The sequence below is a fragment of the Actinoplanes sp. NPDC051411 genome (genome assembly GCF_040682075.1).
In the GTDB taxonomy this organism is placed as follows: Bacteria; Actinomycetota; Actinomycetes; order Mycobacteriales; family Micromonosporaceae; genus Actinoplanes.
The window spans coordinates 1-48099 of sequence record NZ_JBFBAD010000077.1; the positions used below are offsets into that span (position 1 = coordinate 1).

Below are 48099 nucleotides of genomic sequence, written 5' to 3' on the forward strand. Positions count from 1 at the left end.
CTCTTCGTGAGGTGTTAGGTTTGGGCGGGGTCCCAAGGCTGGGCGACCCGCCCCTCCCGCGCTCCAGCGGCCGGCCGGGTCGGCGCGGGTCAAGCCCGGCGGCGGCCGGCCCTCCCGCGCTCCAGCGGCCGGCAGGGTCGGCGCGGGTCAAGCCCGGCGGCGGCCGGCCCTCCCGCGCTCCAGCGGCCGGCCGGGTCGGCGCGGGTCAAGCCCGGCGGCGGCCGGCCCTCGGCCTTGCCGAGAGCCGGAACCGCTTATCGGACGAGGCCGGCGGCGACCAGCGCCCGGGTGAGATCCGTACGCGACCGCACCCCCAGCTTCCGGTAGACGCGCGTCAGATGGGCCTCGACCGTCTTGCGCGACACGAACAGCACGGTCGCCGCCTCGGCGTTGTTCAGGCCGCCCGCGATCGCCCGCGCCACCTGGACCTCCTGCGGCGACAGCAGGTCGAGCAGGCTCGGCCCGGCGCTGGGCAGCGGCCGCACCCCGGCCGCCGCCAGCTCGGCGGCCGCCCGGGCCGCCCACGGCGCCGCCCCCAGCGACTCGAACGTCGCGTGCGCCGCGGTCAGCGGCACCCGCGCCGCGGCCGGCCGCCGGAACCGGCGCAGCGCCTCGCCCCGGCACAGCAGGGTGCGGGCCCGCTCGTACGGGTAGTCGCGCATCCGGTGATGGCGCTCGGCCTCCGCGAACGCCTGCTCCGCCTCGTCGAGACCCGGGGCGAGCATCCCGCGGCAGCGCCCGACCGCCGCCCGGGCCCAGCTCAGCCCGCTGCGGCCGGCCATCTCGGTCAGCCAGTCGAGGGCCGGCCGGGCACGGTCCGGGTGGCCCGCCCGCACGTGGGCCTCGACCAGGTCGGCGGCGAACGGGACGATCCGCGGGTTGCCCAGCGCCCGCCGGTGGGCGAGCCGCAGCACCTCGCCGAGCGTGGCCGCCGCGTCGTCGTAGTCGGCCGCTCCGAGCGCCGCGACGCCCAGCGCGGTGTTCAGGTAGAACTCGAGGCTGCCGATCCCGTACGGCCCGATCTCGCGGCGGGCCCGGCTGACGTGCCCGACGCATCCCTGCCGGTCGCCGCGCTGGCCGTCGAGCCGGGCCAGGAGGCTCAGCGTGTAGCCGACCGACCCGGGCTGGCTCAGCTCCTCGGCCCAGCGCAGTCCCTCGGCCCAGTCCGCCTCGGCCTCGGCCCACCGGCCGGCCCAGTGCTCGGCGTCGCCGCGGATCGCCAGGGCGACCGGCAGCACGCCGGGCGCGGTGTGCCGGCGGGCGGTGATGATCGTCCCGGTGATCACCGACAGGCCGGGGGCGTCCTGCTCGGTGATCAGGAGACCCTGCGCGAGCATCGCGTTGAGCAGCTGGTCGGCGACCGCGTCGGAGCCGCCGGCCAGAAAGCGCGCGGCCGTGTCGAGACCGGGGCGGGCCTCGTCGGTGCGGCCGCTCAGGGCCAGCGCGGAGCTGTGCATCAGCACGGCCCGGGGAGCGTCGAAGCCGTTCGCCGCCGCCAGGTCGAGGGCCTCCGCGGCCCGGCCGAGCATCGCGCCGACCTCGGCGTTGAGGGAGGCCGGCATCGCCGACTCGGTGAGCAGCGCGGCCGCGCGGGCCGGGTCCACGTCGCGCACCCGGTCGACCGCGTCGACCAGCAGCCGGTAGGCACGTCCGGTGTGACCGGTCCACGTGCCGATGCGGCCGCGCAGCAGCTCGATGTCGGCCCGCAGCAACGGATCGGTGACCACCAGCAGGGCCTCGTCGCACCAGGCGGCCGCCCGGGGCGCGGCCCCGGCCAGGAACGCGTCGGTGGCCGCGTTGCGCAGCAGGCCGGCCCGGGCGTCCGGGTCGAGGGTCAGTTCGGCCGCGCGGTACCAGGCCCGGGCGGCCCCGTCGTAGCCGCTGCGCCGCCGGGCCAGCCGGGCCGCCTCGGCCAGTTCGGCCGCCACCGCCGCGTCGGGGCCGGTCGCGGCGGACGCGCGGTACCAGGCCCGGGCGGTGCCCGAGCTGACCCCGGCCAGGGCGTCGCAGGCGGCCCGCCGGTCGGCCAGCGAGACGTTGCGCAGCACGGCCGAGCGCAGCAGCGGGTGCCGGAACTCGTAGTCGGTCCCGTCGGTCACCACGATCCGGGCTTCCTCGGCCGGGGCGAGGTCGGCCAGGCTCAGGCCCCGTCGCTCCAGGGCCGCCTCCAGCACCGTGATCTCCGGCGCGCGGCTGACCCCGACCACGGCCAGCGCGGCCCGGGTGCGGGACGGCAGTTCCGTGATGCGCGGCAGCCAGGCCTCGCCGGGCGGGAGCGTGTCACCGATCGGCCGGTCGCCGGCCAGCTCGGCGTCGTCGAGCGAGGCCACCCACTCGATCAACGCGAGCGGGTTGCCGCCCGTCCGCTCGACCAGGTCGTCGACGACGGTGGCCGACGGCTCCCAGCCCCGCTCGCGCAGCAGCCGGGCGCAGTCGGACCGGGACAGGCCGGCCAGCTCGAGCACCGGTAGGTCGCTGCAGCGGCGGCGCAGGTCGGCGTCGTCGCGGCCGGTCATCACCAGCGCGATCCGCTCCGAGCCCAGCCGGCGGGCGGCGAACAGCAGCGCCCGCTGCGACGACTGGTCGACCCAGTGCAGGTCGTCGACGAGGATGACCAGCGGGGCGATCTCGGAGGCGGCGGCCAGCACGTTGAGGGCGGCGGCGCACACCGCGTACGGATTGGGGGTCTCGGTCTCGGTGAGCGCGAGCGAACCGCTGAGCGCATCCCGTTGCACCGCCGGAAGTTCCGCGAAGTGCCCGCGCAGCGGGATGAGCAGGTCGGCCAGGGCGGCATAGGGCAGGACCGCCTCGGACTCGACGCCGCGGGCGCGCAGCACCCGGGACGAGGCGATGCCGGCCGCGTAGTCGAGCAGGGTGGTCTTGCCGACTCCGGGGTCGCCCCACAGCAGCAGGGCGATGCCCCGGCTCGCGGCGGCCTTCACCGCGACGGCGAGAAGGCGGCACTCCCGCTCTCTGCCGATCGGTTGTCTCGCCTGCCCCGCGACCCCCGCGGCCGTGACGGCGATCGCGCGGCGTACGTCCTCCCCGGCCATGACGGCTCCCGGCGGCTCGTCGCTGATGCCCCGCTCAGTCTGCGCTCCCGCCGGGACCCGCCACGCCCCTCCTGTCGGCTACCGGACCGCCAACGTAGGGAGGTGCCCGATGCGGGCCGCCGTGATCAGCTGCCACAGCTCGGGGGCCGGTTCGACCCCGAGTTCGGCGGCGAGCAGCTCGCGATAGGACCGGAAGGTGCGCTGCGCCTCGACCAGGTTGCCCTCGGCCAGGTGGGCTCCGATCAGGGCGCGCTGGGCGCTGTCCCGCAGGGGGTCGGCGCAGACCGCGGCTATCGCCGCGTCAACCGCCTGGGCGTGCCGTCCGGCCGCGGACAGGCCGCGGCTCACCTGCTCCAGGGCGTGCAGGATCCGGGTACGCACCCGCTCGCGCTCGACGATCACCCAGTCGTCGTACCAGCCCGGCAGCAGGTCGAGTGCGGCGTCGACGCCGTCCGGGACGACCAGTTCGGACGGGCCGGTCCCGCCGCCGGTCACCCGCCCGGCCCAGCCGGACAGGATTTCCAGGTCGACCGCCACCTCGTCGCCGAGGGCCAGCGTGGCGCCGTCGGACTCGACGATCACCGCGCCGGCCCCGGCGCCGCGCAGCCGCCACATCGCCGAGCGCAGGTTGCCGCCCGCGCGCGACTCGGTGACGTCCGGCCAGAGCGTGGCCGCGACCACCCGCCGGCCGGCCGGGCGGCGGCGGAAGGCCAGGTAGATGAGCAGCCGGAGGCTGCTTTCGGGCAGTACGGCGGGCTGGCCGCGCACCCGCAGGTATGGCCCGTCCAAGACGTGCAGGACGGCCTCCGGGCGATAAGTGAGACATGCGTTCATGGCCCCTCCTCGTTTCAAGCCCGCCAAGCGTCGCGTGCGGAGGGGGCGGGCCGCTTCCGGGCAATCCCTAGAAATCGATTCAGCGGGCGGCCGCGGCCCGGCTGACGGCCGCGAGGAGCCGGTGCGCGGTGGCCCGCCGGGGTTCGGCGGCGGTGAGCAGGCGGGCGGCGGCCAGCGCGCGGTCGAGGTCGCCGGCCGTGAGCAGGGCGGACGCCCGGGCCTCCATCGCGTGCAGCACCCGCTGGCGCAGCCGCTCGCGGTAGGGGCCGACCCACTCGTCGGGCCAGCCGGGGAGCAGGCCCGGGCGCGAGCGGTGCCAGGCCGCCTCGTCGCGGTCCGAGGCGGGGCCGCCGCCGATCAGGCGTAGCGCCCAGGCGGCGACCTGGTCGGCGTCGACCGTGACGCCGGGGTGCAGCCAGACCTGGCGCTTGTCGGATTCGAGCACGGTGATGCCGGCCGCTCGCAGGCGCCACAGGGCGGAGCGCAGGTTGCCGGCCGCCCGCACGTCGTCGCACGCCGGCCACAGGGTGCCGGCGGCGTGGCGGCGGTCGAGGTGGCAGCGGTGGAGTGCGGCGTACGCGATCAGCCGCCTGCCGCCCGCGGGGATCTCGCAGCCGTCGCTCTCGCGGAAGACGAGGCGCGGCTCGCCGAACAGCAGGAGCGTCGTCGGACCCGGCATGCCGGACAGGCTACGACGGTGGAGTCACCGGGCCGTCACTCATCGCGATCAGGAATGCCCGCACGTCGTCGAGCGCGTCCCGGCTCGACACGACGCTCCGGCGCAGCGTCTCGGCCGGCCGGGTCAGATCCGGCACCACCAGGATCGTGATCAGGGTCGGCGCCGTGGGCTGCCGCTCGACCGTGACCACGCAGACTCCGCGGATCGGCCGAGCTTCGGTAGGCATGGGAGTCAGCCTTCACGGCGGGCGTCACCGGGGCGTTCCCGGCGTGGAATGCTCGAATCATGAACCGGCCCCCGCGGTGGATGGCACCGCTGTTCGCCGTGCTCGGGGCGGGCACCGTCCCGTGGACCGTCTACCTGTCACTGACGCTGCCCGACCACGCGCGGACCCACAACTACCGCCTGGCCTGGGTCGGCTTCGACGTCATGCTGATCGTCGCGATGCTGCTGACCGCCTATCTGGCCTGGCGCGGGCGGCCGCTGGCCGGGCAGGCGGCCGGGTGCACGGCCACGATGCTGGTCGTCGACGCGTGGTTCGACGTGACGACGTCGGGCCGGCCCGACGTGGGCGTGGCCCTTCTGCTCGCCGCGCTGGTCGAGTTGCCGCTGGCCGCACTCTGCGGGTGGATCGCCCTGCTCGTGCAGCGCGCGGCTCAGAACAGCGCGACCGGAGCGGGCTGAGGCAGCGGTTCCAGGTCGGGCACGCGGGCGCGCACCTGGTCGTGGAAGCGGCGGGCCAGGGCGGGCGCGTCGGCGTTGTCCGGGGTGTGGATGAAGACGGTGGGGGAGCGGCCCTCGTTCAGCCAGGTCGCCGCGATCTCGACCCAGCGCTGCCAGCCCTCGGCGGTGCGGGCCGGGTCGTCGCGGCCCAGGTAGCGGATGATCGGGTGGTCGGTGAGCGCCTTGGTGCGCAGGGGCATGCGGGGTTTCTTGGCCCAGGCGTCGCGTTCGGCCTCGCTCGTCGGCCGGGCGCTGAAGAAGCTGGTCGTGTCGAACGGGATCCATTCGGCGCCATGCGCTCGCAGCACCTCTTCGAGCCCCTCCGGATGCTCGAAGAACGCGGGGTGCCGGACCTCGACGGCGTAGCGGTAGGCGGTCGGGACGTGGTCGAGGAATTCCGCCAGAGCGTTCATTTCGGCCGGGCCGAAAGAACCGGGAAGCTGAATCCACAGGGCGTGGATGCGGGCCGTCAACGGCTCCACCGCGTACAGGAAATGCCGCAGTTCCTCGAAGCCGCCGGCGAGGCGGTGGCCGTGAGTCACGGTTTTCGGGAGCTTGAGGACGAACCGGAAGTCCTCCGGCGTCTGGGCGGCCCAGGAGGTGACCGTGTCGCGGGCCGGGGTGGCGTAGAAGGTCGTGTTGCCCTCGACCGCGGTGCACCACTCGGCGTAGCCGCGGAGGCGCTCGCTCGACTGGCCGACGAGGCGGGCCTCCCAGGCCTTGTGGGTCCACATCGCACACCCGACGGCGAGGCGCTTCACGCGCTCGCTCCCCGGAACTCGAACAGCCGGATGAACGTGTCGAGCAGCTCGCGCCGGCCGGTGAGGTCGACCAGGCCGCACCGGGCCGCCTGCATCAGCGCCCGGAAGGACGGCAGGTTGTCGGGCCGGAACGTGATGACGAGATCGGGATCGCCCGGGCCCGGGCCGACCCCGGCGTCGAGCTTGCCGTCGGTGACCACCGCGTAGACCTCGATGTCGCCCGAGTGGAGTTGCCACGACGCGTCGACGCCGGCCGCCAGGTCGTCGTTGAAGACCGCCCGCAGCGTCATCGTGAACGCCTCCGGCGTGACGATCTCGCCGTCGCGGGGGTCGTCGTCGAGCTGGGTGGCTCCCCAGCGGCCCAGCGCGAGGAGGGCCGGCTCGAGACTGTGGCCGGCCGGGGTCATCGCATAGACCACGCCGCGCTGCGGGGCGGGGGCGATCTGCCGCTCGACGATGCCGTTCTGCTCGAGCTCCTTGAGGCGGGTCGAGAGCACGTTGGTCGGGATGCCGGGCAGGCCGGTCAGCAGGTCGCTGTAGCGCCGGGGGTGGACGGCGAGGTCGCGCAGGATCAGCATCGCCCAGCGCTCACCGACCAGCTCCATGGCGCGAGCGAGACCGCAGTACTGCCCGAAGTGCTTCATGCGTCCGACTGTAGCAAATCCGCTGTGAGATTCACCTTCTAAAGTCAACTTGCAAAAACGAAGTGAAGTTGTCTACGGTCATGCCATGACTCAGTTGGCCGTGCGGCCTCCCCTGGCAACCCGACCGCGGGCGATCCTCACCGTCCTGTCGCTGGCCTCGTTCATGGCGAGCCTGGACCTGTTCATCGTCAACGTGGCGTTCGACCAGATCGGCGCCAGCTTCCGCGGCTCCTCGATCGGCGACGTGAGCTGGGTGCTCAACGCCTACGCGATCCTTTACGCGGCCCTGCTGGTGCCGCTGGGCCGGCTGGCCGACAAGGTCGGCCGCAAGCGGACGTTCCTGCTCGGCCTGGCCGTCTTCACCCTGGCCAGCGTGCTATGCGCGGTCGCGCCCGGCCTGTGGTGGCTGGTCGCCTTCCGGGTGCTGCAGGCGGCCGGCGCGGCCGCGCTGACACCGACCTCGCTCGGCCTGCTGCTCGCCGCGGTGCCGGCCGGCAAGCGCCTGGCCTACGTGCGGATCTGGTCGGCGGTGGCCGGCCTCGCGGCGGCGGCCGGCCCGGTCTTCGGCGGCCTGCTGGTCGCCGCCAGCTGGCGCTGGGTCTTCCTGGTCAACCTGCCGATCGGCATCCTCGCGCTGATCGCCGCCCAGCGGACCGTGCCCGACTCGCGCGACACCGCCGTCAGCAGGATCCCGGACGTCGTCGGCTCGGCCCTGCTGACGATCGGCATCGGCGCGCTGGCCCTCGGCATCGTCGAGGGCGGCGACTGGGGCTGGGGGAGCGGCCGCACCCTGACCTCGTTCCTGGTCGCGGCGCTGCTGGTCGGGTGGTTCGTCTGGCGGGCCGAACACCATCCGGTCCCGGTCGTCGATCCGGCGCTCTACCGCGTCCGCACGTTCGCGTCGGCCAACGTCGCCATGCTGATGTTCGGCGCCGGGCTCTCCGGCTACCTGCTGCTGGTCGTGCTCTGGCTGCAGAACGTGTGGCACTGGTCGACGATCACGACCGGTTTCGCGGTGGCGCCCGGCCCGGCGGCCGTCCCGGTGGTGACGCTGATCGCGCAGCGGCTGGCCCAGCGGACACCGGCCGGCCGGCTCGCGCTGATCGGCTGCGCCGCCTTCGCGGCCGGCGCGGTCCTCACGCTGGCACTGGTCGGCCCGCACGGTTCGTCGTACGCCCGCGAGCTTCTGCCCGGCCAGCTTCTCTCGGGCATCGGGATCGGGCTCGCGCTACCGACCCTGCTGTCCTCGGCCACCCACGACCTGCCCGCGCACCGCCGGTCGACCGGCAGCGGCGTCATCAACATGGCCCGCCAGATCGGGCTCGTGCTCGGCGTCAGCGTCGTCGTGGCGCTGGTCGGGACGCCCCACTCCTACGCGTCGGCGCACAGCGCCTTCGTGCACGGCTGGTGGGTGATGGCCGGCGTCCTCGTGGTCGCCGCGATCGCCTGCCTCGGTATGCCCATCCGTTCTGTCCGCAACGAAAGGAACTGATCACCATGTCCATCGCACCCTTCGGCGTCACGATCGACGCCCACGACGCCGCCGCGGTCGCCTCCTTCTGGGCCGGTGCGCTCGGCCGGAGCGTCGCCGACGGTGCCTCCGAGACCCAGGCCGCCGTCGAGGCCGACCCGGGCATCCCGGGGTCGCGCCTCGGGTTCCGGCAGGTCCCCGAGGACAAGAAGGTCAAGAACCGCATGCACTTCGACTTCGTGAACCCCGACTTCGACGCCGAGCTGGAGCGCCTGACCGGGCTCGGCGCGACCAAGCTGGCCGAGGCCAACCCGGGCTTCCGCTACGCCACGCTGGCCGACCCGGAGGGCAACGAGTTCGACGTCATCGCCGGCTGACCCCTTCGATGCCCCGGCCGCTCCCATCGCAGGGCGGCCGGGCTATTGGCAGTACGTCAACAGGCTGCTAACTTCTGGGTGCGGCCGGGCCGCCACCCGGCCGTTTTCCCGTTGCCCAGGGGGATCCGTGGCGCGCATCGTGATTGTCGGGGCCGGGTTCGGCGGCATCGCGGTCGCGGCGGCGCTGGTGCGGGCCGGCTTCGACGATCTGGTGCTGCTCGAAAAGGGCGACCGGATCGGCGGGGTGTGGCGCGACAACACCTATCCGGGGTGTGGCTGCGACATTCCGGCGCCGCTCTACTCATACTCGTTCGCGCCCAATCCGCTGTGGAGCCGCCGGTTTCCGCCCCGGCGCGAGATTCTGGGCTATCTGCAGGACTTCGCCGATCGGTGGGGGCTGCTCCCGCGCGTACGCCTCAATGCGCGAGTGACCGGTGCGGGCTGGGACGAGGCCACCGGAAGGTGGCGGGTTTCGACCGCCGACGGCGGCGAGATCGTGGCCGACGTGGTGATCCCGGCCGTCGGGCAGTTGAGCAGTCCCGTTGTCCCGGCGCTGAGGGGCGCGGAGCGGTTCGAGGGTCCGGCCGTTCATACCGCCCGCTGGCCCGAAGGTCTGACGGTCGACGGGCTGAACGTCGGGGTGATCGGCACCGGGGCCAGCGCGATCCAACTGGTGCCCGCGATCGCGGGCCGGGCCGGGCGGGTGACCGTCTTCCAGCGCACGCCGCCGTGGACGCTGCCCAAGCCGGACCGGCGGTACGGCCGCGCCCGGAAGGCGATCTACGGCCGCTTCCCGGGGCTGACCCGGCTGCCGCGGCTGGGGATGTGGGGGATGACCTGGGTGGCCGGCCGGGCGGTGACCGGGCACCGGGTGGCCGGGACCCTGCTCCGCGTGCTGTCGAACGCCCAGCGCAACGTGCAGGTCAGAGACCGGGCGCTGCGGGCCCGGGTGACCCCGGTCGAGCCGATGGGGTGCAAGCGGGTGCTGTTCACCAACGCCTGGTACCCGGCGCTGCGCCGGCCCGACGTCGACCTGGTGACCGCCCCGATCGACGAGGTGACGCCGGCGGGCGTGCGGACCTCCGACGGCGCCGAGCACCCGTGCGACGTGCTGGTCTACGCGACCGGATTCGACGCGGTCGACTTCCTCGTGCCGATCCGGATCACCGGGCGCGACGGGCGCGAACTCTCCGGGGAGTGGCGCGACGGAGCTTTCGCCTATCTCGGGATGGCCGTGCCGGGCTTTCCCAACCTGTTCCTCATGTACGGCCCGAACACCAACACCGGCAACAGCTCGGTGATCTACTTCCACGAGGCGCAGGCCCGCCACATCGTCCAGGCGGTCCGGCTGATCGCCGCCGGTGGGCGGCCTTTGGAGGTACGCCGCGACCGCTCGGACTCCTACGACGCCGAGATGCAGCGGCGACTGGCGGCGAGCGTGTGGACCGGCTGCCGCAGCTGGTACCGCACCGCGACCGGGCGGATCGTCACCAACTGGCCGGGCATGGCGGCCGAATACCGCCGTCGCACCCGCCGTCTGCGGCCCGCCGACTACGGCCGGTCCCCCGAATGAGGTACCGCCGCTGTTCCAGTTCGGCGGTACGGTGAGGCCAATCCCGGCCCGAAGGGAGGGCCGTGCGCGGCACTGGACTGCTGGACCGGCTCACCATCGGCGATCACATCTGCTGGCTGGTCGACGACGACCGGCTGCGCATGCGAGAGATCGCCGGTTTCGTGCGCGCCGGCCTCCGGGACCATCACCGGGTCGTCTACTGCGGTGACTGCCCCGACGTGGTGCTCGCGTGCATCGACGAGCAGGGCATCGACACCGCGACGGCGCTGGCCGGGGGGCAACTGGAGGCGACCACGGCCGAGGCGTGCTACCTGGCGGCCGGCGTCTTCGAACCGGAATCGGCGCTGCGGTTGTGGGAACCGATGGCCCGGGCCGCCCGGACGGCCGGCTACACCGGGGTACGCGTGCTCGGCGACATGAGCTGGGCCGGGCGGGGCGTGCCCGGGCGCGAGCACCTGTGCCGGTACGAGTCGCAGATCAACCGGGTCGTGCTCAACAACGAGCTGATCGGGGTGTGCGCGTACGACCGGCGCACGATCGACCCGCTGGAGCTGCGGCGCCTGGCCTGGCAGCACCCCGGGATCGCGGCGAGCGGGGCGCCGTACGACGAGCGGCTGGCCCTGCGTATCCGCCGGACGCGCCGCCCGGCCGGGCTGGTGCTCTCCGGCGAGGCCGATCTGGCCGGTCGCAACGCTCTGCGGGCGGTGGTCGAGAACGTGTTCGTCGACTGCGGCGCCGACGAGGTGACCGTCGACGTGGGCGGCCTGCGTTTCGCCGACCGGGCGGCCGCCCGCATTCTGGTGCGGGCGGGGCACGGGGCCGGGCGGGTGCGGCTGGTCGGCTGCTCGCCCGCGCTGTTGCGGCTGCTCGCCTTCACCGGCGCGGGCGACGCGCCCCGCCTGACCGTCGTGCCCGCCTGACGACCGTGGCCCCGCCCGCCGCCGCGGTCAGCCCGCTTGGGCCGCGCGGGCCTGGAAGGCCGGCAGGCGGTCGAAGACGGTGATCGCCCGGGTGATCCGGCCGTCCTCGACGGTCAGGTATTCCATGCCGTGGAAGACCTTGGCGAACGGGGTCTCGACGGCGTAGACCGCCGCGGCGTGACGGTCGTCGCCGACGACGTCGATCAGCTCGCTGCTGATGAGGGTGGTCGCGAACGGCTCCAGCAACCGGCGGAAGGCGTCCCGGCCGCGGATCTCGCCGCCCGGGGCCTGGCCGACGACGTCGTCGGAGACGAAGCTCAGGGCCTTCTCGACGTCGCCGCCGAGCCAGGCGCGGGCGTATTCGTGCGCAATCGTGGTAGCAGTCATGCGGGCCACCCTCTCTCACGTATATGACACCCTGCGTCATATAAAGGAACCATGAGATCGGACCGTTTGCTGTCGATCCTGTTGCTGCTGCAGACCCGCGGCCAGGTGCCCGCCTCCGAGCTGGCCGAGCGCCTGGAGGTCTCCGCGCGCACGATCATGCGTGACGTCGAGGCCCTGTCCACCGCTGGCGTGCCCGTCTACACCGTGCGCGGGCCCCGGGGCGGCATCGCGCTTCTCCCCGGCTATCGCACCGACGTCACCGGGCTGACCGCCGACGAGTCGCGGGCCCTGTTCGTGCTGCTGTCCGGCTCCGCGCACGCCGAACTCGGACTCGGGGCGGCCCTCGCGTCGGCGCTGCGCAAGGTCATGGCCGCGCTGCCCGCGCCGCACCGGCCCGACGCCGACCGGACCAGCCGCCGCATCATCATCGACCCGGTGCGCTGGCGGGGCACCTCCGGCCCCGCCCAGCCGGACATGTCGGCCTTCCAGCGGGCGGTGTTCGAGGACCGGCGGCTGCGGCTGCGCTACCGGCACGGCCGGGACAACCGCGTACGCACGTACACGCTGGACCCCTACGGCCTGGTCAACAAGGCCGGCGTCTGGTACCTCGTCGCCGACCGTGACGGCGAGCCGCGGCTGTTCCGCGCCGACCGCACCCGGTCGGCGACCGTCCTCGACGAGCCGGTGCGCCGCCGCGCCGGCCGGGAACTGGCCGACGTGTGGGAGGGCCTGCGCCGCGGCATCGAGGAACTCCCGGCCGAGGTCGCGGTCACCGCCCGCGTCCGCGACGAGACCCTGCCCATGTTCCTGCGCCTGCACGCGGCCGACCTGGCCTCGACCGGGCCCTCGGAGGAGCCGGGCTGGACCCGGGCCGAACTCCGCTTCCGGTCGGTCCTCGCCGCCCAGCCGCTGCTCGCCTTCGGCCCCGACGTCGAGGTTCTCACCCCGGACGACCTCCGGCGTTCCCTGGGCGCGACGGCCGAGGCGACCGCGGCGCTCTATCGTCCGGCCGGGCGGGAGGCCTCAGCGCTCAGCGGTCGCGGTGACGGTAGGCGTCGACGGTGAGGGCGGCGGCGGTCAGCGCGACCACCGTGCAGGTCAGGACCACGCCGGCGGCGCCCCAGGCGACCATGGCGACCGACAGCAGTCCCCACAGGACTCCACCGAGGACGGCCGCGGTGACGATGACGCGGCGCGGCCAGCGTCGTCGCCCGCTCAGCGAGGGGTAGTCGGCCCTGAGCTGGGCGACGATCTGCTCGAATTGGTGTTGTCGGTCGTTGGTTCCCATCGGGCACCTCGCGGCGTGAGATCCTGCGGACGAGCCTACCGCGACCGGAGGCGCGGGTCTTCCGGTGATTTGCGAGCACCCTACGCGCCACCGGCGAGCCGGTGCGTCCACGCTGGAGAAGGCCGGGTCCCCGCTAACGTGGTCGGGTGACGGACAACCTCTGGCTGCGCCAGATCGCCGAAAATCCGGACCACTCCCAGTGGTACATCCAGCGATTCCGGGACCTGGCGGCGCGCGGCGACGATCTGGCCGGCGAGGCCCGGCTCATCGACGCGATGGTGCCGCGGGGCGCCCGGATCCTGGACGCCGGCTGCGGCACCGGCCGGGTCGGCGGCCACCTCGCCGCGGCCGGGCACGACGTGCTCGGGGTCGACCTCGACCCGGAGCTGATCGCCGAGGCCCGGGCCGGGCATCCCGGTTCCACCTGGCTGGTCGGCGACCTCAGCGTCCTCGACGTTCCCGGACCCGGCTTCGACGTGGTCGTCTGTGCCGGCAACGTGATGATCTTCGTGGCCCCGTCGACCCGCCGCGAGGTCCTGCGGCGGTTCCGGGCCCACCTCGCCGACGGCGGCCGGGTCGCGGTCGGGTTCGGCGCCGGGCGGGGCTACGAGCACGAGGAGTTCCTGGCCGACGCGAAGTCGGTGGGCCTGGCGGCCGACCTCCTTCTCAGCACGTGGGACCTGCGGCCCTGGACACCCGGATCGGATTTCCTGGTGGCGCTGTTCGCGGCCGCCTGAACGGCCAAATTCCCGCCTGTTGGACATGCGACACGAAAAGTGGAGGTCGTGCCGTGTTTGGGGATCGCGCGGCGGCAGCGGACCACCTACGATCCCGAAGCTGGCTCTAGATCAAGGAGTTTGTCCTGCGTAGCTTCTCCGTCCCGGAGCGCCTCGGCGGCTTCGGTCTGCTCGTGGCCGGCGCGGCCGCGGTCTGGCCGTCGTTCACCGCAAGCACAGGCGCCGGGCTGCCCTGCCCGCTGCGGGCGCTGATCGGTGTGCCGTGCCCGTTCTGCGGGCTCACCACGGCGGCGATCGCGCTGGTGCGGGGCCGGGCGGAGACGGCGTTCCAGGCCAATCCACTGATCTTCGGGCTGGCGGTGCTCGCGGTTGCCGTCGGGCCGCTGGTGGCGCTGCGCGCCTTCGGCGTCATGAGCGGTCCCCGGCCGTGGTCCTCGCACCGGCAGCGCCGGTGGGGACAGGTCGCCGTGCTGGTCGCGGCCGCGAGCTGGCTGTTCCAACTGCATCGGCTCGGCGTGGGCCGGCCCTCATTAAGGATCATCTGAATGTCATATCCCCCGAACAACGACCCCTACGGTGGCCAGCAGGGTGGTCAGCCGCCGTACGGTGGCCAGGTCGGCGGCCAGCCGCCGCCCTACGGTGCCCAGCAGCCGTACGGCGCACCGCAGCAGCCGTACGGCGGCCAGCCCTACGGTTCCATGCCGCCGCCGCCCCCGGCCTACCCGATGCCGGCCCAGTCGGCGGCCTACGCCAGCTGGCTTCAGCGGGTCGGTGCCTACATCGTCGACGCGCTGTGCACCGCGCCGTTCTCGATCCTGGGCGCCCTGCTGGGCCGCAGCACCGACGACAACGGCGTGCAGACCATCAACGCGCTGTACTGGATCTTCCTGCTGCTCGGTCTCGCCGTCACGGTCTACAACCGGTACTTCCAGGCCGGCAAGACCGGGCAGAGCTGGGGCAAGAAGGCGCTCGGCATCCGCCTGATCGGCGAGCAGACCGGCCAGCCGATCGGGGCCGGCATGGCCTTCGTCCGCGACATCGCGCACTTCGTCGACGGCATCATCTGCTACGTCGGCTTCCTGTTCCCGCTCTGGGACGCCAAGAAGCAGACGCTGGCCGACAAGATCGTCAAGACGATCGTCGTCACCGCCAACTGACCGGTTCCCGGGCCGCCCGAACCGGGCGGCCCGGGGTCCGTCGCGATCTCGGCTGAACGCTACCGGCGCGCGGAACGTAAGGCTCTTTGAAACAGGCCACCGCACGACGGGCACGGTGGCGGGAAGGGCTCGAGATGTGGATCCTGCTGCTGATGTTCGCTCTCACCTGCGTCGTGGGGGCGGCCCTGATCCGGCCGCGGCCCGCGCCGGGACGGCACGCGGACGACTGGTCGGACGTCATCGAGCTGCCACCGGTCCCCAAGAGCCTGGAGGGAGCGCTGGTCGCCCGGCTCGACGACGGCGTCATCACGCGGTCGCAGTACCTGCGGGCGATGGAGCAGCTGGCCGCGCGGGACGACGAACGACACCCCCTGTCGGTGCCGCCCGAGGCCGGGTAGCGGCGGCGACGCGGTCGGCGCGGTCGTGATAGACCTTTCCCGTGAGCGACCCGATGAGCCGATTCGACGTGGGAGTCGCGCACCCCGCGCGGCGATACAACTACTGGCTGGGCGGCAAGGACAATTTCGCCGCCGACCGGGCGTCCGGTGACGCGATCGCCGCCACCTTCCCGACCATCCGCGACTCGGTGCGGGAAAACCGGAAGTTCCTGCGCCGCGCGGTGGAGTTCCTCGCCGGCCAGGCCGGGATCGACCAGTTCCTCGACGTCGGCACCGGCCTGCCGACGGCCGACAACACCCACGAGGTCGCGCAGCGGATCACGCCGCGGAGCCGCATCGTCTACGTCGACAACGACCCGATCGTGCTCGCCCACGCCCGCGCGCTGCTCACCAGCTCGGCGGAGGGCGCGACGGCCTACATCGACGCCGACCTCCGCGATCCGGCGAAGATCCTCGAAGCGCCGCCGCTGCAGGCCACCCTCGACTTCACCCGGCCGATCGCGCTGGTCATGCTGGCCGTCCTGCATTTCGTGCACGACCACCAGAATCCGTACGCTGTGGTCGGCCGCCTCGTCGAAGCGCTGCCGCCGGGCAGCTACCTGGTCATGTCGCACGCGACCTACGACCTGGTCGACACGGCGAAGGTCGAGGTCCTGGAGAAGCAGAGCGGCGGTCAGTGGCGCTCCCGCAGCCGCGACGAGTTCGCCCGGTTCTTCGACGGGCTGGAGCTGATCGACCCGGGCGTGGTGCCGATCGGCGACTGGCGGCCGGCCCCCGGCACCACCCGGCCCGACCCGGCCCAGATCGTGACCTACGGAGCCGTCGGCCGCGTCGGAACCCGGAGCTGAAAGTTCATGAGCGAGGAAAACGTCACAATGACTGAATTAGGGGCGGTCGGACACGTCATGAGGGCATGACCAAGCAAAAGGGATCGGACCTTCTGGTTCGCGCGCTCGAGAACGAGGGCGTCGAGCGCATCTTCGCGGTGCCCGGCGAGGAGAACCTCGACGTGCTCGAATCGCTGCGCACGTCGACGATCGAGCTCGTGCTGATGCGCCACGAGCAGCCCGCGGCGTTCATGGCCGCGACCTACGGGCGCCTCACCGGCAAGCCGGGCGTCGTTCTCACCACGCTCGGGCCGGGCGCCACCAATCTCACCACCGCCGCCGCGTACGCCCAGCTCGGCGGCATGCCGATGGTGATGATCACCGGTCAGAAGCCGATCCTGTCCGAGCCCCAGGCCCAGTTCCAGATCGTCGACATCGTCGGCATGATGGCGCCGCTGACCAAGCTGTCCCGGCAGATCGTCAGCACGGCGATGATCCCGACCACGGTGCGCAACGCGTTCCGCATCGCGACCGAGGAACGGCCGGGCGCGGTCCACCTCGAGCTGCCGGAGGACATCGCGGCCGAGCTCGGCGACGAACCACTGGTCAGGCCGCACGCCATGGTGCTGCCCGTCGCGGCCGACGCGGCACTCGACGCGGCGGCCGAGCGCCTCCTCGCCGCCGAGCGCCCGCTCGTGCTGATCGGCGCGGCGGCCAACCGGAGCCGCCTGGTGCCCTCGCTGTCGCGGTTCATCCGGCGCACCCGGCTGCCGTTCGTCAACACGCAGATGGGCAAGGGCGCGGTCGACGGCGCCGGCGACCTCTACCTGGGCACCGCCGCGCTCTCCGAGGGCGACTACGTGCACGACGCGATCGACCAGGCCGACCTGATCCTGGCGATCGGCCACGACACGGTCGAGAAGCCGCCGTTCCTCATGACCGGCCGGCCCCGCGAGGTCATCCACGTCGGGTTCGGGCCGGCCGCGGTCGAGGAGGTCTACTTCCCGCAATACGAGGTGATCGGCGACATCGCGGGCGGGCTCGACCAGCTCGGCGACCGGCTCGAGGGCAAGCTCCACCACGACCTCGGCTTCTTCCTCTCGCTGCGGTCGCAGATCCTGGCCCACGTCAACGAGGGCAGCCAGGACGGCCGGTTCCCGCCGGTCCCGCAGCGCATCGTCCACGATGTGCGGCAGGCGCTGCCGGACGACGGCGTCGTCACGCTCGACAACGGGACCTACAAGATCTGGTTCGCGCGCGGCTACCGGACCCACCTGGCCAACACGATCCTGCTCGACAACGCGCTGGCGACGATGGGGGCGGGCCTGCCCAGCGGCATGATGGCGGCGATGCTCGACCCGGCCCGCAAGGTGATCGCGGTCGCCGGCGACGGCGGCTTCATGATGAACTCGCAGGAGCTCGAGTCGGCGGTGCGCCTCGGGCTCAACCTGGTCGTGCTGATCGTCGAGGACGGCAGCTACGGCATGATCCGCTGGAAGCAGAGCCAGGCCGGCTTCACCGACTGGGGCCTGCAGTTCGGCAACCCCGACTTCGTGAAGTACGCCGAGGCGTACGGGGCGAAAGGCACCCGCGTGCAGCGCACCGAGGACCTCCTGCCGATCCTGCGGCAGGCCCTCGACGAGGGCGGTGTGCAGCTGGTCGTGGTGCCGGTCGACTACAGCGAGAACCAGCGGGTCCTGATCGACGAGCTCAAGAACCGCCGCTGACCTCGACGGCCACCGCCGCCCGGCGGTGGCCACCACCGGTGCGCGCGCCGGGTTGAGGAGCCCCAATATATTGAGGCGATCCGATTCGAGCGGTCTGCGAGGGCGGGGGCGAGGCCGGCGTGATGCCTCCCGATCCGGGTCTGGCCACCACGCTGGACGGCCTGGTGGGCCGGCTCCGCATGCTGAGGGCCTGGGCGGGCAACCCGTCGTACGACGCGATCAAGGCCGGGGTCAACGCCGGCTGGGCCGCTTCCGGCCGTCCCGCCGGAGAGCGGGTCGGTAAGTCCACGATCGTGGATTGTTTCCGGCCCGGGCGCCGCCGGCTCAACGCGGATCTGGTGCTCGCGGTGGTCCGGGTGCTGCATCCCGACGTCGGCTACGTCGCCCATTGGCAGCAGATGCTGCGGATCGTCTCGGGCGAGACCGACGCCGCCGCGCAGGTCCGGGTGCACGACGCGCTGCCCCGGGAGACCACCGGATTCACCGGGCGGGAGCTCGAACTCGACCGTCTCTACCGCGCTCTGCGAGCTCGGCCCGCCGGGCGTACGGTCGTGATCTCGGCGATCGCCGGGATGGCCGGCGTGGGTAAGACCCAGCTCGCCGTGCACGCGGGTCATCATCTGCTGCGCTCGCGGCGGTTCGATCACGTGCTCTTCGCCAACCTCCGCGGCTTCGACCCCGATCCGGCGCAGCCGCCCGCCGACCCGGCCGCCGTGCTGGACGGCTTCCTCCGCCTCCTCGGGCTGAACGGCCGGGACGTCCCGCACGATCTGGACGGCCGGGTGGCCCTCTACCGGGCTCGTCTGGCCACCCGGAGCGCCCTGATCATCCTGGACAACGCCGCCGGCACCAGCCAGATCCGGCCGCTGCTGCCCGGCTCGCCGACCTGTCCGGTGCTCGTGACCAGCCGCCGTGTGCTCGACGATCTCCCGGGCGCGACCCACCTGAGCGTCGGCGTCTTCACGGCCGGGGAGGCCGAGGCCTTCCTGTCCCGGGCGGCGCCCGGGTTGCCGACCGGGAACGACCCCACGGCCACCAGCCGGATCGCGCGGCGGTGCGGCTACCTGCCGCTCGCGCTCGGGCTGATGGCCGGGCACCTGCGGGCCAAGCCCGGGTGGAGCCTGGCCGACCATGCCGACTGGCTCGACGAGCGCCATGCCGACCGGCGCCTCGAGTCCGGGGTCGAGCTGGCGCTGGACGTCTCCTATCAGCACCTGCCGGAGAGCCGCCGGCGCCTGCTGCGGCGCCTGGTGCTCCATCCGGGCCCCGATTTCGACGTCCACGCGGCCGCGGCCCTGGCGGACGGGGAGGCGGAAGCCGACCTGCGGCGGTTGAGCGACGACCACCTCCTGCTGCGGGCGAGTCTCGGCCGCTACGCCTTTCACGACCTGGTCCGGATCTTCGTCTCGACCCGCGCTCACGACGAGGACCGCCCGGCGGACCGTGATGCCGCCCTGACCCGGCTGTTCGAGCACTACCTGAACAGCGCCGGGGCGGCCGCGCACACGCTGTATCCGGCCAACGTGGACCAGCCGGGCGGCCGGTTCCCGGCCGGGCTCACCGACCCGCACCAGGCCTGGGCGTGGCTCGACGGCGAGAGATCGTCCCTGGTCGGCGTGGTCGCCCACATGGCCGGTCACGGCTGGCCGCGGCACGCCGTCCGACTGTCCCACATGCTGTTCCGATATCTGGACGCCAGTCGGCTGAGCAAGGCGGTGACCATTCACGAGCACGGCCTGGCCGCCGCCCGGCGGACCGGTGACCGGTCGGCCGAGGCCCACGCCCTGGTCGACCTGGGCGTCGCCAAGTGGCGGTTGCGCCGCGACCAGGAAGTGATCGAGCACTACGAACAGGCCCGCGATCTGTTCCATCGCACCGGCGACAAGGCCGGAGAGGCTCGTGCGATCGGCAACCGCGGCCTCCTGGAGGAGACGCGGGGCAACTACCGGCTCGCCGCCGGGTACTACCGGCAGGCCCTGGTCCTGGGCCGGGAATCCTCGAGCCCGAAGCTCGAAGGCCTGGCGCTGAGCAACCTCGGCCGGGTGGAGGGACGCCTGGGCCTCCTCGAGATCGCGTCGGAGCACTGTGCGCAGGCCGTCGCCCGGAGCCGGGAGAGCGGCGACCACGAGGCCGCGGTCGGATCGTTGAACGACCTCGGTGCCATCGAGACCCGGGCCGGTCGCTACCGGCAAGCGGCCGGGCACCTGCACGAGGCGCTGATGGTGCGGCGCCGCAACGGTTACCGGGCCGGGGAGGCGCAGGTCCTGACCAACCTCGGCCGGCTGCACACCTGCCTGGGCGAGCCGGAAGAGGCAGCCGAGCATCATCGCCGGGCGCTGGTCGTCTATCGCGAGATCGGCAACCGGGAGGACGAGTGCCAGGCGCTCAACGGGCTCGGTGAGGCCTGCACGGACCCGCGGGAAGCCGCCCGGCACCACGAGGCCGCCCGCGCCGTCGCCGCCGAGGTGGGCAACCGCGAGGAACTGGCCCGCGCCCACGCCGGCCTCGGACATGCGTACCGGCGGATGGCCGACGAGATTCGGGCCAAGGATCAGTACGAACGGGCCCTCGGGCTCTACACCGAGCTCGATGTGCCCGAGGCCGAGGCGATTCGCGCCGCGCTGGACGGCTGAGGGCGGACGGAATCGGTCGGGATTCCCGTTTCGGGGCCGGGCGCGCCGCACCCTTGACGCGACGGGCGACGACAGGGAACGAGCCGGCACGGGGGACAGGGCGGGCGGGCCCTGGTGCCGGTCGTCGTCGCCCGCTCCAGCAGCGGCCGGCCTGAGGGTCAGCGCCCGGGTGGGGGAGCGGTGCTGGCCCGGGGGATCAGGGTGGTCGGGACGAGCACGGTGCCGGCGTCGACCGGCTCGTGCCGGATCTGCCGCAGCATGGCCTCCACGCAGCGGCGGCCCACCTCGGCGAAGTCCTGGTGCACGGTGGTCAGCGGCGGAAGGTAGGAGCTCGCGTCCGGGATGTCGTCGAAGCCGGCCACGCTGACCTCCTCCGGGACCTTGCGGCCGCGTTCGGCCATGGCCCGGAGTACGCCGAGGGCCATCTGGTCGTTGGCCGCGAACACCGCCGTGCATTCCGGCTCGTCGGCCAGCCGGAGCCCGGCCCGGTAGCCCGACTCGGCCGACCAGTCGCCGCGCTCGACCGGCGGGATCTCGCGGCCGGCGTCGGTCAGCACCTCGCGCCAGGCGCCGGCCCGGCGCTCGCTCGCGAACGACTCGGCCGGGCCGGTCACGTGCCACACCGTACGGTGGCCGAGGCCGAGCAGGTGCCGGACCGCCTGCCGGGCCCCGTCGGCCTGGTCGGTGTCGACGACCGGGTAGCGGTCGCCGGCGTCCGAGTCGACGACCACCACCTGCACGCCCGGCGGCAGGGTCAGGTTGGCCGCGTCGAGGAGGTGCACCTCCATGATCACGATGATGCCGTCGACCGCGAGCTCGCCGAGCCGGGTGAACGCGCCGAGCACGCCGTCCTGGGTCGGAACGGCGACCGGGATCAGCGTGATGGCGTAGCCCTCGTCGGCGGCGTGGGTCGCGATCGCCTCCACGGTGCGGCTGTTGCCGGTGGTGGCCAGCGTGAACAGGATGACGCCGAGGGTGCGGAACTCGCCCCGTTTCAGGGCCCGCGCGGCGCTGTTGGGGCGGTATCCGAGCTCGGCCATCGCGTCGAGCACCTGGCGGCGGGTCGTCTCGACGACGCCGGGGTGCCCGGTGGAGACCCGGGAGACGGTCTGCGAGGAGACGCCGGCCAGGCGCGCGACGTCGGCCATCGATACGCGTCGACCGGGGCGGCTAGCTGCTGCGGTCATCGCCGGTTGCTCCTTGACGATCTGTTCACGCGGTGAAACTATCACCACGATGTTTACGTAAACATCACGCCCGTCCCCGGAATGTAACATGCCAGGTGGGCAGCGTAAGTTATCGATGTTTGCGCAAACATGGCGAAGCGGCCGAGGCGACGCGGTCCGGCCGGAAGGATGAGGTCACATGGCAGTCCCGCAACTCGCCACCCGCCCCGCGCGGGCGGTGAGACATCGGCGCAGCTGGGCCGGCTGGCAGTTCGTCGGCCCGTTCATGGTCGTGTTCGCGCTGGTCTTCCTGGCCCCGATCGCGTACGCGATCTATCTGAGCCTCTATCGCAACCGGCTCATCGGCGGGAACTCGTTCGTCGGCCTCGACAACTACCAGAAGGTGCTGCACGACCCGCAGTTCTGGTCGGCGTTCGGCCGGGTCGCGCTGTTCCTGGCCGTCCAGGTGCCGATCATGCTGTTCCTGGCCCTGCTGGTCGCGCTGGCGATCGACAGCGGACGGCTCTACGGCGCCGGCTTCTTCCGGGTCGCGATCTTCCTGCCGTACGCGGTGCCGGCCGTGGTCGCGGCGCTGATGTGGGGCTTCATGTACGGCGCCCGGTTCGGCCTGGTCGGCAACCTGAGCGACTTCCTGCACGTCCAGTTGCCCGATCCGCTCAAGCCCAGCCTGATCCTGGCGTCGATCGGCAACATCACGACCTGGGAGTACGTCGGCTACAACATGCTGATCTTCTATTCGGCGCTGCGGGTCGTGCCGAAGTCGCTCTACGAGTCGGCCGAGATCGACGGGGCCGGCCAGTTCCGGATCATCCGGTCGATCAAGCTGCCACACATCCGGGGCGCCCTGGTCATCGCCACGATCTTCTCGGTGATCGGCAGCTTCCAGCTGTTCAACGAGCCCAGCATCCTCAAGGACCTGGCGCCCAACGCGATCACCACCTACTTCACCCCCAACTTCTACGCCTACTCGCTGACGTTCTCGGGTCAGGAGTTCAACTACTCGGCCGCCGTCGCGGTCGTGATGGCGGTGCTCACGATGATCGTCGCGTACGTCGTGCAGCTGCGCGGCTCCAGGGAGCGCTGACATGACGACTACGACACGCGTTCCCCTGCGTACCGGGCTTTCCGATGTGAGCGGAAGCGAACCGGCCCGGCGCAAGCGCCGCGGAAGCATCACGCTGACCGCGCTCACCGCGCTGGTCGGCCTCTACGCCCTGGTGCCACTGGCCTGGCTGGTCATCAACGCGACCAAGACCCAGGACGGGCTGTTCACGTCGTTCGGGCTGTGGTTCGACAACGGGCATTTCGCGCTCTGGGACAACCTGCGCGACACGTTCACCTACGACCACGGCATCTATCTGCGCTGGCTCGGCAACACGCTCTTCTACGTCGTGGTCGGCGCCGGCGGCGCGACGTTCCTCGCGGTGCTCGCCGGCTACGGCCTCGCGAAATTCGATTTCCCGGGGAAACGCGCGGTTTTCGGTACGGTCATCGGCGCGGTCGCGGTGCCGCCGAGTGCGCTGGCCGTGCCGACGTTCCTGATGTTCTCCAAGCTCGGCCTCACCAATACGCCGTGGGCCGTGATCATCCCGTCCCTGATCGTGCCGTTCGGTCTGTATCTGATGTGGACCTTCGCGACCGAGGCCGTTCCGGCCGAGATGCTGGAGGCCGCGCGGGTCGACGGCGCGAGCGAGATGCGCACCTTCTTCCGGATCAGCGTGCCGCTGCTCGCTCCCGGAATTGTGACCGTGCTGCTGTTCAGCATGGTCGCGACGATGAACAACTACCTCCTCCCGCTGATCATGCTGAAGAACCCGGACTGGTATCCGCTCACGGTCGGCCTGAACTCCTGGAACGCGCAGGCGACCACGGCCGGCGGCCAGGCGGTGTTCAACCTGGTGATCGCCGGTTCTCTCATCATGATCGTGCTTCTGCTGGCCGCGTTCCTCACGCTCCAGCGGTACTGGCAGTCCGGCTTGGCCGCCGGAAGCGTCAAGGAATGATCCCCGGTTTCGGGAAAGGAAAATGAGAATGCCCCGGTTTCTGAAAGTTGCCGCGGCCGCGACGGCGGCCATGTTGGCTCTCGCCGCTTGCGGTTCGTCCGACGACTCCTCCTCCTCGTCCACCGGCTCCGGCTCGGGCTCCTCCGGCGTCTCGGACGCCGACGTCCAGGCCGCGCTGCAGAAGGGCGGCAACCTGACGGTGTGGGCGTGGGAGCCCACGCTCAAGCAGGTGGTCGCGAAATTTCAGGAGAAATACCCGAACGTCAAGGTGAACCTGGTCAACGCCGGCACCGGCAATGATCAGTACACGGCGCTGCAGAACGCGGTCGCGGCCGGCAAAGGCGTGCCCGACGTCGCGCAGATCGAGTACTACGCGCTGCCGCAGTTCGCGCTCGGCAAGGCGCTGACCGACCTCGGTCCGTACGGCGCGTCCAGCCTGAAGGCCGACTTCACCCCCGGCCCGTGGAACTCGGTGCAGAACGGCGGCAAGGTTTTCGGCCTGCCGATGGACTCCGGCCCGATGGCGCTCTATTACAACAAGGACGTCTTCGACAAGTACGGCATCAAGGTTCCGACGACCTGGCAGGAATACCTGGACGCGGCCCGCAAGCTGCACAAGGCCAACCCGAAGGCGTACATCACCAACGACACCGGCGACGCCGGCTTCGTCACCAGCATGATCTGGCAGGCCGGCGGCAAGCCGTACCAGGTCGACGGCACCAACGTCACGATCAACTTCACCGACCCCGGCGCGACCCAGTTCACGCAGGTCTGGCAGCAGCTGATCAGCGAGAAGCTGCTCGCGCCGATCTCGTCCTGGAGCGACCAGTGGTTCCAGGGCATGACCAACGGCTCGATCGCCACCCTGACCACCGGCGCGTGGATGCCGGCCAACTTCGTCTCCAGCGCCCCCAGCGGCTCCGGCAAGTGGCGGGTCGCCGACCTGCCGCAGTGGCAGGCCGGGGGCACGGCGTCGGCCGAGAACGGCGGCTCGTCGCTCGCGATCATGGACAAGGGCGGCAACAAGGCCCTGGCCTACGGATTCATGAAGTACGCCGACGACGGTGACGGCGTGCAGGTGCGCGTCGACAACGGTGCCTTCCCGGCCACCACCGCGCAGCTGAACTCGCCGGCGTTCCAGAACACCGAATTCAAATACTTCGGTGGGCAGAAGGCTAACCAGATCTTCGCCAAGTCGGCCCAGAACGTGGTGACCGGATGGAGCTACCTGCCGTTCCAGGTCTACGCCAACAGCGTCTTCAACGACACGGTCGGTAAGGCGTACGTCTCCTCGACGTCGCTCGCCGACGGGCTCAAGGCGTGGCAGGACCAGAGCGCGAAGTACGGCAACGAGCAGGGCTTTACCGTCAAGTGAAGTCCCAGGGGGCCCGCTTCCGGCGGGCCCCCTGTGGTTTAAGGAGCTTGTGTGACAACCCCCCGCTGGCTTCGCCGCACCGGCACACCCCGCCTGGAATTCGGCGCCGACTACAACCCGGAGCAGTGGCCGCGTTCGGTCTGGGACGACGACATGAAGGCCATGAAAGCGGCCGGCGTGACCATCGTTTCGCTCGGCATCTTCTCGTGGGCCCGGCTCGAGCCGTCGTCCGGCGATTTCGAGTTCGGCTGGCTCGACGAAATCATGGATCTGCTGCACGCCAACGGAATCCTGGTCGACCTGGCCACCGCGACCGCCTCGCCGCCGCCCTGGCTGACCACCGCCTATCCGTCGGTCCTGCCCGAATCCTCCGACGGCCGGGTCATCTCGCCCGGCGGCCGTCAGCATTGGCGGCCGACGTCGCCGATCTTCCGGTCGCACGCGCTGCGCCTGGTGCGCGCGATGGCCGAGCGCTACGGCTCGCATCCCGCGCTGGCCGCCTGGCACGTCTCCAACGAACTGGGCTGCCACAACGTCTACGACTACTCGTCCGACGCGGCCACGGCGTTCCGGGTGTGGCTCCGGGCGCGGTATTCGACATTGGACGCGCTGAATGCCGCGTGGGGGACATCGTTCTGGTCGCAGCACTACGGTTCGTGGGAGGAGATCCTGCCGCCCCGGCTCGCCGCGACCCACCCCAATCCGACCCAGCAGCTGGATTTCAAGCGTTTCTCCTCGGACGCGCTGCTCTCCTATCTGCGAGATGAGCGGTCCGTCCTGCGGGAACTGACCCCCTCGGTGCCGGTGACCACGAACTTCATGGTCATGGGGGAGACCAAGGGCATGGACTACGCCTCCTGGGCCTCGTCCGTCGACTTCGTGTCCAACGACCACTACGTCATTCCCGGTCCGCAGGCGCGCGACGAACTGTCGTTCTCGGCCAACCTGACCGGCAATCTGGCCGGTGGCCGGCCGTGGTTCCTGATGGAGCATTCGACCAGCGCGGTCAACTGGCAGCCGGTCAACGTGGCGAAGAAGCCGGGAGAACTCGCCCGCGATTCGCTGACCCACGTCGCCCACGGCGCCGACGCGGTCTGCTATTTCCAGTGGCGGCAGTCGTCCGCGGGCGCCGAGAAATACCACTCGGCGATGGTTCCCCACGCGGGCACGGATTCCGCGGTGTTCCGCGACGTGGCTTCGCTGGGGGAGCGGTTGCGGTCGCTGCCTTCGGTCGCGGGCGTTTCCCGTACGCCGTCGCCGGCCGCCATCCTGTTCGACTGGACGTCGTGGTGGGCGGCCGAACTCGATTCGCATCCGTCGTCCCGTCTGCGCTACCGGCAGGAGGCGCTGGACTGGTATTCCGCGTTCCTCGACCTCGGTGTGCGGGCCGATGTGGTCCCGGTCGACGCGGACCTGTCCTCCTACTCCGTGGTCGTGGCGCCGATGCTCTACGTCGTCCCCTCCTCGCTGGCCGCGCGGCTGTCGGCCTACGCCTCGGAGGGCGGCCACCTGATCACGACGTACTTCTCGGGGATCGTCGACGAGAACGACCACGTCTGGCTCGGGGGCTATCCGGGGGCACTGCGGTCGCTGCTCGGCATCCGGATCGAGGAGTTCGCGCCGCTGCTGGACGACGAGCAGGTGGCCCTCGACAACGGCACGACCGGCACCCGGTGGACCGATCGCATCGACGTGGTGGACGCCGAGATTCTCGCCTCCTACAAGACCGGTGAGATGGCGGGGCGGGCCGCGGTGACCCGTCGTGCCGCCGGGACCGGCTCGGCGGCCTATGTCTCGACCCGGCTCGGGCCGGACGGACTGGTGCCGGTGCTGGACACCCTGCTGTCGCGGGCCGGCGTGGTCAGCGAGCTGCCGGCCGAGTTGCGCGGCCGGGTCGAGCTGGCCGTCCGGGGTCCGGTCCGGTTCTACATCAACCGCACCGACCTGCCGGTCGAGCTGACCGGCATCCCCGGGGCGCCCGCGGTGCTCGGCCCGCGCGAGGTGGCGGTGGTCGGCGCATGACGGCGGACGTCGGGCACCGGGTGCGGAAGACGTCGCGCCGCATGGCGGACGGCCGGGAGATCATCTACTTCGATGACACGGAGCCGTTCGCCGACCGGTCGGCGGTTGACGGGCGGCCGTTGGGCCCGGTCGCCGGCGGATCGGCGGAGATGCGGTACGACCCGCTGACCGGCGAATGGGTGGCGATCGCGGCCTACCGCAACGACCGCACGTTCATGCCGCCGGCCGACCAGGATCCGCTCGCGCCCACGTCGCCGGGAGGCTTTCCGACCGAGATCGCCGAAGCGTCCTACGACGTGGTGGTGTTCGAGAATCGGTTCCCGTCCTTCTCCCCGCGCGCCGAAGGGGAGCCCGGCGCGGTGGACGGGGACCCGCTGTGGCCGGTCCGGCCCGCCTTCGGGCGCACCGAGGTGGTGTGTTTCTCGTCCGCTTCGGCTGGGTCGTTCGGGTCGTTGTCGGTGTCCCGGGCGCGGACGGTCATCGAGGCGTGGGTCGATCGCACGGCCACCCTGGGCCGGATCGACGGCGTCGAGCACGTGTTCATCTTCGAGAACCGGGGACGGCAGATCGGGGTGACGCTGCCCCATCCACACGGGCAGATCTATGCGTTCCCGTTCGTGCCGCCGAAGGTCGCGCGGATGCTGGACATGGCGCGGCGGCACCGTTCGTCCACCGGAGGCAATCTGTTCCGCGACATTCTCGACGCCGAGCGCCGGGCCGGAACGCGCGTGGTCGCGTCGTCGGAACACTGGACCGCGTATGTTCCGGCGGCCGCTCGCTGGCCCGTCGAAGTGCACGTGGCGCCGCACCGGGACGTGGCCGATCTGACGGCCCTGTCCGGCTTGGAAAGGGACGACCTGGCCCGGTTGTACGGCGACATTCTGCGACGGCTCGATCGTTTCTACGAAGGGGACGATCCACTCCCGTACATCTCCGGGGTTTTCCAAAGCCCGACCCGCACCGACCGTGACCTTTTCCGCCTGCATCTGCAGGTGTTCTCGGTTCTGCGCGGGCCCGGCAAGCTCAAATATCTCGCCGGCGTCGAATCGGCGATGGCGTCCTGGGTGAGCGACACAACGCCGGAACGGACCGCCGCGCGGCTGCGCGAGGTCGCCTGACCGCGGGAGTTACGCCGGCTCGGCCGTCCTGCCGGCCGCCATCGAAATGACGTGGCGGCCCACATTGACGGCATGGTCGGCGTAACGCTCGTAATAGCGGCCCAGAAGCGCGCCGTCAACGGCGGCCTCGACGCCGAGCGGCCACTCGTGGCTGAGCATCACGCCGAACAACTCGCGGTGCAGCTCGTCCATCGCGTCGTCGTCGGCGTCGAGACCGGCCGCGAGCACCTGATCCTGATCGGCCAGAGCCGACACGATCTTGCCGGCCAGGTCGTCGGCCACCGCGGCCATCGAATGGAAAAGAACCGCCAACTCGGGGGCGACCGCGGGCTGCGGGTGCCGGCGCAAAGTGGCCCGGGCGACGTGCACGGCCAGCTCACCCATGCGGTCGAGGTCGGCGGCCGCCTGCAGCGCCGTCATGACGATCCGCAGGTCACCACCCACCGGATGGCGCAGCGCGACCACGTCGTAGACCCGGTCCTCGACGACCCGGTAGAGCACGTCGATCTCGGCGTCGCGAACGGTCACGCCGTAGGCCAGGTTCTGATCGGCGGCGAGCAGGGCGGCACTGGCCTGGCGCATCGCCTCGCGCACGGCCTTGGCCATGATGACCAGCGAGCTGCGAACACGGGTGAAGTCGTCCGGAAACTCCTCGCGCATGACCTCTCCCCGCGTTTATTCAGTGTCCGGTCACTCTATGTCCTGGCTTGCGTTTCCAGTAGTGCTCGCGCCGCGCCGGCGGGATCGGCCCAGGACTCTACGACGTTGACGCCCCGCTCCGGCAGGGAAGCGAGGCTTGTCCGAAATGCGGGATGCCGGGAGAGGGCGCGGTTGACCTCCTGGGGCGGCGGCGGTACGGCGGCCACGCGAGCGTCGTCACGCCGCCTCGGCGTTGAGGGTCGCCGATGTGTAGAGCAGCATCGCGAGGTGGCCGGGGTGGGACCGCGAGGGCGATCCGCGAGCAGGTCAGGCGCATGATCATTCCGGGTCGTTGTGAGGGGCGCCGACCGGGCAATGCAGCCCGCCGAGCCTGGTGAGGGTGTTACCAATGGCGGCCGGGTGGGTCGCGGCGTCGGCGGGCGAGTTCTTCCGGGTGACGGCGCCGGGTTCACGGCTCGGGTCGCGCCCTGGGCTGTACGGCGGCCGTTGAGTCCGATGGCGAGGGCTGTGCCGAGGACGGTGGCCAGGTCGGCAGCTGTCCAGTAGGCAGCCACGTGAACACGATGGGGAAGACGGCAGCGAGCAGGGGCACGGGCCGGAATCTCGCGAGAATTGGTCGAACTGGACGGCGGCGCTGGCTAGACCAGCCAGAGGTGACGGATGGGAAGGGCTCGAAGGCGGGCGAGACGACCAGCGGACAGATAGCCGACGGCCACCCCGAGCACGGCGGGGATGGCGTCAGCAGCAGGAAGGCTGGCGACACATCAATCGTTTCGGCTGCGCAAACACGTTAGGCAATCGACTGCCGCCGAACATCGGACATCTCGGGCTCCGTCCTCAGTGGAACACGGCTCACCTGCGCCGCCCGCCTAGACACCTTTGGGGTGGGGGGTCAGGGTGGTGCTGGTGGAGGTAGAGCCGTTGCGGTGAAGTAGCCGTCGATCGGGGCGGTGCGGTATTGCATACGTTTGAGGCGGTTTTTCACCGCGGTGGTGAGGTCGTTGACGGCGAGGTTGGCCAGGCTGCCTTTGATCGTCGGCCAGACGTTGTCGACCGGGTTGAGCTCTGGCGCGTAGGCCGGTAGCTCGTAGACGCGCGGCCAAGGCCGGGCGGCGATCGCCGCCCGGGTCGTGGGAGTCTTGTGCAGCGACAGGCGGTCCCGGACCAGCACGATCGGGGCGTGCAGCTGCTGGTGAGCGGTGTCCAGCAGCCGGATGAGCTCCGGCTCCCGGAAGCCCTTGGGTTCGCCTTTGCGCCCGATAAGTCAGGCTGCGGTGGATCAGCCGGCTGCGTTCCCCCGGCCGTAGCAGCAGAATCCGGCCACCGGCATCCGTATGGTGCCTTTGGTGGTCACCTTCACTACGGGTGTTTCGCCTTTGGGTGCCCAGGTGGTGGCCTTGTGGGCCTTCAGGGTTTGGCCGCACTTGTCGGCGAAGCAGATCCAGGCGGTCGAGCAGGCGGCGATTCTTTTACCGCCGGCCACTGATACCGGCGCCAGTGCGCGGTGGCCGGCTGGTCTCGCTCGATCGGCCGGTGGATCGGCAGCTGAGCGGTGAAGCCGAGCCGGCACATCGCCTGTCACGCGGTCGTGGTCGCGACCCGGATAGGGAACATCGTCGCGCTCAACGCCACGATCCGGGCCAACGTCCAGCGCTGGTCCTCGCGGTAGCCGGAGGCGGCCGGGCTCAGCTCGAGCCGAGCCTTGAGCCGGGCCGGCTGCTCGTCGGACAGGTTCGGGTCCGGCCCGGCCGGGCCACGCGAGGCCAACGCCTGCGCACCGCCGGCGACCCAGGCTGGCCGCCAATGATCCGCCGACTTCGTCGACACCTTTAGCAGCCCGGCTGCCTCGACTGCCGACCTGCCCTGCCCAAACAGCGCTGCCGCCCGCTGCCGCACTTGTTTCCGACGTTCTCGCTCCGCCTGGTCAATGCCACCGCCGTCGCCGTATCGCCTGCGACCAGCAGACCCGACGATCGACCTCCAAGACGATCACCCGCAAGCGTCACAGTGGATCAGACACAGACCCCCCAAAAGGTGTATAGACCGTGTGCCCCCGAGCCGGCTGTGCGCAGCCTGAACTCTGCGCGCGGCTCAGGCCCAACTCTGCGCGGCCTGGATCGACCGAGCGCCGCTGGGGCGGCCGAGCACGGCCGAGCACGGCCGAGCACGACCGGGACGACCTGCTGGCAAGCACAACCCACTGGCCGGAACGACCCCTTGGCGCGGGCGACCCGCCGATTGGGGCGGGCCGCCGGGTCGGGGGCGGCCTGTCTTGCGGTTCGCATTGGCCGGAGGGCGCGTGACGGCCTCGGGGCGCCGGAGTGCTTGCGCTGCTTGGCGGGACGCCGTTGTTGCGGTTGGTTACGGCGACGACGCGTACATCTGAAAGCGTGAGCAGACCGCTCAGAACGGATAGGTCGCGGCCTGGCTGCGGACGGTGATCCAGCGGGTTTCGGTGAAGGCGTCGATGTTAGCGCCGGCGCCGCCGAAGCGGGAGCCGGTGCCGGAGGCGGCGAGGCCGCCGAAGGGTGCGTTGGCCTCGTCGTTGACCGTCTGGTCGTTGACGTGGACGATTCCGGTCGGGATGCGGTCGGCGAGGGCGACGCCGCGCATCGCGTCCTGGGTGACGATGCCCAGGGAGAGGCCGTATTCGCTGGCCGTGGCCAGGGCGACCGCCTCGTCGAGGCTGCTGAACCGGGCGACCGGGGCGACCGGGCCGAAGATCTCGTGGGCGAAGGCCGGGGTGTCGGCGGTCGTGTCGGCGATGACTGTCGGTTGGTAGAAGAGGCGGTCGAACGAGCCGCCCGTGACGATGCGGCCGCCACCGGCCGTGACGAGGGCGTGTATCTTGTCGCGCTGGGTGGCGTCGATGACGGGACCGAGCGCTACCTCTTCGCGGGCCGGGTCACCGACCGGGAGCTTGGCCGCCTTGTCGGCGAGGCGCTGCACGAAGTCGTCGTAGATTCGCTCGTGCACCAGGTGCCGGCCGGTCGTCATGCAGATCTGGCCCTGGTGGAAGTAGCTGCCCCACGCGGCGAGCCCGACCGCCGCGTCGACGTCGGCGTCGTCGAGGACGATCATCGCCGAGTTTCCGCCGAGCTCGAGGTGGGCGCGCTTGAGGTGCTTCCCGGCCAGTTCGCCGACCCGCTGGCCGGCCCGGGTCGAGCCGGTGAACGAGATCACCCGCACCGCCGGGTGGGTGATCATCGCCTCGCCGACGTCGACGCCGCCGATCACCGTCTGTAGTAGACCGTCCGGGAGGCCGGCCTCCTGGAAGATCCGGGCCAGGATGAGACCGCCGGTCACGGCCGTGCGGGGGTCGGGCTTGAGGAGTACGGCGTTGCCGAGCGCGAGCGCGGGCGCAACCGACCGGATGCCCAGGATGATCGGCACGTTGAACGGGGAAATCACGCCCACGACGCCGGCCGGGTAACGCCGGGTCATCGACAGGCGTGGTTCTTCGCTCGGCACCAGCGAACCGTAGGGGCGGCTCGGCAGCGACGCGGCCTCGTAGCATTCCTGCTCGGCGACGTGCACCGCGAACCCGGCCATTCCGGGCACCGCGCCGACCTCGCGCACGTTCCACCAGGTGATCTCCTCGGCGTGCTCGGTCCACAGCGCGGCGGCCCGGCGAAGAACGGCGGCCCGCTGGGTGTGCGGCGTCGCGGCCCACTCACGCTGGGCGTTCGCTGCCGTACGGGCGGCCCGCGCGACATCGTCCGGCGTGGCCAGGGTGATCCGTCCGAGGGCCTCACCGGTGGCCGGCTCGACCACGTCGGAGCGTGAACCGGTGCCTGGGCCCCAGGCGCCGTCGGAGTAGATCAGGTCGTTCCATCGGGACTCGTCGAGCAGCGCCATCGGAGGCCTCCGTCCTTGTCGTGGCCCGAAACTAGGCCTCGGCCTCCGACTGGACAACAGCGTGTTTCAGCTGTTCGAACGGCGGTATCCCAGCTGGGTCGAAATGTCCTCGGCGGTGCGGCGGAGCGGGCGCTCGAGGCGGCTCACCACCGACTCGACCGACATCGTCCAGGTCGTCAGCTGGACGGCGACGTTGATCGCGGCGACCACGTGGCCCTCACGGTCGCGGATCGGGGCGGCGATCGAGCGGAGCCCGGGTGCGAGCTCCTCGTCGTTGACCGCGATGCCGGCCTGCCGCACCTTGGCCAGGGCGGAGACGAGCTGCTCGCGTACGGTAATGGTCTTGGGGCCTCGCCGCGCGAGGTCCATCCGGTCGAGCAGGGGCCGCAGGGCGATGGGGTCGCGGTACGCGAGCAGCACCTTGCCCATCGACGTGCAGTAGGCCGGCAGCCGCGACCCGACGTGCAGGTTGAGGTCGACCACCAGCCCGGCCGTGCGCCGGCTGCGGCGCCGTTCGACGTAGACGATGTCGGTTCCGTCGAGCACCGCCATGCTGGCCGCGCAGCCGGTCTCGTCGGAGAGCGTCTGCAGGTGCCCGGCCGCCACCCCGGTGAGCTCGAGCGAGCCGATCGCGGCGAATCCGAGATCGGCGACCTTGGGGCCGAGCGAGTATTTCCGGGTGTCCGGATCCTGTTGCAGGAAGCCGAGTTTCGTCATCGTCGCGACGTACCGATGGGTGGTGCTGCGGTTGAGCCCGACCGCCCGCGACAGGTCCGCGATGCCGATCACCGGGCCGCGGGTGGCGAACTCCGACAGGATGCTCAGCCCCCGCTCGAGGGACTGCGAGAACGACGCGCCCGATGGCTCGGTCATGGCGTTGCACTGTATCAGTGGGTGTTCCGGCTAGCGGAACATCGGTTAGGCTGCCGCGGTGACGCAGAAGGCCGACCTGTTCATCGATGGGTCGTGGGTGCCCGCCGTGAGCGGGCGGCGCTTCGACGACTTCGACCCGTGGGACCGGTCGGTGTTCGCCTCGGTGGCGTCGGGCGATGCCGAGGACGCGCGGCGGGCGGTCGAGGCGGCCCACGCGGCCTTTCCCGCGTGGTCTGGGTGGTCGCCCTCGGCCCGTCAGCAGATCTTTCTGCGGGCCGCTTCGCTTCTGTCGTCGAGGGCCGCCGCGGTCATTTCGCTGCTCGCCTCGGAGACCGGCTGCGGCCTGGTCTTCGCGCGAATGCAGATTGAATTCTGCCTCTCCCTGCTGCGGCAGGCGGCGGCTCTTCCGTACGCTTCGCCGGGCCATCTCGTTCCCTCGGATGTCCCGGGCACGCGGGCGATGGCGGTTCGGCGGCCGGTCGGCGTGGTGGCCGCGATCGCGCCGTGGAATGCGGCACTGGTTCTGGCCGGGCGCGCGATTGTCGGGCCGCTTGCCCTGGGCAACACGGTTGTTCTGAAGCCGTCCGAGGAGTCGCCGCTGACCGGGGGGACGTTCTGGGCGTCGCTGCTGGCCGAAGCCGGGCTACCTGCGGGCGTGTTGAACGTGGTCACCCACGCGTCCGGGGACGCCTCGATGATCGCGTCGGAGCTGGTGTCCCATCCGCTGGTGCGGCGGGTGAGTTTCACCGGGTCGACGGGGACCGGTCGCCGGCTGGCCGAACTGGCGGCGCGGCATTTGAAGCGGTCGGTTCTGCAGTTGAGCGGTTCCAATCCGCTGCTCGTATTGTCGGACGCGTCGTTGCCGCTCGCCATCGACGCCGCCACCTATGGCGCTTTCGTGCACCAGGGCGAGGTGTGCGTGTGCGTCCGGCGGATCATCGTGGACCGGGCGGTCGCTCCCGCGTTCATTTCCGGATTTGTCGAGCGGGTCGCGGCCTTGCCGGTCGGCGACCCGCGCGACCCTGCCACTGTGGTTGGGCCGTTGATCAACGAGTGGGCGCACGCGCTGATCTCGCGGCGGGTGGCCGAGGCGGTGTCGCTCGGTGCCACGGTGCTGACCGGCGGCTCGGCGGTCGGGCCGTGCTACCGGCCGACCGTGCTCACCGGCGTGCCGGCGGCGGCCGAGATCGCGTTCGAGGAGACATTCGGGCCGGTCGCGCTGATCGAGGTCGTCGACGGGCCGGACGCGGCGGTCGAGCGGGCCAACGCCTCCCGGTTCGGGCTGACCGCCGGGATCATCTCGGACGACGTCTACCGCGGACTCGACCTGGCCCAGCGCCTGTCGGCCGGCATCGTGCACGTCAACGACCAGACGGTCAACGACGAGCCGCAGATGCCGTTCGGCGGGGTCAAGGACAGCGGATGGGGGCGGTTCGGGCTCGGGTTCACGGCCGAGGACTTCACCGACCAGCAGTGGATCACGCTGCGGGACGGGCCCCGGGCGTACCCGTTCTGAGCCTGGCCTCGCCGTAGACCCACGACCAGCCGGTGTCGTCGTCCTGGCGGGTGACGCAGGTCCAGCCCAGGCGGTCGAGGTCTCGTTCCAGCTTTCTTCGATCGATGAAATTCTTGACGATGCGGAAGCTGGTGCCGTCGGTGAGGCGGCGCTCGACCGTCTCGTTCCCGACATATTTTTCCTTGGCCGGCTTGTCTCTTTCCTTGGCCGGCTTGTCGTCTTCCTCGGCCGGCTCGTCGACGAACAGAACTCTCGCGCTCCAGCCGGCCAGCCGTCCCCAGAACTCGTCGAATCTTCTTTCCGGCACATGCGACAGCCAGGCCGAGAAGAAGATCGTGTCGAACCGGGTCTCCGGGTGCCAGTCGAAGATGTCGGCGCGCTCGAAGGTGACGTTGGCGGCTTCTGTCCGACGACGCGCGATCTGCAGCGCCTCGGGCGCCGCGTCGACAGCCAGGACCTCGTCGGCATGCGCGGCCAGAGTTTCGGTCCACATGCCGGTGCCGCAGGCGATCTCGAGGACCCGGCCCTCCGGCCGCATTTCTTCCGTCAGCCGGGCGATCCGCCGCCGGGCGGCGCCGAGGTCACCGTACGAGGTGGCGTCGTACTCAGGCGCCCGGCGGCGGTAATAGGCGACCTGCTCGGCGAGCTCCGGATCAGTCATCGTCGCGGAACGCGGCTTCGCGCGCCTGCCGGGACAGCGCCCGGTCGAGATAGGTGCTGGTGCCGAGGTCGCGCAGCTCGGTGGCGGCCTCGGCCAGCGCCCCGTAGGCGGCCCAGGCGAGGCTGCCGCCGGTCGACACCCGCCGCACGCCGGCCCCGGCGAGCTCGGACACGCTCGGGCCGTTCCGCAGCGCGAGCACGTTGACCGGCGCGGCGACCTCGCGGACCACCCGCGCGATGTCGCCGAGGTCGCTCAGCCCGGGCGCATAGAGGCAGGCGGCCCCGGCATCCCGGTAGGCGACCAGCCGCGCGACCGTGTCGTCCAGCCCGCCGGCGCCGTAGAGGTGATTCTCGGCCCGCCCGGTCAGCACCACCCCGTGCCGGTCACACTCGGCGGCGGCCGCGGCGATCCGCTCGGCGGCGACGTCGACCGGATAGATGCTCTGCGAATCCGGGTCGTAGTCCTCGATCGACACCCCGGCGGCCCCGGCCTCGATCAGCATCCGCACCGTCGCGGCGACCCCGGCGGTGCCGGTGGCGTAGCCCCGCTCGGCGTCGACGGAGACCGGGATGCGCACGGCCGCGGTCAGGGTCGCCACGTGCGCCACCAGCTCGTCGCGGGTCACATGCTGATCGCCGCGGCCGAGCGAGGCGGCGAACCCGGAGCTCGTGGTCGCCAGCGCCGCGAACCCGAGGTGCTCCAGCACCCGCGCCGACGGAACATCCCACGGATTCGGGATCACAAAGGTGCCGGATTCATGCAGCTTACGGAAGGCTTCGCTCACCACAAGAGCCTAGCTTTCACCGGTCGACGACGCCGCTGGAGCTGCACTACGACCTCACCTACGTGATCGCCTTCGCGATCGCGCCCGAACAACTCGCCCATCAGATGAGCGAAGGACATGCGGCCCGGCGATCGGCGCCTGTGATGATCGGCATCGTCATCCTGGCATTCGGCCTGCCCGTCAGCTTCACGGCCGCCGCGGACAGCGCTGTGGCTCCGTCGTGGCGCAGACCGGATGGGCCCTGTCAGCGGTTCTCCCGCTGCCGCTGATCGTCACGGTCGGCGCCCTGCCGGCCACATCGCCGAACGCTTCAGCCTTCTCACCCTGGTCACACTCGGCGAGGTCATCGCGATACGCACACCTGCCGATGTTCGGGGCGATCGCGGCCGTGCGCGCGGGCCTACGCGTAGCGGCAACTGCAGTCGAGGACGTCAACGTCTCCATGCTGCGCATAGCTCTGTGCCAGTGACCTTCGCCGTCCCTGTACGGGCCGGCAGCCCCACCGATTCCTTTCCCCGGCGCGGGCGGTCCGCATGACCGAGGGTCCTCGGCTTCCCTCCTCCAACCCGAGCCACCGGTCACAGCCGATGCCGACAAATCAAGGAGAGCCATGGCGACCGTGCCGTCCGACGACGAGTTCCGGACCTACAACCAGGGCGTCATCAGGGAATTCCGCGCCAGTCACGGCAAGGTCAGCCAACCGCCGTTCCCGATCCTGCTGCTGACCACGACCGGAGCGCGCACAGGACGGCAGACCACCGTGCCGCTCAGCTTCGCCGTCGACGACAAGGGCCGCGTCTTCGTGGTCGGCTCCAAGGCAGGCGCCCCCAAACACCCGGCCTGGTTCCACAACCTGCGAGCCAACCCAGGCGTGACGGTCGAACTCGGCGACAGCACCTATCAGGCCCGAGCCGTCGTGACGGCCGGCGAAGAGCGCGACGACCTCTACCGCCTGGTCTCCGACGGCAGCTCAGCCTACGAGCAGAACACCGACCGGCTGTTTCCGGTAATAATCCTCGAGGGCGTCCCCGCCCCGGCCTGACCACCGCTCGCCGAGGGGCCCCGTGCCGGGTGGACCCGCAGCACCGCCGGTTCGATGGGCGCGGCGGCGCCGGCCACGACGGCGAACGTCTGCGAGTTCACGACCGCCGGTGCGGCAGCGCCTCTCTCCGTCGCGGGGGTCCAGTCCTTTCGCTCGACGACAGCCAGCGAAGACACTCGCCGCTGTCGCCAAGACCACGCAGCACCGGCCAACGCCCTGGCGACACCGCTACACGCAAGGCGAGGAGGGTTGAAGTTCGATCAGAAACGCATATCGTCGGCCGGAAATTCGATGGCCCTTTCGTCGCATCGATTTGGCATGATCGACACGCCGGTGGGGCTGACAATTCCCGATCCGGATGCGGGAAAATAGCTTATGGGGCAGCTCGAGTTCTTTCCCCGGTCGCAAGTGGCGTTGTGGCGTGACCGGACTGCGGCGCGCAGTTATTCGCCCGAGGCTGAGCAGTTTCGCCGGGAGCATGAGCGGCATCGTGAATGGGGTTTGCGGCAGCGTCATGGCCGGCGGGCGATGAACCTGCGTCTGTACGGTGATGTGGTCGCGCCGGCCGACCGCACCAGCGCCGGCCGGTCAACGGCGCCGTCCGCCGCGGTAGCCGACGCCGAGCGGTTGCCGGTTCCAGCTTTGAGCGGGGACGTTTCGTGCGGTCGAGGGCTCACCTGCGGTGGTGATGGTGAGAGCGGCGTGATCGATCCGGCCGATGCCACCGCTCCCGCAGGAACCACCACATGCGCTGACGAGACCGCACCTGCCGATCAGGCCGCATCCGCGGGTCGGGCCGCATCCGCCGACCGGGCCGTCTGGGCTGTTCGGGCCGTATCCGCCGGTCGGGCTGCTTCGGCCGGTCAGGCCGCATCCGCTGACCAAAACGCATCCCTCGGTCAGGCTGCAGGTGCCGATCGGGCCGGATCCCCAGACCAGGACATGTCCGCCGGTCAAACCATGTCTGCTGGCCAGGCCACATCCACCGGCCAGATCGACCTGGCTGATCGGGTTGAACGCTGCGGGCGAGCAGACAGGGCAGTACCCAGCTGGGCCGGTCAAGGCAGCACGGTGAGCAGTTGCCGGCGGGCAGACTGCCCAACGCCTTGGATCAGGTCACTCCGCCGATCGGGTCGGCGCCGCCGCTCAGGTCAGGCACGTCCTCCCGGTCGGCCAAGCCGGCTCCGTCGGGCGATCCCGTCGGCGCCGACGGGAGAAAGGGCGCCACCGCCGGCCTCAGCGTGGCTGACCTCGGGAGCGTGGCTGACCCCGGGAGCGTGGCTGACCCCGGGAGCGTGGCCGACCCCAGGGAGCGTCGCCCACCCCGGCGCCATCGCCGGCCCCGCGACCACTGGTCGACCGGGATCGATCCCGGGGCCACCCGCAGCCGTGGTGGCGGGATGGACCGCGGTTCGCTTGTCGCCGGCGCGGGCCCGTCGCTCGACCAAGCCGCCACGGTTGCCGAATGCGTGGCATCGCGTCTCCGGAAGGGCCGAGACAATGGTCCGGGTGATTGCCGAGTCCTGCCCTCAAGGGCACCTATAGGCAGCCACCTGAGTTTCGGCCAGAAGTGGCACTGTGCGCCGTTTCGACATGGGGGCCGGCGTCGGCGGAGAGTGATTCGGGGGCCGGGCGGCATGGCGTCGCGGGCGGGAATGCGGAACTCGGCCGGCCAGAACACCGAATTCGGCGGAGCGTCTTGACGGCGTAGCGACCTCGGGCTCCCAGCCCGTAACCTCGCAGCTCCCGGCGGCGCGCTGGGCACGTGATGTGGCGGCCGCTGTCCTGCCGCCGGCCGTCGTGGATCGGCTCGGGCAGGTCAGGGGAGGCTCAACCAGCGCCGGTGGATCTGTTCGTAGCGGATTCGGTCTACGGCGGCCGGGTCGTCGAGGAGGGTTACGAGGCGGGCGCCGTTGGGGAGCGTACGGGTGCGGGCCGCGACCTCCGGCAGTGGCGGCGCCGGTGGGTGGATGTGCGGGCCCGCGTAGGTCAGCCAGCCGAGTTCGGCCGGCCAGTTGCCCGCCGTGGGGTGGGTCGCGTAGTGCAGGTCCCAGATCTGCTCCGATGACCACTCGTCCAGCACCCGGCCGAGGTGGGCGTCGAGGAACTGGGCCGCCTCGAGCCACAGGGCGGTCAGCGACGCGTGGGGGCCGAACGGGTACATCGACCACGACAGGTTGCCGTCCTTCAGGTGGACGAACACGTCGTCGTTGTTCTTTGTCCACCATTGGCTGGCCGCGCCCGCCGCCATCGCCGCCATGGCCGTGTCGAAGTCGCTGACCGTCGTGCGGGAACCCTCGTCGTCGATGATCGTGATCAGGCCGTCGGGGCGGCGGGGATTCAGGTCGCGCTGGGCCGCCAGCTGGTAGGTGCGGCGCAGCGCCGTCTCCGGGTCGACGCCCGGAAGGCCGAGCTCCCACCACCAGTCGGATCCCACTAGCTCACCTCGAAGCTGAGCTGGGCGCCCAGTTCGTGGAAGCCGAGCGCCCGGGCCACCCGCCGCGAGGCGAGAGGCCGGGCCCGCCATTGGGGAAACAGCCCGTTCGACAGCGCGTCGGCGACGGCGTGGCCGGCCACCGCGTGGGCCATGCCCCGGCCGCGCTGGGAGGGGGCGGTGAGCACGCTGAGGTGGGCGACGCCGGTGGGCCAGCGCCGATAGCCCGCGGCCGCGACCACCCGGCCGTCCTGCGCGAGCACGAACGCCGGCGACGTGATCTCGTCGAGCCCGCTCTCGCCCGCGTCGTCGGCCGATACCGAGGCGACAAGATCGGCCACCCCGGAGACGGGCACGACCGAGGCGACGGGTCCGGCGGCCGGTCCGGACGCGGGCGCGACCGAGGCGGGCGCGACCGAAGCCGGTGCGACCGAGGCCGGCGCGGACGGGGGAGTGAAGTCGGCCGGGTCGAGGTAGGCGAGTGCGGCCGGACCCAGGAACGACCGGGCCGGCAGCGCGGCCCGCACCTGGTGCGCGTCGGTCATGCCGGTGGTGGGCAGATCCGCCAGGGCGGCCTCGACCACCGGTTTCAGCGCCGCGGTGGGTACGGTCGCGATCGCGGACGGGCCGAGCGTGACCACGCCGCACCAGCCGGGCGGGCACAGCTGTGACGAGGGGGAGACGACCACGGTGACGCCGCTGGGCGGGAACGCGACCGGGACGTCGGCGAGCGCGCACCACAGCAGCCGGGCGGGATCAAGAGTCATGGGCGTGGACGGCGAGGGTCGCATGGCGGGGGGACCGGATCCGATCGGGGTGGAATTGGCTTTCGAGAAGCGTGGCGAGGTCCGTGCGTACGGTCAAAGGGATTTGGGGGTGCCGTGGAGCCACGCGGGGCGAGGAAGTAAGCCGGCGCAACCACTCCGTCCACATACTGGACCAGAGCCCGGATCCGCCCGGGTGTGCGGCGCGACACATCGGCCGGCGCGATCTCGTCCCGGCTGAGCGCCGGCCGCCCGCCTGAGCAGCGCCGGGCCCCGCGACGGGCGGACACGGCGGCGGCTTCGTGAAAGTACGGTGAGAGCGCACCGGCTCACTCTCGGCCGTTGCGCGGAACTGTTGACCCCGTTATGTGCGACTGTCCTGAGAACGGGCTGAAGGCACCCCCGTCGAAACAGGCGCGCGGGATGCTCACAAACGGGGGACGTGTCTTCGCTCGTTCACGCCCTCGTGTGATCATGCTTCGACGCGCGGGCCGACCGCGCCGACGCTTGAGAGGGGAACCAGGTGAGCGTCGCCTCGCTGGTCTCGTCGGTACGGTCGCGGCTGCTGGGTTTCGTGGCCCGCCGCTACGCCGGTGGTTTGTCCGGAATGTCGTTCGGGGGCAGCCTGTCGATGCTGCCGGAAAGTGTGCTGTTCCCGCTGTTCCGGGACGGTCTCGATCCGACCGCCAAGGTGAACGACCTGCGGGAGCGGGAGCCGGTCAGCCGGCTGTCGCTGCCGTTCGGCATCCGGGCCTGGCTGGTCACCGGCTACGAGCCGGTCCGGGCGGTGCTCGGCAGCGTCGACGGTTTCAGCAACGACTTCGGCAAGCTGGCCGGCCGCATCGGCGTCGACGCCGGTGCGACCCCGGGCGGGCTCGGGTTCGCCGACCCCCCGATGCACACCCGGCTGCGGCGGCTGCTCACGCCGGAGTTCACGATGCGGCGGCTGGCCCGCCTGCAGCCGCGGATCACCGCGATCGTCAATGACCGGCTCGACGCCATGGAGGCCATGGACGGCCCGGTCGACCTGTGGCAGGAGTTCGCCCTGCCGATCCCGGCGCTGGCGATCTGCGAGCTGCTCGGCGTCCCCTATTCCGACCGCGACTACTTCCAGAAGCTCAGCACGTCCCGGTTCGACCTCGACGACGGGGCGCACGCGTCGCTCGACGCGATGACCGATTCCCTCGACTATCTGGGCGGGTTGATCACCAAGGAGCGCAAGGAGCCGGGGGACGGGCTGATCGGCTCGATCATCCGGGCCGAGGGCGACAGCATCGACGACCGGGAGCTGGCCGGGCTGGCCGACGGCGTGCTGACCGGCGGGCTCGAGACCAGTGCCAGCATGCTCGCGCTGGGCGCCCTGGTGCTGATGAACCAGCCCCACCTGGCCGATCCGCTGCGGGCCGGGGAGCCGGCCGACGACCTGGTCGAGGAGCTGCTGCGCTACCTGACGGTGGTGCAAGTGGCGTTCCCCCGGTTCGCGGTGCGCGACCTCGAGGTGGCCGGGGTGGCGATCAAGTCGGGCGACGTGGTGATGTGCTCGCTCAGTGCCGCCGACCGGGACAGCGTGCTCGGCCCGGGCATGGACGAGATCGACGCCGGCCGCGAGACGAGCAGGTCGCACCTGGCGTTCGGGCACGGGTTCCACCGCTGTGTCGGCGCGGAGCTGGCCCGGATGGAGTTGCGGATCGCCTACCCGGCCCTGGTCAAGCGCTTCCCGAGGATGAATTTGGCGACCGATCCGGCGAAACTGGCGATGCGGCGGGCCTCGATCGTGTTCGGCCTGGAAGGTTTACCCGTGCTTCTAAAGTGACTCGTTGCAGTGTCCTGGCGGTTGGTGACGGACCACCCGCGTACGAAAAAGAAGCGTGACCGACGCGGAAAGAAGTGCCCATGGCTGTGCCGTCCCTGACCTACCCGGAAGCGATCTTCATCGGTCTGTTGCAGGGAGTGACCGAACTCTTCCCGGTGTCGAGCCTCGGTCACAGTGTGTTGATCCCGGCGATCATCGGCGGGAGCTGGGCCCGTGATCTCAGCATGACCGCCGACGAGTCGCCTTACCTGGCGTTCGTCGTGGCCGTGCACGTGGCGACGGCGGTCGCGCTGGTGATCTTCTTCCGCAACGACTGGATACGCATCGTCAAGGGCTTGTTCAGCTCGCTGCGTGACCGTTCGATCTCGACGCCCGACCAGCGGCTGGCCTGGCTGCTGATCGCGGCGACGATTCCGGTCGGCCTGGCCGGGGTGCTGCTCGATCATGCGCTGCGGGCGGCGCTCGGCAAGCCGGGCCCGGCCGCGGTGTTCCTGATCCTGAACGGCATCATGCTGGCCACCGTCGAGCGGATCAAGAAGAGGTCGGAGGTCCACGCCGAGGTGCCGGTGATCGCCGAGGCCCCGGACGGCGGCCGCGTCTACATGTCGGCGGCGGCCCGCGGGGGAGTGTCGGCCTCGCACGGCGGCGACGTCGAGTCGGACAACCGGCTGGCCGGGCAGAGCTGGGGCCAGGCGATCCTGATCGGCGCGGCGCAGATCCTGGCGCTGTTCCCGGGCATCAGCCGCTCCGGCGCGACGATCGGCACCGGCCTGCTGAAGGGCCTGTCCCACGAGGACGCGGCGCGGTTCGCGTTTCTCCTGGCCACCCCGGTGATCCTGGCGGCCGGCGTGCTGAAGCTGCCCTCGCTGGCCGGGCCCGAGGGCCACGGCATCCTCGGGCCGGTCCTCGCCGGCAGCGTCGTCGCGGCGATCGCGGCCTACGTCTCGCTGCGCTTCCTGACCAGATACTTCGAGACCCGGACCCTCAACCCCTTCGCGATCTACTGCGTGGTCGCCGGGGTTGCCGCGCTCCTCTGGACCGCGGTCAATTGATTCCGGTACGCGGCGGCGACTGCCCCAACCGCACGGCGGCAGTCCCCGCCTTTTCAATTCTTGAACGCGACCCCGCCGTACATCGCCACATCCTTGTCGGCGGTCTCCGCGTCCTCGCCCTCGGGCCGCCACTGATGCACGAAGACGACGCCCGGGTCGACCGTCGGCAGGCCGCCGAACAGTGACGTGACCTCGTCCCGCGACCGCGGATGCACCGGCACCCCGCTGCGGTTGTAGGTCTGCACGGTGTGGTCGCCGCCCTGCTGATCGTTCTCGGTCGTCACGGCTGCGATCGCCAGCCCGCTGCCCGGCGCCAGCGGGGCCATGATCCGCGAGACGATGTCGCGGGCGATCTCGTCGTCGACGATGTGCTGCAGCACCGCGATCAGCGTGACCGCCACCGGCCGCGACAGGTCGAAGCCGTCCTTGACCGGCGGGGCGGCGAAGATCGCCTCGGGCTCGCGCAGGTCGGCGTCGAGGTAGGAGACCGTGCCGGTGCCGACCGGGATGAGCAGCGCGCGGGCGTGCACGAGCACCAGCGGGTCGTTGTCGACATAGACCACCTTGGCGTCGGGAGCCTCGCCCTGCACCACCTCGTGGAGGTTGGGGTGCGTCGGCAGCCCGGTGCCGACGTCGAGGAACTGCCGGATGCCCTTCCGGGCCAGAAATCGTGCCGCCTTGACCATGAACCGGCGGTTGGCCCGCATCGAGGCCCGCAGCGACGGCATGCCCTCGAGCATCTTCTCGGCGGCCACCCGGTCGGCCTCGAAATTGTCCTTACCGCCCAGCACGTAGTCGTAGATGCGGGCGGAGTGCGGGACGTCCGGGCGGAGCTCAGGCGGCGTCATCGGGCTCTCCTCATCATGAAGCTCCCCACCATCGCAGATGCGGACGCCGATGAGCCAGCACCCGACCGGGCGAGAACCCTCCCGGTTGGACACTTCGTCCGACTGGTGCATCCTAGAGCTTCAATCGCTGGGCGGCGGGGATCGGGGTGCAACGGTGACGGACTCCTACGACTGGGTGCCGGAAGGGGTCGACGTCACGGTCCCCGACGCTTCCCGGGTCTACGACTACGCCCTCGGCGGCCTGCACAACTTCGAGGTCGACCGCGAGTTCTGGAACCGCACCGAGACCGCGTTCCCGGGGGCCGGCCTGGTCGCCCGGGCCAACCGCGCCTTCCTCGGCCGGGCCGTCCGCTGGCTCTCGGCCCGCGGCGTGCGCCAGTTCCTCGACATCGGCTCCGGCATCCCGACCCTCGGCAACGTGCACGAGGTGGCCCAGGAGGCCAGCCCCGACGCCCGCGTCGTCTACGTCGACATCGACCCGATCGCGGTCGAGCAGAGCCGCAGCCTGCTGGCCGGCAACTCGTACGCCCGGGTGATCCAGGGCGACCTGCGCGACCCGGAGAGCATCCTCACCCACCCCGAGGTGCTCGAGCTGCTCGACTTCTCGCGGCCGGTCGCCGTGCTGACCGTCGCGGTGCTGCACTTCGTGCCCGACTCGGCCGGCCCGCGCGCGATCGTCGAACGGCTCGGCAAGGCCCTGGCGCCCGGCGGCTACCTCGTGCTGTCGCACATCGGCCCCGACGACTCCCCGGCCGGCCGGGCCGCCCAGGAGACCGTCCGCCGGCTGTACGAGGGGACGCCGACCCCGCTCGTGATCCGCGACCCGGACGAGATCGCCGAGATCGTCGGCGACGCCTTCGAGATCGTCGAGCCGGGCGTGGTCGCGGCGACCGACTGGCATCCCGACCCCGACGAGGCCGACGACCCACCGCAGCCCACGGCCCTGGTGGCGGTGGCCCGTAAGAGGTGACCCCACGATGAGCGACGAGGCTCTGGCCGCCCTGGCCGAACAGTGGCTGCGCGGCGTGGTCGAGGCCGGGTTCGTGCCCGGCGTACGCGCCCGCGCCCGGGCGGCCCTGCGCGACCTGCTCGACGAGCTGGTGGCCGCGGTCCGCGCCGAGCCGTTCGACCCGGCGCCCGGCTACCGCATCGGGGTCGAGCTGGTCGACCTGCGGATGGCCGCCCCGGCGGTCGCCGGCGTGACCGTGCGCCTGTTCGCCGCCCGGCTGCCCGCCCTGGTCGACGGCCACCAGGACCGGGTCCTGCTGCTGCTCGACCGGCTGGTCACCGGCTTCACCACGGCCCAGCGCTCGGCCGCGGTCAGCGCCGCCGAACAGATGAACCGCTCGGAAAAGATCCACTGGCGGCGCGTGCAGACCGACCTCCAGCAGCGCCTGCAGGACGCCCTGCTCCACGAGGTGCAGACCGGGCTGCCCAACCGGCAGTTCCTGCGCAAGAACCTCGGCGAGCGCATCGCCGCCGCGGCCCCGGGCGACCGGCTCGGCGTCTGCCTGCTCAGTGTGGACGGTGTGGCCGAGCTGACCGACGCGCTCGGCCCCGACAACGGCGACCGCCTCCTGGCCGACGTCGCGGGCCGGTTGCGGCAGGTCGCCGCGGCCGGCGGCTACTTCCTGGCGCACCTCGGCGAAGAGGAGTTCGCCCTGGTGGTGACCGGCTCCAGCGGCCCCGACGAGGTGGCCAAGGCGGCGGCGTCGGCGCGGGTCGCGCTCAGCCCGGCCTTCCCGGTCGACGGCTACTCGTTCTCGGTCGGCGTGACCGCGGGCGTGGTGGAGAACCGGCTCGCCGGCACCCACCCCGACGGCTGGCTGCGCGACGCCCACCTCGCCCTGGCCTGGGCCCGGCACGACCGGCGCGAGCATGCCGTCTTCGAGGCCGTCCGCGCCGAGGCCGACCGCAGCCGCCACCGGCTGACCGCCGCGATGCCGGTCGCGCTGGCCAAGGGCGAGTTCGTGCCGCACTACCAGCCGCTCTACCGGCTCTCCGACCACACGGTCGTCGGCGTCGAAGCACTGGCGAGGTGGCAGCGCCCGGGCGGCCTGCCGGTGCTCAACCCGCAACAGTTCATCAGCCTCGCCGAGCGTACGGGCCTGATCCGGCCGTTAGGCCGCGCCCTGCTGGAGCAGGCCTGCCGGCAGGGCGCCGCCTGGCGCCGGCAGGGCCACGACCTGCTGGTCAGCGTCAACCTGTCGCCGCTGCAACTCGGCGAACCCGGGCTGGCCGCCGAGGTCGCCGACATCCTGCACCGCACCGGCCTGCCCGCCCACCGGCTCCAACTCGAGATCACCGAGAGCGCGGCGGCCGACGAACACCGCGACCGCCTGCGCGAACTGGCCGCGCTCGGCCTGCGCCTCGCGGTCGACGACTTCGGTACGGGGTACGCCAACCTGACCGTCCTCTCCCGCCTCCCGGTGACCGGCCTCAAGGTCGCCGGTGAGCTGGTCGCCGACCTGGACACCGCGTCGTCGGCCGCGTCCGACATCCTCCGCCACACCATCGGGCTCTGCCACGACCTGGGGATCGAGGTGACCGCCGAAGGCCTGGAGACCGAGTCGCGCGAGCGGCTGGTCAGTGAGCTCGGCTGCGACCTCGGCCAGGGCTACCTGTTCGCCCGCCCGGCCCCGCCCGCGGAGATCACCCTTTTGCTGGGGTAGTGCATCATCGTCCTACGTCCACCGACGAGAGGAACCCCCCGGTGCATGCCCAGGACTACGTGGCAGCGATCATCTTCGGCCTCGTGATCGGCGTGGTGGCCCGCCTCCTGCTGCCCGGCCGGCAGAACATCGGCCTGATCGTCACCGTGCTCATCGGCATGCTGGCCGCGGTCGCCGGCACCTGGGTCGCCGACCACTACGACATCCACAGCAGCCACCTGTTCACCGTGGCGAGCCACCGCTACGACTGGGCCGTCGTCGGCGTGCAGGTCGGCATCGCGATCGTCGGCGTGGCCCTCGCCGCCGTACTCGCCAGGGCCTTCTCCACCGACCGCGACCGATGACGGGCTAACCTGTCGTCGTGACCGTGGACAGTCGGCGCACGGACACCCGCGAGCGGGCCCTCGCCGTAGCGCTGGAGCTCTTCGCCCAACAGGGCTACACGGTCACGTCGCTGCGCGAAATCGCCGAGCGGCTCGGGGTGACCAAGGCCGCGCTCTACTTCCACTTCCGCACCAAGGAAGAAATCCTCACCGCGATCCTCCGCGGCTACCTCGACGGCATCGCGGCCCTGGTCGTGACGGCCGAGGCCTCACCCAGGTCCCCGGAGCGGCAGGAGCGCCTGCTGCGCGCGTTCGCCGCCCACCAGCAGCAGTGGGGCAGCGACCTGACACTGCTGGTCCGGCAGAACGCCACCGAGATCCACGGCCTGCCGATCGCCGCCGAGATCAAAGAGGTCATGCAGTCGATGATCGCGGTCCTGGCCCCACCCGGCGCGGACACGGCCCAGCGCTTGCGGGTACGCACGGCGCTGACCACGTTCCAGGTCGCCGCGCTGACCGCCATCCGCGACGAGGAGGGCAACGAGGCCGAACTCCGCGAGGCGGCCCTGGCCCTGGCCTTGGAAATCCTCCGCGGCGGGCCGGCCGTCAGCGCTCCGCCTGCGAGTCCACCAGCTGGATAGGCTCGCCCCACCGGTTCTCCGGGGGCGTCGCGGATTTCGGTGAACGACCCACTTGGCGTCCACAGGTTCTCCGCGGCGTCGCGAGCTGCCGGCCGCGGATTTCGGTGACCGACCTGCCTGGTCACCCAGACCCACGCCGGCGGCGCCACAGACTGATGGCGCCGATCCGAGAATTCGGACCGGCGCCATCACTGTCGTTGCGCTCTGAACACCCCGGACAGTGCTGGTTATCGGCGTCGGCGGTTTCCTCGGGGGCCGGCTCGG

Annotated in this window: 46 protein-coding genes; 27 read left to right on the top strand and 19 right to left on the bottom strand. The window is 71.4% G+C overall.

Annotated features, from left to right (window positions below; genetic code table 11):
- Positions 1-254: 254 nt before the first annotated feature.
- The 4 genes from AB0M88_RS34195 to AB0M88_RS34210 form a co-directional block, all read right to left on the bottom strand.
- Positions 255-3053: an AAA family ATPase gene (locus tag AB0M88_RS34195; RefSeq protein WP_364109862.1), complete on the bottom strand. Its 2799-nt coding sequence runs from the start codon at positions 3051-3053 to the stop codon at positions 255-257.
- A 78-nt stretch (positions 3054-3131) separates the two neighbouring features.
- Complete coding sequence (locus tag AB0M88_RS34200; RefSeq protein WP_364109864.1) at positions 3132-3887, bottom strand: BTAD domain-containing putative transcriptional regulator; 756 nt, start codon at positions 3885-3887, stop codon at positions 3132-3134.
- A 79-nt stretch (positions 3888-3966) separates the two neighbouring features.
- Positions 3967-4566 carry a BTAD domain-containing putative transcriptional regulator gene (locus tag AB0M88_RS34205; protein ID WP_364109866.1) on the bottom strand — a complete coding sequence of 200 codons (600 nt, stop codon included), beginning with the start codon at positions 4564-4566 and terminating at the stop codon, positions 3967-3969.
- A 10-nt stretch (positions 4567-4576) separates the two neighbouring features.
- On the bottom strand, positions 4577-4792 hold the full coding sequence (locus AB0M88_RS34210; RefSeq protein ID WP_364109868.1) for a hypothetical protein: 216 nt from the start codon (positions 4790-4792) through the stop codon (positions 4577-4579).
- A gap of 59 nt (positions 4793-4851) precedes the next feature.
- On the opposite strand from AB0M88_RS34210, the gene AB0M88_RS34215 reads away from it, so the two are divergent.
- On the top strand, positions 4852-5250 hold the full coding sequence (locus AB0M88_RS34215) for a hypothetical protein (RefSeq protein ID WP_364109871.1): 399 nt from the start codon (positions 4852-4854) through the stop codon (positions 5248-5250).
- Here AB0M88_RS34215 and AB0M88_RS34220 read toward each other — a convergent pair.
- Positions 5223-6023, bottom strand: a complete 801-nt coding sequence (locus AB0M88_RS34220) for a DUF72 domain-containing protein (protein WP_364109954.1) — start codon at positions 6021-6023, stop codon at positions 5223-5225. The genes AB0M88_RS34215 and AB0M88_RS34220 overlap by 28 nt on opposite strands.
- Before the next feature lie 23 nt (positions 6024-6046).
- Positions 6047-6694: a helix-turn-helix domain-containing protein gene (locus AB0M88_RS34225; protein WP_364109873.1), complete on the bottom strand. Its 648-nt coding sequence runs from the start codon at positions 6692-6694 to the stop codon at positions 6047-6049.
- A gap of 85 nt (positions 6695-6779) precedes the next feature.
- Between AB0M88_RS34225 and AB0M88_RS34230 the strand changes: the two genes are divergently transcribed.
- The 4 genes from AB0M88_RS34230 (at position 6780) to AB0M88_RS34245 (ending at position 11035) form a co-directional block, all read left to right on the top strand.
- Positions 6780-8186 carry a DHA2 family efflux MFS transporter permease subunit gene (locus AB0M88_RS34230; RefSeq protein ID WP_364109875.1) on the top strand — a complete coding sequence of 469 codons (1407 nt, stop codon included), beginning with the start codon at positions 6780-6782 and terminating at the stop codon, positions 8184-8186.
- A gap of 5 nt (positions 8187-8191) precedes the next feature.
- On the top strand, positions 8192-8542 hold the full coding sequence (locus AB0M88_RS34235) for a VOC family protein (RefSeq protein WP_364109878.1): 351 nt from the start codon (positions 8192-8194) through the stop codon (positions 8540-8542).
- A 127-nt stretch (positions 8543-8669) separates the two neighbouring features.
- The gene (locus AB0M88_RS34240; RefSeq protein WP_364109880.1) at positions 8670-10115 is read left to right on the top strand and encodes an NAD(P)/FAD-dependent oxidoreductase; all 1446 of its coding nucleotides are present in this window, start codon (positions 8670-8672) and stop codon (positions 10113-10115) included.
- A 62-nt stretch (positions 10116-10177) separates the two neighbouring features.
- Entirely contained in the window at positions 10178-11035 is an 858-nt protein-coding gene (locus AB0M88_RS34245; RefSeq protein ID WP_364109882.1) for an MEDS domain-containing protein, read from the top strand.
- A gap of 27 nt (positions 11036-11062) precedes the next feature.
- On the opposite strand, the gene AB0M88_RS34250 is transcribed toward AB0M88_RS34245, so the two are convergent.
- Positions 11063-11422 (bottom strand): nuclear transport factor 2 family protein, encoded by a 360-nt coding sequence (locus AB0M88_RS34250; protein ID WP_364109884.1) that lies wholly within the window; start codon positions 11420-11422, stop codon positions 11063-11065.
- Between the two features lie 51 nt (positions 11423-11473).
- Between AB0M88_RS34250 and AB0M88_RS34255 the strand changes: the two genes are divergently transcribed.
- Positions 11474-12487 carry a WYL domain-containing protein gene (locus AB0M88_RS34255; protein WP_364109886.1) on the top strand — a complete coding sequence of 338 codons (1014 nt, stop codon included), beginning with the start codon at positions 11474-11476 and terminating at the stop codon, positions 12485-12487.
- Here the strand turns inward: AB0M88_RS34255 and AB0M88_RS34260 are convergent.
- A complete protein-coding gene (locus AB0M88_RS34260) occupies positions 12453-12710 on the bottom strand; it encodes a hypothetical protein (RefSeq protein ID WP_364109888.1) in 258 nt (85 codons plus the stop codon). The two genes, AB0M88_RS34255 and AB0M88_RS34260, sit on opposite strands and share 35 nt — an antisense overlap.
- A gap of 146 nt (positions 12711-12856) precedes the next feature.
- Here AB0M88_RS34260 and AB0M88_RS34265 point away from each other — a divergent pair, with 146 nt between their 5' ends.
- The 7 genes from AB0M88_RS34265 to AB0M88_RS34295 all read left to right on the top strand — a co-directional run bounded on the left by AB0M88_RS34265 (position 12857) and on the right by AB0M88_RS34295 (position 20189).
- Entirely contained in the window at positions 12857-13447 is a 591-nt protein-coding gene (locus tag AB0M88_RS34265; protein ID WP_364109890.1) for a class I SAM-dependent methyltransferase, read from the top strand.
- Between the two features lie 173 nt (positions 13448-13620).
- Positions 13621-13992 (top strand): DUF2752 domain-containing protein, encoded by a 372-nt coding sequence (locus AB0M88_RS34270; RefSeq protein WP_364109892.1) that lies wholly within the window; start codon positions 13621-13623, stop codon positions 13990-13992.
- A complete protein-coding gene (locus tag AB0M88_RS34275; protein ID WP_364109894.1) occupies positions 13993-14604 on the top strand; it encodes an RDD family protein in 612 nt (203 codons plus the stop codon). It abuts the gene before it with no gap.
- 134 nt (positions 14605-14738) lie between these two features.
- A complete protein-coding gene (locus AB0M88_RS34280) occupies positions 14739-15002 on the top strand; it encodes a hypothetical protein (RefSeq protein WP_364109896.1) in 264 nt (87 codons plus the stop codon).
- A gap of 53 nt (positions 15003-15055) precedes the next feature.
- The gene (locus AB0M88_RS34285) at positions 15056-15850 is read left to right on the top strand and encodes an SAM-dependent methyltransferase (protein WP_364109956.1); all 795 of its coding nucleotides are present in this window, start codon (positions 15056-15058) and stop codon (positions 15848-15850) included.
- A 65-nt stretch (positions 15851-15915) separates the two neighbouring features.
- Positions 15916-17556, top strand: coding sequence for an acetolactate synthase large subunit (locus AB0M88_RS34290; protein ID WP_364109898.1), 1641 nt, complete (start codon positions 15916-15918; stop codon positions 17554-17556).
- Between the two features lie 122 nt (positions 17557-17678).
- The gene (locus AB0M88_RS34295) at positions 17679-20189 is read left to right on the top strand and encodes a tetratricopeptide repeat protein (RefSeq protein WP_364109958.1); all 2511 of its coding nucleotides are present in this window, start codon (positions 17679-17681) and stop codon (positions 20187-20189) included.
- A gap of 158 nt (positions 20190-20347) precedes the next feature.
- Here AB0M88_RS34295 and AB0M88_RS34300 read toward each other — a convergent pair whose 3' ends face one another.
- Positions 20348-21376, bottom strand: a complete 1029-nt coding sequence (locus tag AB0M88_RS34300) for a LacI family DNA-binding transcriptional regulator (RefSeq protein ID WP_364109901.1) — start codon at positions 21374-21376, stop codon at positions 20348-20350.
- A 178-nt stretch (positions 21377-21554) separates the two neighbouring features.
- Here AB0M88_RS34300 and AB0M88_RS34305 point away from each other — a divergent pair, with 178 nt between their 5' ends.
- Genes AB0M88_RS34305 through galT form a run of 5 tightly spaced genes read left to right on the top strand, consistent with a single transcriptional unit; the run spans position 21555 to position 27894 of the window.
- The gene (locus AB0M88_RS34305; RefSeq protein WP_364109903.1) at positions 21555-22460 is read left to right on the top strand and encodes a sugar ABC transporter permease; all 906 of its coding nucleotides are present in this window, start codon (positions 21555-21557) and stop codon (positions 22458-22460) included.
- Position 22461: 1 nt separating this feature from the next.
- Positions 22462-23379: a carbohydrate ABC transporter permease gene (locus AB0M88_RS34310; RefSeq protein WP_364109905.1), complete on the top strand. Its 918-nt coding sequence runs from the start codon at positions 22462-22464 to the stop codon at positions 23377-23379.
- A 28-nt stretch (positions 23380-23407) separates the two neighbouring features.
- Complete coding sequence (locus AB0M88_RS34315; RefSeq protein ID WP_364109907.1) at positions 23408-24754, top strand: sugar ABC transporter substrate-binding protein; 1347 nt, start codon at positions 23408-23410, stop codon at positions 24752-24754.
- Positions 24755-24805: 51 nt separating this feature from the next.
- Positions 24806-26776, top strand: a complete 1971-nt coding sequence (locus AB0M88_RS34320; protein ID WP_364109909.1) for a beta-galactosidase — start codon at positions 24806-24808, stop codon at positions 26774-26776.
- Positions 26773-27894: a galactose-1-phosphate uridylyltransferase gene (gene galT / locus AB0M88_RS34325; protein ID WP_364109911.1), complete on the top strand. Its 1122-nt coding sequence runs from the start codon at positions 26773-26775 to the stop codon at positions 27892-27894. The genes AB0M88_RS34320 and galT overlap by 4 nt, the downstream gene beginning before the upstream one ends.
- Positions 27895-27903: 9 nt before the next feature.
- Here the strand turns inward: galT and phoU are convergent, their stop codons facing one another.
- From phoU to AB0M88_RS34350, 5 genes are all read right to left on the bottom strand, one after another.
- The gene (phoU, locus tag AB0M88_RS34330) at positions 27904-28554 is read right to left on the bottom strand and encodes a phosphate signaling complex protein PhoU (protein WP_364109913.1); all 651 of its coding nucleotides are present in this window, start codon (positions 28552-28554) and stop codon (positions 27904-27906) included.
- An 892-nt stretch (positions 28555-29446) separates the two neighbouring features.
- Positions 29447-29725: a transposase gene (locus AB0M88_RS34335; protein ID WP_364109915.1), complete on the bottom strand. Its 279-nt coding sequence runs from the start codon at positions 29723-29725 to the stop codon at positions 29447-29449.
- 407 nt (positions 29726-30132) lie between these two features.
- Positions 30133-30321 (bottom strand): hypothetical protein, encoded by a 189-nt coding sequence (locus AB0M88_RS34340; protein ID WP_364109917.1) that lies wholly within the window; start codon positions 30319-30321, stop codon positions 30133-30135.
- Positions 30322-30957: 636 nt separating this feature from the next.
- Entirely contained in the window at positions 30958-32412 is a 1455-nt protein-coding gene (locus tag AB0M88_RS34345) for an aldehyde dehydrogenase family protein (RefSeq protein WP_364109919.1), read from the bottom strand.
- Positions 32413-32478: 66 nt separating this feature from the next.
- A complete protein-coding gene (locus tag AB0M88_RS34350) occupies positions 32479-33285 on the bottom strand; it encodes an IclR family transcriptional regulator (RefSeq protein WP_364109921.1) in 807 nt (268 codons plus the stop codon).
- A gap of 58 nt (positions 33286-33343) precedes the next feature.
- Between AB0M88_RS34350 and AB0M88_RS34355 the strand changes: the two genes are divergently transcribed.
- Positions 33344-34801 carry an aldehyde dehydrogenase family protein gene (locus AB0M88_RS34355; RefSeq protein ID WP_364109923.1) on the top strand — a complete coding sequence of 486 codons (1458 nt, stop codon included), beginning with the start codon at positions 33344-33346 and terminating at the stop codon, positions 34799-34801.
- Here AB0M88_RS34355 and AB0M88_RS34360 read toward each other — a convergent pair.
- On the bottom strand, positions 34764-35462 hold the full coding sequence (locus AB0M88_RS34360; protein ID WP_364109925.1) for a methyltransferase domain-containing protein: 699 nt from the start codon (positions 35460-35462) through the stop codon (positions 34764-34766). The two genes, AB0M88_RS34355 and AB0M88_RS34360, sit on opposite strands and share 38 nt — an antisense overlap.
- Positions 35455-36246 carry an isocitrate lyase/phosphoenolpyruvate mutase family protein gene (locus AB0M88_RS34365; RefSeq protein ID WP_364109927.1) on the bottom strand — a complete coding sequence of 264 codons (792 nt, stop codon included), beginning with the start codon at positions 36244-36246 and terminating at the stop codon, positions 35455-35457. Before AB0M88_RS34365 ends, AB0M88_RS34360 begins: the two co-directional genes overlap by 8 nt.
- 62 nt (positions 36247-36308) lie before the next feature.
- Between AB0M88_RS34365 and AB0M88_RS34370 the strand changes: the two genes are divergently transcribed.
- Complete coding sequence (locus AB0M88_RS34370) at positions 36309-36515, top strand: hypothetical protein (protein WP_364109930.1); 207 nt, start codon at positions 36309-36311, stop codon at positions 36513-36515.
- A gap of 341 nt (positions 36516-36856) precedes the next feature.
- A complete protein-coding gene (locus AB0M88_RS34375) occupies positions 36857-37288 on the top strand; it encodes a nitroreductase/quinone reductase family protein (protein ID WP_364109932.1) in 432 nt (143 codons plus the stop codon).
- A gap of 1819 nt (positions 37289-39107) precedes the next feature.
- Here the strand turns inward: AB0M88_RS34375 and AB0M88_RS34380 are convergent.
- Both AB0M88_RS34380 and AB0M88_RS34385 read right to left on the bottom strand, forming a co-directional pair.
- On the bottom strand, positions 39108-39725 hold the full coding sequence (locus AB0M88_RS34380) for a hypothetical protein (protein ID WP_364109934.1): 618 nt from the start codon (positions 39723-39725) through the stop codon (positions 39108-39110).
- Positions 39725-40489 (bottom strand): GNAT family N-acetyltransferase, encoded by a 765-nt coding sequence (locus AB0M88_RS34385; RefSeq protein WP_364109936.1) that lies wholly within the window; start codon positions 40487-40489, stop codon positions 39725-39727. The genes AB0M88_RS34380 and AB0M88_RS34385 overlap by 1 nt, the downstream gene beginning before the upstream one ends.
- A gap of 520 nt (positions 40490-41009) precedes the next feature.
- Between AB0M88_RS34385 and AB0M88_RS34390 the strand changes: the two genes are divergently transcribed.
- Positions 41010-42299 (top strand): cytochrome P450, encoded by a 1290-nt coding sequence (locus AB0M88_RS34390; RefSeq protein ID WP_364109938.1) that lies wholly within the window; start codon positions 41010-41012, stop codon positions 42297-42299.
- Between the two features lie 80 nt (positions 42300-42379).
- Complete coding sequence (locus AB0M88_RS34395) at positions 42380-43351, top strand: undecaprenyl-diphosphate phosphatase (RefSeq protein ID WP_364109940.1); 972 nt, start codon at positions 42380-42382, stop codon at positions 43349-43351.
- A gap of 53 nt (positions 43352-43404) precedes the next feature.
- On the opposite strand, the gene AB0M88_RS34400 is transcribed toward AB0M88_RS34395, so the two are convergent.
- Positions 43405-44199: an SAM-dependent methyltransferase gene (locus AB0M88_RS34400; RefSeq protein ID WP_364109942.1), complete on the bottom strand. Its 795-nt coding sequence runs from the start codon at positions 44197-44199 to the stop codon at positions 43405-43407.
- A gap of 154 nt (positions 44200-44353) precedes the next feature.
- On the opposite strand from AB0M88_RS34400, the gene AB0M88_RS34405 reads away from it, so the two are divergent.
- Genes AB0M88_RS34405 through AB0M88_RS34420 form a run of 4 tightly spaced genes read left to right on the top strand, consistent with a single transcriptional unit; the run spans position 44354 to position 47835 of the window.
- Entirely contained in the window at positions 44354-45169 is an 816-nt protein-coding gene (locus AB0M88_RS34405) for an SAM-dependent methyltransferase (protein ID WP_364109944.1), read from the top strand.
- Positions 45170-45176: 7 nt separating this feature from the next.
- On the top strand, positions 45177-46871 hold the full coding sequence (locus tag AB0M88_RS34410; RefSeq protein WP_364109947.1) for a bifunctional diguanylate cyclase/phosphodiesterase: 1695 nt from the start codon (positions 45177-45179) through the stop codon (positions 46869-46871).
- A gap of 41 nt (positions 46872-46912) precedes the next feature.
- The gene (locus AB0M88_RS34415; RefSeq protein WP_364109950.1) at positions 46913-47215 is read left to right on the top strand and encodes a GlsB/YeaQ/YmgE family stress response membrane protein; all 303 of its coding nucleotides are present in this window, start codon (positions 46913-46915) and stop codon (positions 47213-47215) included.
- A gap of 17 nt (positions 47216-47232) precedes the next feature.
- Positions 47233-47835, top strand: a complete 603-nt coding sequence (locus AB0M88_RS34420; RefSeq protein WP_364109952.1) for a helix-turn-helix domain-containing protein — start codon at positions 47233-47235, stop codon at positions 47833-47835.
- Positions 47836-48099 lie beyond the last annotated feature (264 nt).

Bases quoted from the DNA above. Each gene is read 5' to 3' on its own strand.
- AB0M88_RS34195 (WP_364109862.1), bottom strand. From the start codon at position 3,053: ATGGCCGGGGAGGACGTACGCCGCGCGATCGCCGTCACGGCCGCGGGG.
- AB0M88_RS34200 (WP_364109864.1), bottom strand. From the start codon at position 3,887: ATGAACGCATGTCTCACTTATCGCCCGGAGGCCGTCCTGCACGTCTTG.
- AB0M88_RS34205 (WP_364109866.1), bottom strand. From the start codon at position 4,566: ATGCCGGGTCCGACGACGCTCCTGCTGTTCGGCGAGCCGCGCCTCGTC.
- AB0M88_RS34210 (WP_364109868.1), bottom strand. From the start codon at position 4,792: ATGCCTACCGAAGCTCGGCCGATCCGCGGAGTCTGCGTGGTCACGGTC.
- AB0M88_RS34215 (WP_364109871.1), top strand. From the start codon at position 4,852: ATGAACCGGCCCCCGCGGTGGATGGCACCGCTGTTCGCCGTGCTCGGG.
- AB0M88_RS34220 (WP_364109954.1), bottom strand. From the start codon at position 6,023: ATGTGGACCCACAAGGCCTGGGAGGCCCGCCTCGTCGGCCAGTCGAGC.
- AB0M88_RS34225 (WP_364109873.1), bottom strand. From the start codon at position 6,694: ATGAAGCACTTCGGGCAGTACTGCGGTCTCGCTCGCGCCATGGAGCTG.
- AB0M88_RS34230 (WP_364109875.1), top strand. From the start codon at position 6,780: ATGACTCAGTTGGCCGTGCGGCCTCCCCTGGCAACCCGACCGCGGGCG.
- AB0M88_RS34235 (WP_364109878.1), top strand. From the start codon at position 8,192: ATGTCCATCGCACCCTTCGGCGTCACGATCGACGCCCACGACGCCGCC.
- AB0M88_RS34250 (WP_364109884.1), bottom strand. From the start codon at position 11,422: ATGACTGCTACCACGATTGCGCACGAATACGCCCGCGCCTGGCTCGGC.
- AB0M88_RS34255 (WP_364109886.1), top strand. From the start codon at position 11,474: ATGAGATCGGACCGTTTGCTGTCGATCCTGTTGCTGCTGCAGACCCGC.
- AB0M88_RS34260 (WP_364109888.1), bottom strand. From the start codon at position 12,710: ATGGGAACCAACGACCGACAACACCAATTCGAGCAGATCGTCGCCCAG.
- AB0M88_RS34275 (WP_364109894.1), top strand. From the start codon at position 13,993: ATGTCATATCCCCCGAACAACGACCCCTACGGTGGCCAGCAGGGTGGT.
- AB0M88_RS34280 (WP_364109896.1), top strand. From the start codon at position 14,739: ATGTGGATCCTGCTGCTGATGTTCGCTCTCACCTGCGTCGTGGGGGCG.
- AB0M88_RS34285 (WP_364109956.1), top strand. From the start codon at position 15,056: ATGAGCCGATTCGACGTGGGAGTCGCGCACCCCGCGCGGCGATACAAC.
- AB0M88_RS34290 (WP_364109898.1), top strand. From the start codon at position 15,916: ATGACCAAGCAAAAGGGATCGGACCTTCTGGTTCGCGCGCTCGAGAAC.
- AB0M88_RS34295 (WP_364109958.1), top strand. From the start codon at position 17,679: ATGCCTCCCGATCCGGGTCTGGCCACCACGCTGGACGGCCTGGTGGGC.
- AB0M88_RS34300 (WP_364109901.1), bottom strand. From the start codon at position 21,376: ATGACCGCAGCAGCTAGCCGCCCCGGTCGACGCGTATCGATGGCCGAC.
- AB0M88_RS34305 (WP_364109903.1), top strand. From the start codon at position 21,555: ATGGCAGTCCCGCAACTCGCCACCCGCCCCGCGCGGGCGGTGAGACAT.
- AB0M88_RS34310 (WP_364109905.1), top strand. From the start codon at position 22,462: ATGACGACTACGACACGCGTTCCCCTGCGTACCGGGCTTTCCGATGTG.
- AB0M88_RS34315 (WP_364109907.1), top strand. From the start codon at position 23,408: ATGCCCCGGTTTCTGAAAGTTGCCGCGGCCGCGACGGCGGCCATGTTG.
- galT (WP_364109911.1), top strand. From the start codon at position 26,773: ATGACGGCGGACGTCGGGCACCGGGTGCGGAAGACGTCGCGCCGCATG.
- phoU (WP_364109913.1), bottom strand. From the start codon at position 28,554: ATGCGCGAGGAGTTTCCGGACGACTTCACCCGTGTTCGCAGCTCGCTG.
- AB0M88_RS34345 (WP_364109919.1), bottom strand. From the start codon at position 32,412: ATGGCGCTGCTCGACGAGTCCCGATGGAACGACCTGATCTACTCCGAC.
- AB0M88_RS34350 (WP_364109921.1), bottom strand. From the start codon at position 33,285: ATGACCGAGCCATCGGGCGCGTCGTTCTCGCAGTCCCTCGAGCGGGGG.
- AB0M88_RS34360 (WP_364109925.1), bottom strand. From the start codon at position 35,462: ATGACTGATCCGGAGCTCGCCGAGCAGGTCGCCTATTACCGCCGCCGG.
- AB0M88_RS34375 (WP_364109932.1), top strand. From the start codon at position 36,857: ATGGCGACCGTGCCGTCCGACGACGAGTTCCGGACCTACAACCAGGGC.
- AB0M88_RS34385 (WP_364109936.1), bottom strand. From the start codon at position 40,489: ATGACTCTTGATCCCGCCCGGCTGCTGTGGTGCGCGCTCGCCGACGTC.
- AB0M88_RS34395 (WP_364109940.1), top strand. From the start codon at position 42,380: ATGGCTGTGCCGTCCCTGACCTACCCGGAAGCGATCTTCATCGGTCTG.
- AB0M88_RS34400 (WP_364109942.1), bottom strand. From the start codon at position 44,199: ATGACGCCGCCTGAGCTCCGCCCGGACGTCCCGCACTCCGCCCGCATC.
- AB0M88_RS34410 (WP_364109947.1), top strand. From the start codon at position 45,177: ATGAGCGACGAGGCTCTGGCCGCCCTGGCCGAACAGTGGCTGCGCGGC.